Source organism: Haloplanus salinarum, from assembly GCF_009762275.1.
In the GTDB taxonomy this organism is placed as follows: domain Archaea; phylum Halobacteriota; class Halobacteria; order Halobacteriales; family Haloferacaceae; genus Haloplanus; species Haloplanus salinarum.
Window position 1 is genome coordinate 621,033 of the sequence record NZ_CP034345.1, and the last position, 55,063, is coordinate 676,095.

The 55,063-nt window shown below is 69.1% G+C and carries 57 protein-coding genes (2 of these 57 only partly in view); 32 read left to right on the forward strand and 25 right to left on the reverse strand.

Annotated elements, in window-relative coordinates; genetic code table 11:
• Positions 1–1,284, reverse strand: partial view of an adenylosuccinate lyase gene (purB, locus tag EI982_RS04410; RefSeq protein WP_157688327.1) — the 5' portion only. Its footprint begins 93 nt before the window's first position; 1,284 of the gene's 1,377 nt are visible here — the first part of the coding sequence; the start codon lies at positions 1,282–1,284; its stop codon lies off the left edge, out of view.
• Between the two features lie 92 nt (positions 1,285–1,376).
• Between purB and purH the strand changes: the two genes are divergently transcribed.
• The 14 genes from purH to EI982_RS04480 all read left to right on the forward strand — a co-directional run bounded on the left by purH (position 1,377) and on the right by EI982_RS04480 (position 15,469).
• Positions 1,377–2,954 (forward strand): bifunctional phosphoribosylaminoimidazolecarboxamide formyltransferase/IMP cyclohydrolase, encoded by a 1,578-nt coding sequence (purH, locus tag EI982_RS04415; RefSeq protein ID WP_157688328.1) that lies wholly within the window; start codon positions 1,377–1,379, stop codon positions 2,952–2,954.
• A gap of 144 nt (positions 2,955–3,098) precedes the next feature.
• Entirely contained in the window at positions 3,099–4,262 is a 1,164-nt protein-coding gene (locus EI982_RS04420) for a 5-(carboxyamino)imidazole ribonucleotide synthase (RefSeq protein WP_157688329.1), read from the forward strand.
• Positions 4,259–4,873 (forward strand): 5-(carboxyamino)imidazole ribonucleotide mutase, encoded by a 615-nt coding sequence (gene purE, locus EI982_RS04425; protein ID WP_157688330.1) that lies wholly within the window; start codon positions 4,259–4,261, stop codon positions 4,871–4,873. Before EI982_RS04420 ends, purE begins: the two co-directional genes overlap by 4 nt.
• Positions 4,874–5,004: 131 nt before the next feature.
• On the forward strand, positions 5,005–5,418 hold the full coding sequence (locus EI982_RS04430; protein ID WP_157688331.1) for an NADH-quinone oxidoreductase subunit A: 414 nt from the start codon (positions 5,005–5,007) through the stop codon (positions 5,416–5,418).
• Positions 5,415–6,122, forward strand: a complete 708-nt coding sequence (locus tag EI982_RS04435) for an NADH-quinone oxidoreductase subunit B (protein ID WP_157688332.1) — start codon at positions 5,415–5,417, stop codon at positions 6,120–6,122. The genes EI982_RS04430 and EI982_RS04435 overlap by 4 nt, the downstream gene beginning before the upstream one ends.
• Complete coding sequence (locus tag EI982_RS04440) at positions 6,119–7,780, forward strand: NADH-quinone oxidoreductase subunit D (RefSeq protein WP_157688333.1); 1,662 nt, start codon at positions 6,119–6,121, stop codon at positions 7,778–7,780. Before EI982_RS04435 ends, EI982_RS04440 begins: the two co-directional genes overlap by 4 nt.
• Positions 7,780–8,904 (forward strand): complex I subunit 1/NuoH family protein, encoded by a 1,125-nt coding sequence (locus EI982_RS04445; RefSeq protein ID WP_157688334.1) that lies wholly within the window; start codon positions 7,780–7,782, stop codon positions 8,902–8,904. Before EI982_RS04440 ends, EI982_RS04445 begins: the two co-directional genes overlap by 1 nt.
• Positions 8,904–9,365, forward strand: coding sequence for a NuoI/complex I 23 kDa subunit family protein (locus tag EI982_RS04450; protein WP_157688335.1), 462 nt, complete (start codon positions 8,904–8,906; stop codon positions 9,363–9,365). Before EI982_RS04445 ends, EI982_RS04450 begins: the two co-directional genes overlap by 1 nt.
• Positions 9,366–9,442: 77 nt before the next feature.
• Positions 9,443–9,715 (forward strand): NADH-quinone oxidoreductase subunit J, encoded by a 273-nt coding sequence (locus EI982_RS04455; protein ID WP_157688336.1) that lies wholly within the window; start codon positions 9,443–9,445, stop codon positions 9,713–9,715.
• Positions 9,712–10,113, forward strand: a complete 402-nt coding sequence (locus EI982_RS04460) for a proton-conducting membrane transporter (protein WP_157688337.1) — start codon at positions 9,712–9,714, stop codon at positions 10,111–10,113. Before EI982_RS04455 ends, EI982_RS04460 begins: the two co-directional genes overlap by 4 nt.
• Positions 10,113–10,415 carry an NADH-quinone oxidoreductase subunit NuoK gene (gene nuoK, locus EI982_RS04465; RefSeq protein WP_157688338.1) on the forward strand — a complete coding sequence of 101 codons (303 nt, stop codon included), beginning with the start codon at positions 10,113–10,115 and terminating at the stop codon, positions 10,413–10,415. Before EI982_RS04460 ends, nuoK begins: the two co-directional genes overlap by 1 nt.
• Position 10,416: 1 nt before the next feature.
• Positions 10,417–12,438, forward strand: a complete 2,022-nt coding sequence (gene nuoL, locus EI982_RS04470) for an NADH-quinone oxidoreductase subunit L (RefSeq protein WP_157688339.1) — start codon at positions 10,417–10,419, stop codon at positions 12,436–12,438.
• Complete coding sequence (locus EI982_RS04475) at positions 12,435–13,967, forward strand: complex I subunit 4 family protein (RefSeq protein ID WP_157688340.1); 1,533 nt, start codon at positions 12,435–12,437, stop codon at positions 13,965–13,967. Before nuoL ends, EI982_RS04475 begins: the two co-directional genes overlap by 4 nt.
• On the forward strand, positions 13,964–15,469 hold the full coding sequence (locus EI982_RS04480) for an NADH-quinone oxidoreductase subunit N (RefSeq protein ID WP_157688341.1): 1,506 nt from the start codon (positions 13,964–13,966) through the stop codon (positions 15,467–15,469). Before EI982_RS04475 ends, EI982_RS04480 begins: the two co-directional genes overlap by 4 nt.
• On the opposite strand, the gene EI982_RS04485 is transcribed toward EI982_RS04480, so the two are convergent.
• A complete protein-coding gene (locus EI982_RS04485; protein WP_157688342.1) occupies positions 15,470–15,844 on the reverse strand; it encodes a DUF7522 family protein in 375 nt (124 codons plus the stop codon).
• A gap of 87 nt (positions 15,845–15,931) precedes the next feature.
• Between EI982_RS04485 and EI982_RS04490 the strand changes: the two genes are divergently transcribed.
• Positions 15,932–17,392 (forward strand): DHHA1 domain-containing protein, encoded by a 1,461-nt coding sequence (locus EI982_RS04490; RefSeq protein ID WP_157688343.1) that lies wholly within the window; start codon positions 15,932–15,934, stop codon positions 17,390–17,392.
• 58 nt (positions 17,393–17,450) lie between these two features.
• Positions 17,451–18,257 carry a CBS pair associated ParBc domain-containing protein gene (locus tag EI982_RS04495; protein WP_157688344.1) on the forward strand — a complete coding sequence of 269 codons (807 nt, stop codon included), beginning with the start codon at positions 17,451–17,453 and terminating at the stop codon, positions 18,255–18,257.
• Here the strand turns inward: EI982_RS04495 and EI982_RS04500 are convergent.
• Positions 18,254–19,435, reverse strand: coding sequence for a DUF7544 domain-containing protein (locus tag EI982_RS04500; RefSeq protein WP_157688345.1), 1,182 nt, complete (start codon positions 19,433–19,435; stop codon positions 18,254–18,256). The genes EI982_RS04495 and EI982_RS04500 overlap by 4 nt on opposite strands.
• Positions 19,436–19,539: 104 nt before the next feature.
• On the opposite strand from EI982_RS04500, the gene EI982_RS04505 reads away from it, so the two are divergent.
• On the forward strand, positions 19,540–20,634 hold the full coding sequence (locus EI982_RS04505) for a M24 family metallopeptidase (protein WP_157688346.1): 1,095 nt from the start codon (positions 19,540–19,542) through the stop codon (positions 20,632–20,634).
• Here EI982_RS04505 and EI982_RS04510 read toward each other — a convergent pair.
• Positions 20,631–21,692, reverse strand: a complete 1,062-nt coding sequence (locus EI982_RS04510; RefSeq protein ID WP_157688347.1) for a phosphotransacetylase family protein — start codon at positions 21,690–21,692, stop codon at positions 20,631–20,633. The genes EI982_RS04505 and EI982_RS04510 overlap by 4 nt on opposite strands.
• Positions 21,689–23,779 carry an acetate--CoA ligase family protein gene (locus tag EI982_RS04515; protein WP_157688348.1) on the reverse strand — a complete coding sequence of 697 codons (2,091 nt, stop codon included), beginning with the start codon at positions 23,777–23,779 and terminating at the stop codon, positions 21,689–21,691. The genes EI982_RS04510 and EI982_RS04515 overlap by 4 nt, the downstream gene beginning before the upstream one ends.
• 120 nt (positions 23,780–23,899) lie before the next feature.
• On the opposite strand from EI982_RS04515, the gene EI982_RS04520 reads away from it, so the two are divergent.
• Positions 23,900–24,712 carry a ZIP family metal transporter gene (locus EI982_RS04520; protein ID WP_157688349.1) on the forward strand — a complete coding sequence of 271 codons (813 nt, stop codon included), beginning with the start codon at positions 23,900–23,902 and terminating at the stop codon, positions 24,710–24,712.
• On the opposite strand, the gene EI982_RS04525 is transcribed toward EI982_RS04520, so the two are convergent.
• Positions 24,709–24,993 (reverse strand): DUF7545 family protein, encoded by a 285-nt coding sequence (locus EI982_RS04525; protein ID WP_157688350.1) that lies wholly within the window; start codon positions 24,991–24,993, stop codon positions 24,709–24,711. The two genes, EI982_RS04520 and EI982_RS04525, sit on opposite strands and share 4 nt — an antisense overlap.
• 51 nt (positions 24,994–25,044) lie before the next feature.
• Entirely contained in the window at positions 25,045–26,121 is a 1,077-nt protein-coding gene (locus tag EI982_RS04530) for an NAD(P)/FAD-dependent oxidoreductase (protein WP_157688351.1), read from the reverse strand.
• Positions 26,122–26,224: 103 nt separating this feature from the next.
• On the opposite strand from EI982_RS04530, the gene EI982_RS04535 reads away from it, so the two are divergent.
• Positions 26,225–26,509 (forward strand): DUF357 domain-containing protein, encoded by a 285-nt coding sequence (locus tag EI982_RS04535; protein ID WP_157688352.1) that lies wholly within the window; start codon positions 26,225–26,227, stop codon positions 26,507–26,509.
• 28 nt (positions 26,510–26,537) lie between these two features.
• Here the strand turns inward: EI982_RS04535 and cysS are convergent, their stop codons facing one another.
• Complete coding sequence (cysS, locus tag EI982_RS04540) at positions 26,538–28,019, reverse strand: cysteine--tRNA ligase (protein WP_157688353.1); 1,482 nt, start codon at positions 28,017–28,019, stop codon at positions 26,538–26,540.
• 167 nt (positions 28,020–28,186) lie between these two features.
• Between cysS and EI982_RS04545 the strand changes: the two genes are divergently transcribed.
• The 5 genes from EI982_RS04545 (at position 28,187) to EI982_RS04565 (ending at position 33,424) form a co-directional block, all read left to right on the forward strand.
• Positions 28,187–29,440 (forward strand): MFS transporter, encoded by a 1,254-nt coding sequence (locus EI982_RS04545; protein ID WP_233255288.1) that lies wholly within the window; start codon positions 28,187–28,189, stop codon positions 29,438–29,440.
• Between the two features lie 103 nt (positions 29,441–29,543).
• Positions 29,544–30,407, forward strand: a complete 864-nt coding sequence (locus EI982_RS04550) for an SDR family oxidoreductase (protein ID WP_157688354.1) — start codon at positions 29,544–29,546, stop codon at positions 30,405–30,407.
• A 69-nt stretch (positions 30,408–30,476) separates the two neighbouring features.
• Entirely contained in the window at positions 30,477–31,256 is a 780-nt protein-coding gene (gene proC / locus EI982_RS04555; RefSeq protein WP_157688355.1) for a pyrroline-5-carboxylate reductase, read from the forward strand.
• On the forward strand, positions 31,249–32,088 hold the full coding sequence (gene proB, locus EI982_RS04560) for a glutamate 5-kinase (protein WP_157688356.1): 840 nt from the start codon (positions 31,249–31,251) through the stop codon (positions 32,086–32,088). Before proC ends, proB begins: the two co-directional genes overlap by 8 nt.
• A complete protein-coding gene (locus tag EI982_RS04565; RefSeq protein WP_157688357.1) occupies positions 32,081–33,424 on the forward strand; it encodes a glutamate-5-semialdehyde dehydrogenase in 1,344 nt (447 codons plus the stop codon). Before proB ends, EI982_RS04565 begins: the two co-directional genes overlap by 8 nt.
• Before the next feature lie 52 nt (positions 33,425–33,476).
• On the opposite strand, the gene EI982_RS04570 is transcribed toward EI982_RS04565, so the two are convergent.
• From EI982_RS04570 to EI982_RS04580, 3 genes are all read right to left on the reverse strand, one after another.
• Positions 33,477–34,166 (reverse strand): TVP38/TMEM64 family protein, encoded by a 690-nt coding sequence (locus EI982_RS04570; RefSeq protein WP_233255289.1) that lies wholly within the window; start codon positions 34,164–34,166, stop codon positions 33,477–33,479.
• A gap of 85 nt (positions 34,167–34,251) precedes the next feature.
• The gene (locus tag EI982_RS04575) at positions 34,252–35,217 is read right to left on the reverse strand and encodes a C-terminal binding protein (RefSeq protein WP_157688359.1); all 966 of its coding nucleotides are present in this window, start codon (positions 35,215–35,217) and stop codon (positions 34,252–34,254) included.
• A gap of 98 nt (positions 35,218–35,315) precedes the next feature.
• Positions 35,316–35,528 carry a YgaP family membrane protein gene (locus EI982_RS04580; RefSeq protein ID WP_157688360.1) on the reverse strand — a complete coding sequence of 71 codons (213 nt, stop codon included), beginning with the start codon at positions 35,526–35,528 and terminating at the stop codon, positions 35,316–35,318.
• A gap of 85 nt (positions 35,529–35,613) precedes the next feature.
• Here EI982_RS04580 and EI982_RS04585 point away from each other — a divergent pair, with 85 nt between their 5' ends.
• The gene (locus tag EI982_RS04585) at positions 35,614–36,132 is read left to right on the forward strand and encodes a phosphopantetheine adenylyltransferase (RefSeq protein WP_157688361.1); all 519 of its coding nucleotides are present in this window, start codon (positions 35,614–35,616) and stop codon (positions 36,130–36,132) included.
• A 4-nt stretch (positions 36,133–36,136) separates the two neighbouring features.
• Here EI982_RS04585 and EI982_RS04590 read toward each other — a convergent pair whose 3' ends face one another.
• The gene (locus EI982_RS04590) at positions 36,137–37,075 is read right to left on the reverse strand and encodes a thiamine-phosphate synthase family protein (protein WP_157688362.1); all 939 of its coding nucleotides are present in this window, start codon (positions 37,073–37,075) and stop codon (positions 36,137–36,139) included.
• Positions 37,076–37,189: 114 nt separating this feature from the next.
• On the opposite strand from EI982_RS04590, the gene EI982_RS04595 reads away from it, so the two are divergent.
• Positions 37,190–37,759 (forward strand): Mov34/MPN/PAD-1 family protein, encoded by a 570-nt coding sequence (locus EI982_RS04595; protein ID WP_157688363.1) that lies wholly within the window; start codon positions 37,190–37,192, stop codon positions 37,757–37,759.
• An 8-nt stretch (positions 37,760–37,767) separates the two neighbouring features.
• Here EI982_RS04595 and EI982_RS04600 read toward each other — a convergent pair whose 3' ends face one another.
• The gene (locus EI982_RS04600) at positions 37,768–38,652 is read right to left on the reverse strand and encodes a DUF502 domain-containing protein (protein ID WP_157688364.1); all 885 of its coding nucleotides are present in this window, start codon (positions 38,650–38,652) and stop codon (positions 37,768–37,770) included.
• A gap of 73 nt (positions 38,653–38,725) precedes the next feature.
• Here EI982_RS04600 and EI982_RS04605 point away from each other — a divergent pair, with 73 nt between their 5' ends.
• Positions 38,726–40,345, forward strand: a complete 1,620-nt coding sequence (locus tag EI982_RS04605; protein ID WP_157688365.1) for a long-chain fatty acid--CoA ligase — start codon at positions 38,726–38,728, stop codon at positions 40,343–40,345.
• Here EI982_RS04605 and EI982_RS04610 read toward each other — a convergent pair.
• The 3 genes from EI982_RS04610 to EI982_RS04620 form a co-directional block, all read right to left on the reverse strand.
• Complete coding sequence (locus tag EI982_RS04610) at positions 40,342–41,082, reverse strand: hypothetical protein (protein WP_157688366.1); 741 nt, start codon at positions 41,080–41,082, stop codon at positions 40,342–40,344. The two genes, EI982_RS04605 and EI982_RS04610, sit on opposite strands and share 4 nt — an antisense overlap.
• A gap of 18 nt (positions 41,083–41,100) precedes the next feature.
• Positions 41,101–42,333, reverse strand: a complete 1,233-nt coding sequence (locus EI982_RS04615; protein WP_157688367.1) for an iron-containing alcohol dehydrogenase — start codon at positions 42,331–42,333, stop codon at positions 41,101–41,103.
• Positions 42,334–42,399: 66 nt separating this feature from the next.
• Positions 42,400–43,071 carry a TIGR00266 family protein gene (locus tag EI982_RS04620; protein WP_157691061.1) on the reverse strand — a complete coding sequence of 224 codons (672 nt, stop codon included), beginning with the start codon at positions 43,069–43,071 and terminating at the stop codon, positions 42,400–42,402.
• 126 nt (positions 43,072–43,197) lie between these two features.
• Here EI982_RS04620 and EI982_RS04625 point away from each other — a divergent pair, with 126 nt between their 5' ends.
• Positions 43,198–43,821 (forward strand): FAD-dependent oxidoreductase, encoded by a 624-nt coding sequence (locus EI982_RS04625; RefSeq protein ID WP_157688368.1) that lies wholly within the window; start codon positions 43,198–43,200, stop codon positions 43,819–43,821.
• 53 nt (positions 43,822–43,874) lie between these two features.
• On the opposite strand, the gene EI982_RS04630 is transcribed toward EI982_RS04625, so the two are convergent.
• The 3 genes from EI982_RS04630 to EI982_RS04640 all read right to left on the reverse strand — a co-directional run bounded on the left by EI982_RS04630 (position 43,875) and on the right by EI982_RS04640 (position 47,575).
• On the reverse strand, positions 43,875–45,881 hold the full coding sequence (locus EI982_RS04630; RefSeq protein WP_157688369.1) for an AMP-binding protein: 2,007 nt from the start codon (positions 45,879–45,881) through the stop codon (positions 43,875–43,877).
• A gap of 66 nt (positions 45,882–45,947) precedes the next feature.
• A complete protein-coding gene (locus EI982_RS04635) occupies positions 45,948–46,739 on the reverse strand; it encodes an inositol monophosphatase family protein (RefSeq protein WP_157688370.1) in 792 nt (263 codons plus the stop codon).
• 59 nt (positions 46,740–46,798) lie between these two features.
• Entirely contained in the window at positions 46,799–47,575 is a 777-nt protein-coding gene (locus EI982_RS04640; RefSeq protein ID WP_157688371.1) for an SDR family NAD(P)-dependent oxidoreductase, read from the reverse strand.
• A 141-nt stretch (positions 47,576–47,716) separates the two neighbouring features.
• Here EI982_RS04640 and EI982_RS04645 point away from each other — a divergent pair, with 141 nt between their 5' ends.
• From EI982_RS04645 to argH, 3 genes are all read left to right on the forward strand, one after another.
• Complete coding sequence (locus EI982_RS04645) at positions 47,717–48,307, forward strand: DUF7978 family protein (protein WP_157688372.1); 591 nt, start codon at positions 47,717–47,719, stop codon at positions 48,305–48,307.
• Between the two features lie 70 nt (positions 48,308–48,377).
• A complete protein-coding gene (locus tag EI982_RS04650; RefSeq protein ID WP_157688373.1) occupies positions 48,378–49,313 on the forward strand; it encodes a 3,5-dioxohexanoate:acetyl-CoA acetone transferase in 936 nt (311 codons plus the stop codon).
• A gap of 51 nt (positions 49,314–49,364) precedes the next feature.
• Positions 49,365–50,621, forward strand: a complete 1,257-nt coding sequence (gene argH / locus EI982_RS04655) for an argininosuccinate lyase (RefSeq protein ID WP_157688374.1) — start codon at positions 49,365–49,367, stop codon at positions 50,619–50,621.
• Between the two features lie 71 nt (positions 50,622–50,692).
• On the opposite strand, the gene EI982_RS04660 is transcribed toward argH, so the two are convergent.
• Positions 50,693–50,935, reverse strand: coding sequence for a DUF7120 family protein (locus EI982_RS04660; RefSeq protein ID WP_157688375.1), 243 nt, complete (start codon positions 50,933–50,935; stop codon positions 50,693–50,695).
• A 113-nt stretch (positions 50,936–51,048) separates the two neighbouring features.
• Here EI982_RS04660 and EI982_RS04665 point away from each other — a divergent pair, with 113 nt between their 5' ends.
• Positions 51,049–52,368, forward strand: coding sequence for a heme-copper oxidase family protein (locus tag EI982_RS04665; protein ID WP_157688376.1), 1,320 nt, complete (start codon positions 51,049–51,051; stop codon positions 52,366–52,368).
• Between the two features lie 10 nt (positions 52,369–52,378).
• Here EI982_RS04665 and EI982_RS04670 read toward each other — a convergent pair whose 3' ends face one another.
• From EI982_RS04670 to EI982_RS04690, 5 genes are all read right to left on the reverse strand, one after another.
• Positions 52,379–52,993, reverse strand: coding sequence for a DUF7998 family protein (locus tag EI982_RS04670; RefSeq protein ID WP_157688377.1), 615 nt, complete (start codon positions 52,991–52,993; stop codon positions 52,379–52,381).
• Positions 52,994–53,022: 29 nt separating this feature from the next.
• Positions 53,023–53,361: a hypothetical protein gene (locus EI982_RS04675; protein ID WP_157688378.1), complete on the reverse strand. Its 339-nt coding sequence runs from the start codon at positions 53,359–53,361 to the stop codon at positions 53,023–53,025.
• A 2-nt stretch (positions 53,362–53,363) separates the two neighbouring features.
• A complete protein-coding gene (locus tag EI982_RS04680; RefSeq protein WP_157688379.1) occupies positions 53,364–54,470 on the reverse strand; it encodes a TIGR04053 family radical SAM/SPASM domain-containing protein in 1,107 nt (368 codons plus the stop codon).
• 1 nt (position 54,471) lies between these two features.
• On the reverse strand, positions 54,472–54,768 hold the full coding sequence (locus EI982_RS04685; RefSeq protein WP_157688380.1) for a CGCGG family putative rSAM-modified RiPP protein: 297 nt from the start codon (positions 54,766–54,768) through the stop codon (positions 54,472–54,474).
• 140 nt (positions 54,769–54,908) lie between these two features.
• Positions 54,909–55,063, reverse strand: the end of a protein-coding gene (locus EI982_RS04690) for a cytosine deaminase (RefSeq protein ID WP_157688381.1). The gene runs 1,132 nt beyond the window's last position; the window shows 155 of its 1,287 coding nt (coding positions 1,133–1,287); its start codon lies beyond the right edge, outside the window; it ends in the stop codon at positions 54,909–54,911.

The window sequence follows — 55,063 nt, forward strand, 5'->3', positions numbered from 1 at the left end:
GTCGAACAGCGCCCGGAAGTCCGCGAGCGTCACCCGCTCGCCCCGCGTGAGTTCCTTCACCCGCTCGTAGGCCTCGGTGTCGCCCTCGCGACGGAGGATCGTCTGGACCGCCTCGCCGATGATTTCGGGAGTCGCCTCCAGTTCCTCCGCCATCACCCGCTCGTTCGGGACGACTTTCCGGAGACCGGTTTCGGTCTTGCGATACCCGATGAGACAGTGAGCGAGCGCCGCACCCACGTTGCGCTTGACCGTCGAGTCCGAGAGGTCCCGCTGGAGGCGGGAAGTGGTGACGTAGTCCGCGAGGAAGGTCAGGTCCGCGTTGGCCTTCGAGAGGTTGCCCTCGCTGTTCTCGAAGTCGATCGGGTTCACCTTGTGGGGCATCGTCGACGACCCCGTCTCGCCCGCGACGGCCTCCTGCCCGAGGTAGCGGTCGGAGACGTAGAGCCAGGCGTCCCGATCCAGGTCGAGGAGGACGTTGTTGACGCCGCGGAGGGCGTCGAACAGCGCCGCGAGGTCGTCACAGGGGTTGACCTGCGTCGCCAGGGGCGTATGCTCCAGGCCGAGGTCCGTGACGAACTCCCGGGCGAACGCCCGCCAGTCCACGTCCGGATAGGCGGCGACGTGGGCGGCGTAGGCGCCCGAGGCACCGGCGAGCTTGCCCGAGAGGTCGGCGGCGGCCCCCCGTACCCGTCCCATCGCCCGGCCGAGGCGGGCGGCGTACACCGCCATCTCCTTGCCGAAGGTGGTCGGCGTCGCAGGCTGGCCGTGGGTCCGGGCGAGCATCGGCGTCTCGGCGTACTCCCGAGCCATCGCCGTCAACTCCTCGCGCACGTCCGACAGGGCCGTGAGGAGGACGGACTCGATGGCCGGTTTCACCAACAGACGGTGTGCGAGGTTGTTCACGTCCTCGCTGGTCAGGCCGAAGTGGATCCAGGGGTGGAGCGACTCGTCGGTGCGGGTCCGGAGGAAGTACTCCACGGCCTTGACGTCGTGATTGGTCGCGGCGTAGCCCTCGGCGCCTTCGGTCTCCAGGCGCTTGATCAGCCGCGCGTCCGCGGCGTCGAACGACTCGTAACAGTCCCGGAGGGCCGCCCGGTCGTCGACGGTCAGCGGCGTCGCGTCGAGGTCGGCGAGCGCGAGCAGGTATTCGACTTCCACGCGCACTCGTGCCCGCATGAGCGCTGACTCGCTCGCGTACGGGACGAGGGGTTCGGTGTACCCCGCGTAGCGCCCGTCGAGCGGCGAGACGGCCGCGAGCGGGTCGCTCCGTGGCAGATCGGTCATGCTCGGGACTGTCCGTGGGCGACGCAAAAGCGTACCGGTCCCCCGCCCGAGGAGTCGCAACTGTTTTTCCCACGCGCGGGCCTCCCTCGACTATGCTCCGAATCGCGGGTCTCGCGGGTAATCGCGGACGCAACCTGATGCACATCGCGGATCTGTCCCCGGGCGGCGCCGAGTTGGCGGTCGTCTGTACGGACGACGGGTCGGCACCGGTCCTGTCCTCGGCCGCCGACCGGGGGATTCCGACCGAGGTGGTCGAACGCGGCGACGACGAGTCGCGGGCGGACCACGAGTCGCGGCTCCGCGCCCGTCTCGACGACTACGAGGTCGACCTGGTCTGCATGGACGGCTACATGCGCGTCCTCTCGGCGGACCTGCTCGACGACCTGCCGACGACGCTCAACGTGCACCCGTCGCTCCTCCCCGCCTTCCGCGGCGAGGACGCCCACGAACAGGCGCTCGCGGCGGGGGTCCGCACGACCGGCTGTACCGTCCACGTCGCCACCGAGGAGCTCGACGCCGGCCCCATCGTCACTCAGGAGGCAGTGCCGGTCCACGAGGGCGACGACGCCGAGACGCTGAAACGGCGGGTCCTCCACGAGGCGGAGTTCAAGGCCTATCCCCGCGCAGTCGAGTGGTTCGCCGAGGACCGTATCACCGTCGACGACGACGGCGTCACCGTCGAGGGGGACGAGGCGGGGCAGTTCCCGGCCCGCCGTGTCGTTTCCGACGACCGGCGACGGACGTTGCGCTACGGCGAGAACCCTCATCAGGACGCCGCCCTCTACGCCGACGTCGCGAGCGACGAGGCGAGCGTCGTCCACGCCGCGCAGTTGAACGAGGGCGCCAAGGCGCTGTCGTACAACAACTACAACGACGCCGACGCCGCCCTCGATCTGATCCGGGAGTTCGACGAGCCCGCGGCCGCGGTCATCAAACACACCAACCCGGCGGGGTGTGCGACCGCCGACTCGCTCGCGACGGCCTACGAGGACGCCCTCGCGACCGACGCCATGAGCGCCTTCGGCGGCATCGTCGCTCTCAACCGCCCCTGTGACGCCGCCACCGCCGACGCCATCGTCGAGTCGTTCAAGGAAGTCGTCGTCGCGCCCGGCTACACCGACGGCGCCCTCGACGTCCTGAGCGAGAAGGAGGACCTCCGGGTGCTCGACGTCGGATCGCTCGGTGACCGGACGACCACGCTGTCGGAGAAGCCCCTGACCGGCGGGCGTCTGGTCCAGGAGCGCGACGACTGGGCACCGACCCGCGCGGACCTGGAGGTGGTCACCGAGCGCGACCCGACGGACGACGAAATCGAGACCATGCTCTTCGCGTGGCGGACCCTCAAACACGTCAAGTCGAACGCGATTCTCTTCGCCGCGGGAACCGAGACGGTGGGCATCGGCATGGGGCAGGTCAGCCGGGTCGACGCCGTGCGGCTGGCGGCGATGAAGGCCGACGAACACGCCGAGGGGAAGGACGCTGCGGGCGCGGTGATGGCCTCCGATGCCTTCTTCCCGTTCCCCGACGGCATCGAGGAGGCCGCCGAAGCGGGAGTCGAGGCCGTCATCCAGCCCGGCGGGTCCGTCAACGACGACGACGTCGTCGCAGCCGCCGACGAACACGACATGGCGATGGCGTTCACCGGAAAGCGGTGCTTCAGGCACGACTGAAAGGACTGGCTGAAGCTCGTGGCAGGAACGAAGTGAGTGACGCGGTGTTTCGGCCACGACCGACGGGTGCCCCACGCTCGGCGCGCGAACGGACCTGCAGTCCGTGTGACAACGTTTAAGCGCGGCTCGGAACCACGGCTAGCCATGTCGATAACCGTTCCCGGCCCGACGCTGGGCGTCGTCGGCGGCGGCCAGTTGGGCCGCATGCTCGCCGAGGCGGCCGCGCCGCTCGGCGTCGAGACGATCGTCCTCGATCCGACGCCGGACTGCCCGGCCGCGCCCGTCGCGCGCGACCAGATCGTCGGCGACTTCGACGACCCCGAGGCGATCGGTCGGCTGGCCGAGCGCACGGACGCGTTGACTTACGAGATCGAACTCGCCGATCCGGACCACCTCGCGACCGCGAGCGCCGAGGCCGGCGTGTCGGTCCACCCGACGCCCGAGACCCTCCGGACCATCCAGGACAAGTTCGCCGAAAAGGAGATGCTGAGCGGGGCGGGCATCCCCGTTCCCGCCTACCGTCGTGTCGACTCCGTGGCCGACTTGGAGGCGGCCGTCGAGGAGTTCGGCGGCGTGATGCTGAAGGCCCGCCACGGCGGCTACGACGGCCGCGGCAACCTGCCGGTTCGCTCCGTCGACGAGGCCGAGGCCGCGATCCGCGAGGTGGGGGCGAGCGACGAGCCAGACGCGCTCGCCGAGACGCTCGTCGACTTCGAGCGCGAACTCTCCGTGATCGGCGTCCAGGGCGACGGCGAGGTGCGGACGTTCCCGGTCGGCGAGAACGTCCACGAGACGGAGATCCTGCGCGAGACGGTCGTTCCCGCGCGCACGAGAGACGCGGTCGCGGAGCGAGCCCAGGCCGTCGCCCGCGACGTGCTGGACGCCCTCGACGGCCGCGGCGTCTTCGGGATCGAACTGTTCGAGACGGACGGGGAGATCCTGGTAAACGAGATCGCGCCCCGGCCGCACAACTCGGGGCACTGGAGCATCGAGGGCGCGGTCGCCTCGCAGTTCGAACAGCACGCCCGTGCGGTGCTCGGGTGGCCGCTGGGGTCGACCCGGCAGCGGGCCCCGACGGTGAGCGCGAACGTCCTTGGCACCGTCGACGCGGAGCGGGTGGCCGAACTCGACGGCGTCGAGGCTGTCCTCGAAAGCGAGGCGGCCCACCTGCACTGGTACGGCAAGGAACAGGTGCGTCCGCTCCGGAAGATGGGTCACGTGACCGTCACCGACGAGGACGGCGACGCGGCCCTCGGCGACCTGCTCGCATCGGCACGCGAACTGCGCGACGACCTCTCCTTCCGATGACCGGAATCGACGACATCATCGACGACCTGCACGCACAGGCGGACGACGACCGACCACCCGCGGCGACCCCCGAGGTCGGGATCGTCATGGGGTCGGACTCGGATCTCGACACCATGGCGGGCGCCTACGACGCCCTCCGCGAACTCGGGTTCGCGGAACAGACCGACTACGACGACCCGCCCGAGGCCCGATTCACCTTCGAGAGCTACGTCGTCTCCGCACACCGCACGCCGGATCTGATGTACGCCTACGGCGAGACGGCCGCCGACCGCGGCCTCGACGTGATAGTCGCGGGCGCGGGCGGGAAGTCCGCGGACCTGCCGAACATGACCGCCTCCATCGCGTATCCCCTGCCGGTGATCGGCGTGCCGGTCCAGGAGAAGTCGGTGGACTCGGTGATCGGGATGCCGACGGGCGCGCCCATCGTCGCCGTCGACGCCGGCAAGTCCTACAACGCGGCGCTGTCGGCGGTCCAGATCCTGGCGCGCGAACACGCGGAACTGGTCGAGCGACTCGAAGTCGAACACGACGACCTGCGATCCGGCGTGGCCGACGTCTCGCGGGACCTCCACGATCTGGGGATCGACGGGTTCCGGCGTCGCCACGAGTAGTCCGACGTGGCCGGCGCGACAGGGCGTGAAACGCCCGTATTCGGCCACCAAACCGGCTGCAGGCACCGAAAAGCGTAAATCAACGCTTATGGGGGAGCACTCCTAACTCCCGAGATGACAGGAATCAAGGTATGAATCAGTGGATAGCAATCGGTGCGCTCGGTCTCGTCGGCGTCGGCATACCCATCGGGATGATGGTCGTGTCGGCGCTCCTGCGGCCGAGCGTGTCCGAACAGGGAAAGACCGTCATCTACGAGAGCGGCGAGGTGCCGACGGGGACGGCACACGTCCAGTTCAACATCCAGTACTACATGGTCGCGCTGTTGTTCGTCGTCTTCGACGTCGAAACCGTCCTGATCTTCCCGTGGACGATGATCTATCGCTCCGCGCTGGAGCAGGGCGCGACGCTCGGCCAGATCCTCGCACCCATGCTGGTGTTCATCGGCATCCTCGTCGTCGGGCTCGTCTGGGCCTGGCGCAACGGTGCGGTCGAGTGGGTCAAGAGTCCGCGCGCGAACCGTGCGAAAACGGAGCGTCAATCATGAGTAGCGAACAAGAACGATTCGTCACCGACACGAGCCAGGTAGGGAGCGACACCCGCGACGCCCGCATCGGGGCGTCGGGAACCGACAACCGATTCAACTCGAAACTCCGGGAGGCGTTCGGCTCCTCGCCGTTCATCCTCACGAAGTTCGATCGGTTCATGGAGTGGGTCCGGGGCTCCTCCATGTTCATGCTACAGTTCGGCATCGCCTGCTGTAGCATCGAGATGATGCACACCTACGCGGTCAAACACGACCTCGATCGCTTCGGGGCCGGCGTCCCGCGTGCGTCGCCGCGACAGGCCGACGTGATCATCGTCCCGGGGACCATCGTCTCGAAGTTCGCCCCGCGGATGAAGCGCGTCTACGACCAGATGCCCGAACCCAAGTTCGTCGTCGGCATGGGGTCGTGTACCATCTCCGGCGGCCCGTTCCAGGAGGGGTACAACGTCGTCAAAGGCGCCGAGGAAGTCATTCCGGTCGACATCCACGTCCCCGGCTGTCCGCCCCGACCGGAGGCGCTGATCTACGGCGTCGCCAAACTGCAGGAGCGGATCGCGAACGGGGAGAGTTCGCCGGTCACGGTCAAGCCGTACGAACTCGAACAGTTCGGCGACCTCGACCAGGACGAAGTGGTCGACAAACTCGCCAAGGAAATCGACGAGGACGACCTCGTCATGCGGTACAACTGGGCTGACTCGCCATGAGCCTGGAAGAATCCACCCCGGACACGGTCGAAACGGCCGTGACGACGGCCGAGGAGATCGAGGACCTGCTCGGCGATCTGGTCCTCGACCGGGACGACCACCTCAACGCGCCGGGCTTCGTGGTCCGACCGGACGAGGTGCAGGACACTCTCTTCCGACTGCGCGACGAGGCCGGGTTCGATCACCTCTCCTGTGTCACCGCACAGGAGTACGAGGACCGCTACGAGTCCATCTACCACCTCAAGAAGTACGACGACCCCACCGACGAGGTGAGCGTCGTCGTCCCGACGCCGACCGACGACCCAGTGAGCGAGTCGGCGGAACCCGTCTACCGCACCGCCGACTGGCACGAACGCGAGGCCTACGACCTGGTCGGCATCGAGTACGACGACCATCCGGACCTCCGTCGCATCCTCCTGCCCGAGACGTGGCAGGGCCACCCGCTCTCCCGGGACTACGACCAGGATCGGCCCCAGGTCGTCCCCCTGCGGGAGCACGCCAACCCGCTCCAGGAGGACCACGAGGGCGAGGGCGACACGATGTTCCTCAACATCGGTCCCCACCACCCGGCGACCCACGGCGTCCTCCACCTCAAGACCGTCCTCGACGGCGAACAGGTGGTCGACGTGGAGTCCGACATCGGCTATCTCCACCGGTGTGAGGAGCAGATCTGTCAGCAGGGCACCTACCGCTACCAGATCATGCCCTACCCCGACCGGTGGGACTACATCTCGGCGGGGCTGCTCAACGAGTGGGCCTACGCCCGCGTCGCGGAGGACCTCGCGGACATCGAAGTGCCCGAGTACGCGCAAGTCATCCGGACGATGGGCGCCGAACTCTGCCGGATCGCGGCGCACATGCTCGCGGTCGGTACCTTCGCGCTCGACGTCTACGGCGACTTCACCGCCATCTTCATGTACGCCGTCCGGGACCGCGAGAAGGTCCAGAACATCCTCGAAGAGCTGACGGGCCAGCGGCTCATGTTCAACTACTTCCGGCTCGGCGGGGTCGTCTGGGACCTGCCCGAACCCCGCGAGGACTTCTTCGAGATGATCCGGGACTTCCTCGACGACCTGCCGGAGGCCCTCGAGGAGTACCACGACATGATCTCGGCCAACGAGATCCTGCAGGTCCGTACCGTCGACACGGGCGTCCTGCCCCCGGAGGTCGCCAAGAGCTACGGGGCCACGGGGCCGGTTGCCCGGGGGTCGGGCGTCGACTACGATCTGCGCCGCGACGACCCGTACGGCTACTACGACGAACTCGACTGGGACGTCGCCGTCGAGGACGGCTGTGACAACTACAGCCGCCTCCTCGTCCGACTCCGCGAGGTCGAGGAGTCCGCGAAGATCATCGAACAGTGCGTCGACCTGCTCGAGGACTGGCCCGAGGACGACCGAACGATCCAGTCGAACGTTCCGCGGACCATCCGCCCGGACGACGACGCCGAAATCTACCGCGCCGTCGAGGGTGCGAAAGGCGAACTCGGCATCTACGTCCGCGCGGACGGCACCGAGAAGCCGGCCCGGTTCAAGATTCGGAGCCCCTGCTTCTCGAACCTCCAGACGCTCCCGGAGATGTCGAACGGCGAGTACATCCCCGACCTGATCGCGTCGCTCGGTAGCCTCGACATCGTGCTCGGCGAGGTGGATCGCTGATGGACGGGTTGCTCCTCCAGTCGGGGACGACCACCCCGACCGGGACCGCGAACGCGACGGCCAACGCGTCGGCCGGCGGACCGGTGACGACGCTCCCCGAGACGATATCGGGTGCGCTCGGCCTCTCGGGGACGCTCGGCGACGTGGTCGGCGGACTGCTCGGCGCCTTCCTCATCGCCAACATCATGCTCGGCATGACGGCGCTGGCCGGCCCGTGGGCCAAGCGGAAGATCACGGCCGCCTTCACCGACCGGATCGCGGTCAACCGGATCGGCCCCTTCGGCCTGCTGATCATCGTCGCCGACGCGGTGCGCCTGCTCTCGAAGGAGCTGATCGTGCCGGACGGCGTCGACCGCCCGGCCTGGGACCTCGCACCGATCATCCTGCCGTTCTCGGCGCTGCTCGGCTTCGCGGTGATCCCGCTGGGGAGCGGCCTGCAGTTGGCCGACCCCGAGACCGGGATCGTCTTCGCGTTCGCCGCGGCGTCCATCGCGTCGCTCGGCCTCGTCATGGCCGGCTACGCCTCCAACAACAAGTACTCGCTGCTGGGTGCCCTGCGCTCTATCGCCCAGAACCTCGCCTACGAGATCCCGCTGGTCGTCACGGCGGCGTCGGTCATCATCTTCGCCGGCACCTTCCAGACCAGCGAGATCGTCGCGGCCCAGACGGAGACGCTCGTGACTATCGCCGGCGTCGCGATTCCGGGCTGGTACGCGTTCGTCAACCCCTTCGCGTTCGTGCTGTTCGTGGTGGCGAACCTCGCCGAGATCGGCCGGAATCCCTTCGACATCCCGGAGGCGCCGACCGAGATCGTCGCCGGGTACCAGACCGAGTACTCTAGCGTCTACTTCGTGTTGTTCTACCTCGGGGAGTTCATCCACATCTTCCTCGGCGGCGCGCTGATCGCCGTCCTGTTCCTCGGCGGCCCGGCAGGCCCGGTCCTGCCCGGGTTCGTCTGGATGGTCATCAAGATGTGGGCGTTCTTCCTGTTCACGCAGTGGGCCCGTTCGGCGGTCCCACGCGTGCGAATCGACCAGTTGATCGAGATTGGCTGGAAGGGGATGCTCGTGCTCTCCTTCGCCAACCTCGTGCTCACGGCAATCCTCGTGGGAGTGATCGCGTAATGATTGGAATCCTCAAAGGCATGGCGACGACGATGAAACACGCGCTGGACGGCGAGACGTTCACCGTCGAGTATCCCGACGTGGCGCCGGAGGTGAGCCCGCGGTTCCGCGGCGTCCACAAGTTCAGCCAGGAGCGGTGTATCTGGTGTCGGCAATGCGAGAACGTCTGTCCGAACGACACGATCCAGATCGTGCAGGACGACCAGCGCAACGGCGAACAGTACAACCTCCACATCGGCCAGTGTATCTACTGCCGGCTCTGTGAGGAGGTGTGTCCGACGGACGCCATCCTGCTCACGCAGAACTTCGAGTTCACGGCCGACACCAAGGACGACTTCGTCTACAACAAGGAACAGTTGAAGAACGTCCCCTGGTACAAGGGGATCGACCCGCTCGAATCCCGGAACCCCGACCGGGGAGCGTGGATCGGCGAGGGTGACGGGGAGATCGACTACCAGTAAGGCTCCGGACGGCCGCGCCGTGTGGGCGCTGGATCGTCTCGAAACGTTCAAAGGAATACCTCAAGCAAATTCAAGCAATGGTGTATGAAACGATTGCGTTCGCGCTGTTCTCCCTGGTAACGCTGGGGTGCAGCCTGGGCGTCGTCCTGGTCGAGGACGTGTGGCACTCCGCACTCCTCCTCGGTGGCGCCCTGTTGAGCGTCGCGGTCCACTACGTGATGTTACAGGCGGAGTTTCTGGCCGCCATGCAGATCCTCGTCTACGTGGGCGGGGTTCTGATCCTCATCACGTTCGCCGTGATGCTCACGAAATCGACAGCGGAACAGCCCTCGGAGGTGAGCGAGGCGTGACGACGAAGCCGAAACTGCGGGTCGGGTCGCATCTGCTGCCCGGTCTGGCGGCCGTCGCGCTCTTTGTCGTCATCGCCGTCGCCGTCCTCCGGGCCTCGTTCGGCGACCCGCAAGGGTTCCCGTCGGACGGAAGCATCACCGCCAGCATCGGCTACGCGATGTTCAACCTCGACATGGGGGCGGTCCCCGGCGAGGGCTTTCTCGTGAGCCTCATCGTCATCGCCGTCGCGCTGGACGCGGCCCTCGACGGGTCGCTCCTGCTGGCGAAACGCGAGCAGGACGGCAGCGCCGTCGCGCTCCTGGCCGACGGCGGCCGGCGGGTCCGCGACCGACTGACCGACGGCGACGGGGCGGACGTCGCCGATGCCGACGACGACGTCGAGGGAGGTGACCGCTGATGGTACCTGTCCAGTGGTACCTCCTGCTGGCGACGGCCGTGTTCTGCATCGGCCTGTTCGGCATCCTGACCCGGAAGAACGCCCTACTCTTCCTGATGTCGGTCGAGCTCATGCTGAACGCCGCCAACATCAACCTCGTCGCCTTCTCGGCGTACTGGGGCAACGTCACCGGGCAGACGTTCAGCCTGTTCACGATGGCCCTGGCCGCCGCCGAGGTGGCGGTCGGCATCGGGATCATCCTCGTGCTGTATCGCAACTTCGACGACGTGGACGTGACGCTCGCACGGGAGATGAGGTGGTAAGATGGTCGGAGCGTTCGACTACGCGCCAGCCATCGTCCTCCTCCCCTTCCTCTCCTTCCTCGTGGCGCTCGCGGGAGGCAAGTACCTCCCCAAGGGCGGCGCGTTCGGCGGCATCGCCGCCACCGCGGGGTCGCTCGTGCTGTCGGCGTGGGTCTTCCTGACCGTCAGCGCGGGCAACGCCTACAACGAGACGCTCTACACGTGGGTCGCGGGCGCCGGCGAGGGGACGACCCGACTCACCTTCGGCCTCCTGCTCGACCCGCTCGCGGCGATGATGCTGCTCATCGTCTCGCTGGTCGCGCTCCTGGTCCACGTGTTCAGCCTCGGGTACATGAACGACGAGGGCGAGACCGGACTCCCGCGGTACTACGCCGGCCTCGGTCTCTTCACCGCCTCCATGCTCGGGTTCGTCGTCGCCGACAACCTGCTGATGGCGTTCATGTTCTTCGAGCTGGTCGGCCTCTGTTCGTACCTCCTGATCGGCTTCTGGTTCCGGGAGGACGGCCCGCCGAGCGCCGCGAAGAAGGCGTTCCTGGTCACCCGCTTCGGTGACTACTTCTTCCTCGTGGGCGTGGTCGCCGTCTTCGCCACCTTCGGCACCGCGAAGTTCGCGGGCGAGGGGGCGTTCCCGGTCCTCGCCGAGGAGGCCCTCAACGGGGGCGCCGAGGTCGCCACCTTCGGGTTCGCGCCCGAGACGTGGTTCACGATCCTCGGCCTGTTGATCCTCGGCGGCGTCATCGGGAAATCCGCGCAGTTCCCGCTGCACACGTGGCTCCCGGACGCCATGGAGGGTCCGACCCCCGTCTCCGCGCTCATCCACGCCGCGACGATGGTCGCGGCCGGCGTCTACCTCGTCGCGCGGATGTACGGGTTCTACGCGCTCTCGCCGACGGCGCTCGGCATCGTCGCGCTGGTCGGCGGCTTCACCGCCCTCTTCGCCGCGACGATGGGCGTCGTCAAGCGGGAGATCAAGCAGGTGCTCGCTTACTCCACCATCTCGCAGTACGGCTACATGATGCTGGGGCTCGGCGCCGGCGGCTACGTGGCCGCGACCTTCCACCTGCTGACCCACGCCTTCTTCAAGGCGCTCCTCTTCCTGGGCGCCGGGGCGGTCATCATCGCCATGCACCACGACGAGGACATGTGGAACATGGGCGGCCTCAAGGATCGGATGCCCGTCACCTACTACACCTTCCTCTCCGGATCGCTGGCGCTCGCGGGCATCGTCCCCTTCGCCGGCTTCTGGTCGAAGGACGAGGTGCTGTACGAGGCGCTCGTCCACGGCCTCGGCGGCTCGCCGCTCCTCCTCGCGGGCTACGCGATGGGGCTGGTGGCCGTCTTCTTCACCGGGTTCTACACCTTCCGGATGGTGTTTCTCACTTTCCACGGCGACCCGCGAACCGACATCGCCCGCGACCCCCACGGCGTGCGCTGGAACGTGAAAGGGCCGCTGGTGGTCCTCGGGATCCTCGCGGCCACCGTCGGGTTCGTCAACATGGTGCCGGTACAGGACCTGACGGGGATCCACCTCGAATTCCTGCACGACTGGCTGGCCCACGGCGAACTCTCGGCGCTCACCAGCGAACACTACGGCGAACTCCTCCACGACTACGCGGGCTACACGTCCGCGGACGTGGCGTCGTACGTGGCCGGTGCGGTGTCGCTCGCGCTCGCGCTCGCCGGTGCCGGCCTCGCGCACGTCCTCTACAACGTGCCGGAGCCGACGGAGCACACGGCGAAGCTGGGCGCGGTGAAGGACCTCTGGTACAACAACTACTACCAGGACGAGTACCAGATCTGGCTCGCGGAGTCGTTCGTCCTGCCGCTCGCGCGGCTGGCCGACAAGTTCGATCAGGGCGTCGTCGACGGCGTCGTGAACGGCGTCTCTAGCGTGAGCCTCTTCGCCGGGAGCCGCATCCGGCGGATCCAGACCGGCGTCGTGAGCAACTACGCCGCACTCCTCACCCTCGGGTTGACGGCGTTGCTTGTGGTCTTCGGGGTTCTCGGAGGGTGGTTCGTATGATAATCGAAGCGCTGATCGCCATCACGTTCGTCGCCTCGATGGCCGTGTTGCTGGCCCCGGACGAGTGGGCCGGTCGCCTCGCGGCGGCGCTGAGCCTGCTCCCCATCGTGGGGAGTCTCTACATGTGGAGTCGATTCGACGCGACGGGCAACGCCCTCACCGGCGGTGACCCCGCGTTCGAGACGACCGTCCAGTGGCTGGAACTGGGCGGCTACACGCTCAACTGGCACGTCGGCGTCGACGGCATCGGCCTGCCACTGGTCGTGTTGACGACGGTCCTGACGACCCTCGCCATCGTGAGCGCCTGGGCCTCCATCGACGACCGCCAGTCGCAGTTCTACGGACTGATGCTGTTCATGGAGGCGAACCTGCTTGGCGTCTTTACGGCGCTCGATTTCTTCGTCTGGTTCGTCTTCTGGGAGGCCGTCCTCCTGCCGATGTACTTCCTCATCGGCGTCTGGGGCGGCCCGCGGCGGAAGTACGCCGCGATCAAGTTCTTCGTCTACACCAACATCGCGTCGCTCGCGATGTTCATCGGCTTCATCGCCCTGGTGTTCGGCCTCGGCGACTCGGTGTCGTCGCTCGACATGCCGGCCATCGCCGGGGCGTTGCGGGCGGGCGAACTCGGCTCGCTGTTCGGCATCCCCGCCGCGACCCTGCGGAGCGTCGCCTTCGTGGCGATGTTCCTCGGCTTCGCGGTGAAAGTGCCCATCGTCCCCTTCCACACGTGGCTGCCGGACGCCCACGTCGAGGCGCCGTCGCCGGTGTCGGTGATGCTGGCCGGCGTCCTCCTGAAGATGGGGACCTACGCCCTGCTTCGGTTCAACTTCACCATGCTGCCGGAGACGGCGACGCAGTTCGCGGTTCCCATCGCCCTGATCGCCGTGATCAGCGTCATCTACGGCGCGATGCTGGCGCTGGCCCAACAGGACCTCAAGCGCATCGTCGCCTACTCGTCCGTGTCGTCGATGGGCTACGTCATCCTCGGACTGATCGCCTACACGACCTACGGGGTCGGCGGGGCGACCTTCCAGATGATCGCCCACGGCCTCATCTCGGGGCTGATGTTCATGTCGGTCGGCGTCATGTACAACACGACCCACACCAGGATGGTCGGCGACATGTCCGGGATGGCCGACCGGATGCCGGTCACCGCCGGCATCTTCGTCGCCGGCGCCTTCGGCTACATGGGGCTGCCCCTGATGGCCGGCTTCGCCGGCGAGTTCTTCATCTTCAAGGGCGCGTTCGAGTCGACGGTCCACGCCGCCATGCCGCTGTTCACCGCGGCGGCCATGTTCGGCATCGTGATCGTCGCGGGCTACCTGCTGTTCGCGATGCAGCGGACGCTCTTCGGCTCGTTCCGCCTGGAGACCGACTACGAGGTCGGCCCGGCTCCGCTCAGCGAGACGGCACCCCTCGCGGTGTTGCTCGTGACTATCATCGTCCTCGGGGTCGCTCCCGACCTCTTCTTCGGGATGATCCAGGACGCGGTCGATCCCCTCCTCGAGTTCGGAGGTGACCTCTCGTGACACCACTACAGATCCAGTTGCCGACCTGGGCGGCCGTCGCCCCGACGCTGCTGCTCGGGCTGACGGCGCTCGTCCTGCTGCTCGTCGACAGTATCGACCCCGACTCGACGCGACCGACCGCGCTCGCGGGCGTCGCGACGCTCGGGAGCCTCGCCGCGCTCGCCGTCGCCGGCTGGTACCTGCTCGCGGGGACCGGCCAGCAGGGCGGCGCCATCGAACTCTACGGCGGCTCCGTCGTCGTCGACGGCCTGAGCCTGTTCTTCACGGTCGTCGTCTCCAGCGTCGTCGCCATGGTGTCGCTGGCGAGCTACGACTACCTGCGTGACCGCACCTACCAGGCGGAGTTCTACTCCCTGGTCATGCTGGCGGCCACGGGCATGAGCCTCATGGCCTCCTCGGGATCGCTGGCGACGGTCTTCGTCAGCCTCGAACTCGCCTCGCTACCGTCCTACGCCCTCGTCGCCTTCCTCAAGAAGAACCGGGGGAGCGTCGAGGCGGGGCTGAAGTACTTCCTCGTGGGCGCTGTCTCCTCGGCGGTGCTCGCGTTCGGCATCTCGCTCGTGTACGCGGTCACGGGGTCGCTCCTGCTTTCCGACGTCGCGAGCGCCATCGGCTCCGCCGGTGACCTGGTCGGCGTCGCCGGCGTGGGCGTCGTGATGATCGCCGGCGGCTTCGCGTTCAAGACCGCCTCGGTGCCCTTCCACTTCTGGGCGCCGGAGGCCTACGAAGGCGCGCCCGCACCGATCAGCGCCTTCCTGTCGTCGGCCTCGAAGGCGGCCGGCTTCGCCGTCGCCTTCCGCGTGTTCGCGGTGGCCTTCCCCATCGACGCGGTCGTGCCGATGGGCATCGACTGGCCCCTGCTCTTTGCCGTCCTCGCCGTCGTCACGATGACGCTCGGCAACTTCGCGGCGGCGACCCAGGAGAACGTCAAGCGGATGCTGGCGTACTCCTCGGTCGGTCACGCGGGCTACGCGCTCATCGGCCTCGCCGCCCTCTCGGGCAGCGGCCCCAACGGCAACGTGATGGGCGCCAGCATGGCCCACCTGCTCGTCTACGGCTTCATGAACACGGGCGCGTTCCTGTTCATCGCCATGGTCGAACACTGGGAGATCGGTCGCACCTTCGAGGACTACAACGGGCTGGCGACCCGGGCTCCCGTCGCCTGCCTGGCGATGACGGTGTTCATGTTCTCGCTCGCGGGGCTCCCGCCCTTCGGCGGCTTCCTCTCGAAGTACGCCCTCTTCTACGAGGCGATCCAGGGTGGCTTCTGGTGGCTCGCCGCCGTCGGCGCGATCAACAGCGCGCTGTCGCTGTTCTACTACTCCCGCGTGGTGAAGGCGATGTGGATCGAGGACCCGACCGGCGGGTTCGACCTCGGCGCGACGCCGCTCGGACTCTACGCCGCGGTGATGGTCGCCGCGGTCGGGACGCTCCTGCTGTTGCCGGCGTTCGGCCCCGTCGTCGAGACGGCACAGAGTGCCGCCACGGCGCTGTTCGCGTAGTCAGAGCGTCGACCCGATCGCCTCCGTCACCTCCTTCGACCGTCGCACGGTGATGCCGTCGGTCGTCACGAACACGCCGTGATCCTCGTCGATGACGCGTGTCACGTACCCGTTTTCGAACACCCGCAAGGTGTACTGATACTCGCCGAGTTCGGTGCCGTCGTAGGCCGTCTGGGCTCGAAACCCCGTGGCCTCGTGTTCGACCCACCCCGTGAGGTCGGCCTCCGCCTCCAGATCCGAGCGCAGGTAGATCTGCTCGTATTCGTCCGGCGTGAAGTAGACGATGCTCCGGAGGCTGTCGCCGACCGTCGTCCGACAGGCGCTCACCAGTTGCTCTCCGAGCGACGGATCGACGAGGTCACGGTGCTCGCTCATGGTGCATGGTATCACGCCACACATAGAGTTAACTCCATCGCCGACGCGTGACGGTAGGGTTTTGAGTTCCCGGGGATACCGACGACCATGGTCAGGCGGCTGGTACTCGGCTGTGGTCACGCCGGCGAGACGGTTGCCGGCGTCGTCTCGACGTGGGGCGGATCCCTCCGCGTGGTCGTGCCTGCGGGCCACGAGGTGAGGGAGTTCGAGGCTGGCGCGGAGGTGATCCGCGGCGATCCGGCCGACCCCGGTACCTACCCCGAGGCGGCGGACGTGGTGCTCGTCCTCGGCGACGACCCGGCCCACAACGTGGCCACGGCGGAGCAGGCGCGAGCGTCGTTTCCCGACGCCCTGCTCGTGGCGTCGACGGCCGGAGGTGACGTCGGCGACCGGCTGAGGACCGTCGCGGACCGCGTCGTCGACACCCAGGCGGTCGTCGCCGATTACCTCCTGGAGACGGCGACTGGCGACGGCGGCGAGCGAGTGTGGCGGCTCCTGAACGTCCTCCGGGGAATCGACGGCCGACTGGCGGTCGTGATGCACGAAAACCCGGATCCGGACGCCATCGCGTCGGCTCTCGCCCTCGCGGACATCGCCCGGTCGGTCGGCGTCGAGGGCGACGCCTGTTACTACGGCGACATCTCACACCAGGAGAACCGGGCGCTAGTGAACCTGCTGGAACTCGACTTGTGCAACCTCGGTCCCGACGATGATATCGGCGAGTACGCGGCCGTGGCGCTGGTCGATCACTCCCGGCCCGGGGTCAACGACGGCCTCGACCCCGACACCCCCGTCGACATCGTCGTGGATCACCATCCCCCACGGGGCCCCGTCACGGCCCGGTTCGTGGACCTGCGAAGCGACGTCGGGGCGACGAGTACGCTCCTCGCGGAGTATCTGGACCGTCTGGGCATGGATCCGAGCCGCGAGGTGGCGACCGCCCTCCTGTACGGCATCCGGATCGACACCCGGGAGTTCACCCGCGAGGCCGTCGAGGCGGACTTCGAGGCGGCGGCTTTCCTCCACGCTCACGTGGACGCGTCGGTCCTCGAACGGGTCGAGTCGCCGAGTATGAATCCGGAGGTGCTGGCGACGCTGGCCGCGGCGATCCGAAACCGGGACGTCAGGGACGACGTGCTCACGACGGGCGTCGGTCGCATCCGGGACCGTGACGCCCTGGCGCAGGCCGCGGACAAACTCCTCGACATGGAGGGGATCCGTGTCACCGTCGTCTACGGGTTCATGGACGAGACGGTGTACGTCTCCGGTCGCACCCGCGGGACGGACGTCGACCTCGGGGAGGTCCTGCGGGACGCCCTGGGCGCCATCGGGAGCGCGGGCGGGCACGCCGACATGGCCGGGGCACAGATCCCGCTGGGGATCCTCGGTGCGGTCGACGACGATTCGACCGCCTCGCTGGCCGACGTCGTCGACGACGTGGTCGCCGAGCGGATCTTCGAGGTTCTGGAGGATCCCCCGAACGCGCCGGGAGGCGACCCGTCGACCGCCGAGGCCGTCTTCGAGTTTCCGCTGTCCGACGACGGGTAGGAGCCCGAACGGCCCGCGACGACCACCCTTTTGAGAGTCGGCCGCGTACGTCGGAGCGATGGCCGACAACGCGACCGTCGAGGAGTACATGACACAGGACGTGGCCACCGTCGACCCAGACGACTCCGTCTCCGAGGTGTCGCGGCGCATCGTCGAGAGCGACGGTCACACCGGCTTCCCGGTGACAGACGGCCGGCAGGTCGAGGGGTTCGTCAGTGCCCGCGACCTGCTGTTGGCCGACGACGAGGCGCTGGTGTTCACCGTGATGTCCGAGGACCTCGTGGTCGCCCACCCCGACATGAAGGTCAACGACGCCGCACGGGTGATCCTCCGCTCCGGCATCCAGAAACTCCCGGTCGTCGACGACGCGGGCAAACTCGTCGGCATCATCTCGAACACGGACGTGATCCGCAGTCAGATCGAGCGGGTGACGCCCAAGAAGGTCGACAAGCTCCTCCATACCTTGGAGGAGATTCACGACATCGAGGCCGCGGAGGAGCGCCGCAGCGTCGAGTTGGCCGAGCTGACGCCGACGCAGGGACGGGTGTACGCCGACGAGTTGCAGGGCCGGAGCTACGAACTCGAACACGGACTGGCCGAACCGCTGGTCGTTATCGACAACGATGGCACGCTCCTGCTCGCGGACGGCCACCACCGGGTCATGGCCGCCAACAGGCTCGACATCGAGGAGATGGACGCCTACGTGATCGTCGTCGACGAGGACGGCGGTGCCGATCTCGAACTCGGGATGCAGCGGACCGCGGAGAAGGAGGGCCTCGCCTCCATCGAGGACATCGACGTCGTCGACTACGCGCGACACCCGCTGATCGAGACGACCGAGCGACTCCAGGAGGAGCGACGCTAGGCCACCGACGTGACTCCGTGTCGTGACGCGGCCTCCCGACCGTCGGCGCCCGCCGGGCGCCCGGGCGGATCCGGATCGTCGTCATCGCCGTCCCCACCGACTTCTTGGCTGTCGTCGTCGTCATCGCCGTCCCCACCGACTTCTTGGCCGTCGTCGTCATCGCCGTCCCCACCGACTTCTTGGCCGTCGTCGTCCCCGTCCGGCCGGTCGACGCCGACTAGGTCGAGTTCGGGGACCAACATCCCGAGCACCGACAACGAGTAGTAGCGGACGAACACGAGCGCGGGCACCTGGAGGAGCAGGCTGACGACGATCAACGAAAGGACGAACAGCAGTACCAGCGGGACCACGACGACGGCACCGACGTGGGCCGCGCCGGCCGCGGCGATGGCGAGATAGAGGGCTCCGCCGACGACCACGAACGGGATGGCCAACGCGATGGCGACGAGGAGGGTCGCGATGGAGACGACGAGGCCGACGGCGATTCCGAGGACGAACTTGGCGACCAGATAGAGGCCGACCTGCTTCCACTCGGCGCGTAGGGTCGGCCAGAGTCGACGCCAGCCGTCGAGGACGCCCCGATCCTCGGTCAGCATCGTCGGCACCACGAAGTCGGTCGTCAGGCCGAGGATAACGCTCGTGACGAGGCCGACGACGAGGAGGACCAGAAGGAGGGGGACCACGAGGACGAACAGCGCCGCCGAGAGGCCGATCCCTCCGACGAACACGGCCAGAATCGGGACGGCGATCAACAGGAGGGTGCCGAGGCCGACGGCGATCCGGAACCCGAACAGGCGCAGGCCGGGGCGGAACTCCTCGGCGAACGGGTCGCGGATCGACACCGAACGGTCGCGAAGGGCGCGCACGAGGACGAACTCCATCACGGCGCCGACCAGGTTCCACAGGAGGACGAGCGCGAGGACGAGCGCGACGATGCCGGCGATCAGTACCGCCGTCGACCCCAGATCCGGCAGCGACGGCGACGGCATCTCCGACATGCCACCGCCCGAGGAGAGGTTCGTGTTCGCGTTCCCGCCGGTCGGGACGCCGCCACCGACGCCGACGAAGAGCGTGATCACCGCCAGCCGGAGCCACACCCCTCGATCCAACGGACGGAGGAGGTCTTCGGTCGCTTCACGGGCGGCCGACAGGGCGGCGAAGGCGTACCAGGAGGGCATACGTACGACCCCGCAGTCACGTGCCAAAAATACAGGGGGTCACCCGCAGCACCGGAAACACGGCCGGCGACGCGTCTTTGTCGACGGGGTGAAAACGGGCGGCCATGACGCCGTTCGAACGCCGGACCCGGCGGGTCCAGTCCCGACTCGACGACGACGACCGCCTCGCCCTCTCGCCCGGGCGGAGTCTGTACTACCTGAGCGGCGTCGACGCCGACCCGAGCGACCGCCTCACGCTCCTCCTGGTTCCCGGCGAGGGTGATCCGACGTTCGTGGTGCCGGCCTTGGAGGCCGACGGAATCCGGGCGGCCACGTGGGTCGCGGACGTGCGGCCATGGCGCGACGGGACGGGGCCGGATCGCGTCCTCGATCCGCTCTTCGGGAGCCTGTCGCCGTCCCGCGTGTTCCTCGCGGACCGGATGTGGGCGACCGTCTCGCTCGACCTCCGCGAACGACTGCCCGAGGCCCGCTTCGACCTCGCGAGCGAAGTGTTGACCCCGCTCCGCCGGCGGAAGGACGACCGGGAACTCGACGCCCTCCGTGCGGCCGCCGAGGCGGCGGACGCGACGATGCGGGACGTGCGCGCCCTCGGCGCCGACGCGGTGGGACGGACGGAGGCCGACCTCGCGTCGTTCGTCGCGGAGCGACTGGAGAGCCACGGCGGCACGGGCGTCGCCTTCGAGACCATCGTCGCCGCGGGGGCGAACGGCGCCGACCCGCACCACGCGAGCGGCGACCGGGTGATCGGCGCCGGCGACCCCGTCGTCCTCGATTTCGGGACGCGCGTCGACGGCTACGTGAGCGACCAGACGCGGACCGTCGTCTTCGACGGCGACCCGCCCGCGGCGTTCGCGGACGTTCACTCGGTCGTCCGGGAGGCAGGGGTCGCGGCGGTCGAGGCCGTCGAACCCGGTGCCGTCACGGGGGCGGTCGACCGCGCCGCCCGGTCGGTGATCGAGTCGGCGGGCTACGGTGAACGGTTCGTTCACCGGACGGGCCACGGCGTCGGCCTCGACGTCCACGAGGCGCCGGACGTCGTCGCCGGCGGCGAGGTGACACTCGAACCCGGGATGGTCTTCAGCGTCGAACCCGGGATCTACCTCCCGGATCGCTTCGGCGTCCGGATCGAGGATCTGGTCGTCGTCACCGAGGATGGCTGCGAGCGACTCAACCGGACGGATCGCGGCTGGCGGTGCTAGTCCGCCCCGAGCAACGCGTCGACGTCGGCGTGGTCGGTCAGCAGGTCGTCCATCACCTCGACGGTGTGTTCGTCGCGGGTCCGCCCGCCGTGGACCACCTCCTCGGCGCGTTCGAGCGTGGTGAGGGTGTCCCCCGAACAGAGCAGGATGGGGACCCCCTTCTCCGCCGCGGTGCCGAGGACGGTCGTGGGGGGCCGACGCCCGCCGGTCAGCACCAGACACCTGATCCCCGGCGCTTCGAGCGCCGCGGTGTGGATGTCGGTGCGGTCGCCGCCGGTGACGACCGCGGCGTCTTTCGTCCGGCGGAAGAACCGCAGCGCCGACTCGCCGCTCATCGCGCCGACCAGAAATCGCTCGACGAGGCCGTCGGTCGGGACGTCGGTGAGTAGTTCGGCGCCGAGTTCGTCCGCCAGGTCGCCGACGGTGACGCCGGCCAGTTCCGCCTCGCGGGGCAACACACCGAGCACCGGGATCCCCCGCTCTTCCAGGAACGGCGCGACGAGGGTTTCGACCTCGTCGTAGGCGGCGTCGGCGACCCGGTTGAAGAGGACGCCCGTGAGGCGGTCACCGATCTGCCGGGCGGCCGCCAGGACCTCGTCGACGTCCGCGGGCGTCCCGTACTCCGCGATCAACACGACGTCGGCGTCGAGGAGGTCGGCCACGTCGGGGTCGGTGAGGTCGACGACGCCGCCGGTCGTCAGGTGGCCGCCGCCCTCGACGACCGTCAGGTCGCGGCCCGCCGAGACGGCCTCGAAGCCCTCGCGGACGCGCTCGCGGAGTTCGTCCGGTCGCTCCCGGCCCTCCATCGCGCTCCGGACGAACGTCGGCGAGTAGACGATGGGCTCCATCTCGTGCATCTCGTCGTCGGTGTCGAGGAGTTCGCGCGCCAGCATCGGATCGCGGTCCAGCGTCTTGCCGACCTGGCTCTGGAGGCGCGTACCCTTCGGTTTCATGTAGCCGACGCTTCGCCCCCGGGCCTGTGCCTGGCGGCCGAGCGCGACGGCGACGGCCGTCTTGCCTGTGCTCTCTCCGGTCGCGGTGACGAGTAGGGTGGTCATAGGGTGTCTGGATCGAGGGTCAGTCTGAGGTCGACCGCCTGCACGCCGTCGGGGCGAGCCACCAGCGGGTTCACGTCGAGTTCGAGGATGGCCGGGAAGTCGGTGACGAGCTGCGAGAGGCGGGCCAGCGCCTCCGTGACGGCCGGCTCGTCCACGGGGTCGCGCCCCCGGGCGCCGGACAGGAGCGGGGCGGCCTGGATCTCGTCGAGCATCGCCCGCGCCTCCGACTCGGCGAGCGGCGCGAGACGGAGGGCGGTGTCCTCCATCACCTCGACGAAGACGCCGCCGAGGCCGAAGAGAACGAGCGGCCCGAACTGCGGATCGCGGTTCGTCCCGGCGATGGTTTCGACACCCGACTCCGTCTCCACCATCTCCTGGACCTGGACGCCGAGGATCGTCGCGTCGGGTTGGTAGTTCCGCGCCCGGGTGACCAGGTCCTCGAAGGCGTCGTACACGTCCTCGTGGGCGACGCCGACCTTCACGCCGCCGATGTCGGACTTGTGGAGGATATCGGGGCTCACGATCTTCATGACGACCGGGTCGCCGATCCGCTCGGCGACCGCGAGGGCGTCGACCGGCGAGTCGACCACCTCGCCCGCGGGCGTCGGGATGCCGTAGGCGTCGAGCAGCGGCATGGCCTCGACGCCGAGTCGCGTCGCCCCCCGCTCGCCGGCCCGTTCGAGGACGTCCCTGGCCGCCTCCCGGTCCACGTCGTAGGTCGTCGGCTCGGCTCGCTCCCGCTCGCGGATCTCGCGGTACCGCGAGAGGATGCCGAGGCTCCCGACCGCCCGGGCAGGGTCGAAGTAGTTCGGGATCCCCGCCGCGTCGAGGGCGTCCTCGGCCGACCGGGCGCGCTCGCCGCCCATCAGACACGTCGTCACGGGGACGCCGTGCCGGGCTTGGAGGTCGGCTACGTCCGCTGCCAGGTCGCCGTAGTCGAGCGTCGCGGTGGGGGCGGCGATGACGACGGCCGACCCCACGGCGTCGTCGTCGAGGACGGCGTCGACGGCCGCACACAGTCGCTCGTTGTCGGCGTCGCCGATGACGTCCACCGGGTTGTAGACGTTCGCCCCCTCGGGCAGGCGGTCGCGGAGCCGCTCCAGCGTGTGGTTCCCGAACTCCGCGAGGGACAGGGGCGCGTCGCCGACGGCGTCCGTCGCCATCACGCCCGGCCCGCCGGCGTTGGTGACGACGGCCACCCCGTCGGTCTCCGGGACGGGTTGTCCGGCGAGGACGCGCGCGGCGTCGAAGAGTTCCTGGACGGTGTCGACGCGGACGACCCCCGCCTCCCGGAAGCCGGCCGCGGCCGCCCGGTCCTGCCCCGCCATCGCCCCCGTATGCGAGGAGGCGGCCTGAGCCCCCGCCTCGGTCCGCCCCGACTTGACGACCACGACGGGCGTCTCGGGGGTCACCTCGCGGGCCACCTCGACGAACCGGCGGCCGTCCTCGACGCTCTCCAGGTAGCCGACGATGACGTCCGTTCCCTCGTCGTCCCCCCACGAGGCCACGAAGTCCGCCTCGTCGAGGACGGCCTTGTTGCCGAGCGACACCACGTCCTTGAAGCCGACGCCGTGGTCGGCCGCCCAGTCGAGGACCGCGGTGACGAAGGCCCCCGACTGGCTCAGGAACGATATCGAGCCGGCAGGCGCCGCCCGCGGGGCGAACGTGGCGTTGAGACCGACCGGCGTGCCGATGACCCCGAGGGAGTTCGGCCCGACGACGTTCAGGTCGTATTCGTCGGCGAGCGCGATCAGGTCGCGTTCGCGGGCGGCGCCCTCGCCACCCGCCTCGCCGAACCCCGCCGAGATGACGACGACGTGTCGGATGCCCGCCTCGCCGGCCTCGCGAACGACGTCGAGCACCGCGGACGCCGGCACCGCCACCACGGCCAAGTCGGCGTCGGTGTCGCCGACCCGGTCCCTCGCCGGTAAGCCACACACCGTCTCGTAGTTCGGGTTGACGGGAACCACCTCGCCGTCGAAATCGGCGAGGTTCTCGACGAGCGCGCGCCCGACCGATCCCGGACGCTCCGTCGCGCCGACGACGGCGACACGATCCGGCGCAAACAACGGGGACAGTCCTCCCATCGGGTGACGGTATCACCGGCCGTCGCATAAGTTCGGGGGGCGGTTCCCGCCGGTTTAGGCCGGCCAAATATATCAGGATAGTGATAATATTTATGGCCGTCGGCGACCTGTCGTCGGACGATGGCACTGCTAGCGAACGTCGTATTCGTCTTCCTCGCCGGCCTAGTGACTGCCCTGGCCACCGGTCTCGGAGCGATTCCCTTCTTCCTGGTCGAGGAGGTGAGCGACCGGTGGAACGTGGCGCTGTGGGGACTCGCCTCGGGGATCATGGTTTCGGCCTCGATGTTCGGCCTGATCTTCGAGGGCCTGTCGGCCGCGGACTCGCCGCTCGAGATCGTCCCCGGGTTGATCGCGGGGGTCGTGCTCGTCGTCGTCGCCCACGAAGTGATCGAGAGTTACGAGGTGAGCCCCCGGCAGTACGCGGAGGCCGACTTCCGGAAGCTACTGCTCATTCTGGGGGTGCTGACCGTCCACAGTTTCCCCGAGGGTGTCGCCGTCGGCGTCTCCTTCGCCGACCTGGGGCTACGGCAGGCCGCCGGGACGACGCTCGGCCTGTTCGGCGTTGCCGTCCCGCTGCTTGCCGTGTTCATGACCGTCGCCATCTCGATCCACAACGTCCCCGAGGGTGTCGCCATCTCCATTCCCCTCCGGACGCTCGGCGTCTCGGAGTGGAAGATGGTGTGGTGGGCCGTCTTCTCCAGTCTCCCCCAGCCGATCGGCGCGGTGATCGCGTTCCTGTTCGTCCGGATCGCCCGGGAGTTCCTGCCCATGGGCTTTGGCTTCGCCGCCGGCGCGATGATCTACCTCGTCGTCACGGAGTTCGTCCCCGAAGCGCTGGAGATCGGCGCGGACCTGCCCGGTGGCGGGCGACGCGAACTCGTCGCCGGCGTCGTCGTCGGCGTCCTCGCGATGCTGCCGCTCCTGATCGTCTAGTGGCTGTGGCCCGTCGCCTCCTCGAAGGTCATGCCGAACCGCTCCTCGAAGAGCGCCTCGGCCTTCTCGTTGATCGCTTCGAGGTCGGCGGGCACCTCGCCCTCCGCGTGGTGGACGATGGCGTGGGAGCGCTGGACGAAAGAGAGCAGCGCGATCTCGGCGACGACGGTCGTCGGCGCCTCGCCCTGCTCGGCGAGGGTGTCGACCAGCCCTTCCGGCAGTTCGAGTTCGTCCGTGTCCCCGTCCGGCCCTTCGATTGTGTAGGTCTCGGTGTCGACCATGGCGCTACTGGGAGCCGGTGGTATAAGGGCGTGTGGGACTCGGGACGCGGTTCAGTCGTCGCCCTCGGCGGCCGCCGGCGCCTCGCTTTCGGCGGCCGCCCGCTCGCGATCCAGGTCCTCGAGGTAGCCGTCGGCGTCGATGGCGGCCTTACAGCCCATGCCGCCCGCGGTGATCGCCTGCTGGTAGTGGTAATCGACGACGTCGCCCGCGCCGAACAGGCCGGGGACGCCCGTCGCCGTCTGGCCGGCGCCGTCGCCGCCGGCCGTTTCGAGGTACCCCTCGTCGTCCATCTCGACGTCCAGTCCCTCCAAGTAGTCGGTGTTCGGCGTGTGGCCGATGGCGTAGAAGACGGCGCCGGCGTCGAAGGCGAACTCCTCGGTCTCGGGGTCGTCGAGTTTCCCCGTCGGGTGGCCCTCGGGGTGATGGACCATCGTCACGTGGTCGACCCCCTCCGCCTGGGAGCCGTGGAGTTCGGTCACCTCCGTGTTCAGCTTGAGTTCGATGTCGCCGTCCTCGACGTGTTCCATCACGCGGTCGATCCAGTAGTCCTCGGCGCGGAACTCCTCGCGCCGGTGGACCAGATGGACCGTCGACGCGAACTTCGTCAGGAAGACGGCCTCCTCGCAGGCGGCGTCGCCGCCGCCGACGACGACGATCTCCTCGTCGCGGAAGAAGGCGCCGTCGCAGGTGGCACACGTCGACAGCCCGTAACCCATGAGTTCGTCCTCGCCCGGGATGCCGAGGGTCCGTGCGCTCGCCCCCGAGGCGGCGATGACGGCGTCGGCCGTGTACTCGTCGCCGCTCGACAACGTGACGTGGAAGGTGTGCCCCGGGCCGGGGTCGTCGACCACGTCGACCGACTCGATCACGCCGTTTTCGACCTCGGCGCCGAACTTGCGCGCCTGCTCTTTCATGTCGCTGACCAGTTCGGGTCCGCTGATCCCCTCCGGGAACCCCGGATAGTTGTCGACGTCGGTCGTCAGCGTCAACTGGCCGCCGGGCTCGTCACCCTCGAACACCAGCGGCTCGTTGTTCGACCGGCCGGCGTAGATGGCGGCGGTGAGTCCCGCGATTCCGCTTCCGGCGATGATGAGACGCCGGTGGTCGGCGCCGTCGGGGTCGCTCATACACGTTGTTGGTCGGTGGGACCCATTTAGCTTGTGTTGTCGTGCGGTGCGGCGCTCGACCGCTGCCGGCGGTTTCTTGTCGCCGCCGCTCCCATCCGCGTCCATGCCCGCCGACCTCCAGGAGAAGACCGACCGCTACGAGCGGATGCTCGCCGACGCGCTCGACGAGGCCGAGACGCGTCCGCCCGCCGACACGCCCCTCGGCACCGCCGCCGCCGAGTGTCGGGAGATGGCCGCCTCCTACCTCGACGACGGCCGGCACTTCCGCGAGGACGACGACCCCGTGAACGCGCTCGCCGCGTTCTCCTACGGCTATGGGTGGCTCGACGCCGGGGTCCGGATGGGGCTCTTTGCCGTTCCCGCGGGGACGGAGCTGTTCACCGTCTGAACCGTTCTTGCCCACGTCGTCGGTCGGCTCAGTACCGGTACGTCGTCCCCCCGGTCCCGTCCTCCACCGTGACGCCGAGTGCCTCCAGGTCGTCCCGGAGTTCGTCCGCCCGGTCGTAGTTGCCGGCGTCGCGTTCGGCCTCGCGCACGTCGAGGACGAGTTCGATCAGGTCGTCCGCGAGGCGGGCCTCGCCCTCGCTCCCGCCGCCGAAGTCGAGGCCCAACACGTCGCCGCCCAGTTCCTCGAACGCTTCGATCGCTCGCCGCAGGCCGACGTAGTCGTACGTCTCCCGGCTGTCGACGTGGCGGTTGACCGCCGTCGCGAGTTCCAGGAGGGCGGCCGTCGCCTCGCGCACCCCGAAGTCGTCGTTCATCGCCGCGGTGAACTCCTCGCGCGTTTCTTCGACGGCGGACCGTAGGTCCATATCCTCGACTTTCGTCCGGGCGTCGACGCCGTCGCAGGCGTCGACCGCCGCCTCGTGGGCCCGGTCGAGGCGCTCCCAGTTTTCCGCGGCCTCGGCCATCGCCGCCTCGCTGAACGTCTGTTTCGACCCGTAGTTGGTCGAGCAGTAGAACGTCCGGATGACGTTCGGGCCGAACTCCGCCAGGGCGTCGGCGACGTAGAAGTAGTTGCCGAGGCTGGAGCTCATCTTCTCGCCCGCCGTCTCCAGCAGGCCGGTGTGGAGCCAGTACCGGGCGAACTGCTCGCCAGTCGCCGCCTCGCTCTGGGCGATTTCGTTCTCGTGGTGGGGGAAGACCAGGTCGTGGCCGCCGACGTGGATGTCGATGGTGTCGTCGAGGTGGGTCGTGCTCATCGCCGAGCACTCGACGTGCCAGCCGGGCCGACCCTCGCCCCAAGGGGAGTCCCACGTCTCGCCCGTCGGCGGATGGTCGCCGAGCGGCCGGTCGTCGTTCCGGTGTTCGGCCACGTCGCTCGGCGAGACGCCGCCGGCCTTCCAGAGCGCGAAGTCAGCGGGGTGGCGCTTCTCGCTTCGCTCGTCCGGGTCGCCCTGGGACTCCATCTCCTCCAACCGCTGGTTCGAGAGTTTGCCGTAGTCCTCGAAGGCGGTCACGTCGAAGTAGACCGATCCGTCGGCCTCGTAGGCGTAGCCGCGGTCGATCAGGGTCTCCACCAGGTCGATGATCTCGGGGACGTGCTCCGAGACACGGGGATACACCGTCGCCCGCTTCAGGTTCAGACCGCGCATGTCCTCGATGATGGAGGCGATGAACCCTTCGGCGACGTCGAGTTCCGACGCGCCGAGATCGTCCTCGCCGACCCGCGCGACGATCTTCTCGTTCACGTCGGTGAAGTTCTCCACGTGGCGCACCTCGTACCCCAGGTGCGAGAGCCATCGGTGCATCACGTCGGCGTGGGTCCACACCCGTGCGTGGCCGAGGTGCGCGTCGTCCGAGACCGTCAGCCCACAGACGTACAACAGGACTTCCTCGCCCGCTGGCTCGAACTCCTCGCGGTCGCCGGTCAGCGTGTTGGTCACGGACAGCGTCATTGGCGGGGATTCCGGGCCGAGGCATTAATATTTGAAGAAAGCCCGCCGTCGGCGGCCGTCGGCGACGCGAACGGCCCCCCGTCCCGACGGGCCCACGGTGTCCGAACGGGAGCGAGGACGACCCCGTCGGGTGACGTTTTAATTGGGTCATCCGCGTATCGGCGCCCGTGGACGACAACGATCGCTCCATCGTCGGGTTCGTCATGGTCGGCCACGCGATGGTGCACACCTACGAGATGTCCATCCCGATCCTGATGACGGTGTGGTTGTCGCAGTTCTCGACCACGACGGCGGTACTCGGCGTCGCCGCCGCCGTCGGGTACGGGCTGTTCGGGATCGGCGCGTTACCGGGCGGGCTGCTGGTCGACCGCTTCGGATCGCGGGTGTTGATCAGCGCCTGTCTGGCCGGTATGGGCGTCTCGTTCCTCCTGTTGGGTCTCGCACCCGGTGTCATCGGCGTGACGGCCGCACTGGCGGTCTGGGGGGCCGCCGCGAGCGTCTATCACCCCGCGGGACTGACGCTCATCAGCAACGGCGTCGAGGAACGCGGGAGGGGGTTCGCCTATCACGGCATGGCCGGGAACGTCGGCATCGCCGGTGGGCCGCTGGTGACCGCCCTCCTGTTGCTCGCGTTCGACTGGCGGCTCGTGGTGTTGCTCCTCGCCGTGCCGGCCTTGCTCGCCACGCTCGCCGGCCTCTCCATCGAGTTCGACCCCGCCGCGGCCATCGAGGCGACGGACGGCGGCTCCCGACGGCGGTCGCCCGACTCGCTCGGCGAGTTCGCCGGGGAGACACGCCGACTGTTCACGCTCGGCTTCCTGTTGATCTTCGTGATCGTCGGCTTCAACGGCCTCTACTACCGGGGCGTGCTCACGTTCCTCCCGGAGTTCCTCGGCGACTTCCTGACGGCGGCCGTCGGCGACGTCCGACCCGGCATCTTCGATCCCGGGAGCCCGATGGCGGCGGAGTTCGACCTCGCCCAGTACCTCTATGCCGGCCTGTTGACCGTCGGGATCGGCGGCCAGTATCTCGGGGGCCGGCTCACGGAGTCGACCGAACCGGATCGGGCCCTGATATTCGTCCTCGTCACCCTCACCGTCGTCGCACTGGGATTCGTCCCCGCGGCGGAGACGGGACTCCCGGGGCTCCTGCTCGCCAGCTTCGCCCTCGGGTTCGCGCTGTTCGCCACGCAACCGCTCACGCAGGCGACCGTCGCCAAGTACTCCGTCCCGGAGGCGAGGGGGCTCTCCTTCGGCTACACCTACCTCGCCATCTTCGGCGTCGGGGCCCTCGGTGCGGCCATCGTCGGGACCGTCCTCACGTACGCGTCCGTCTCCGTCGTCTTCGTCGTCCTCGCGGCGTTCTCGACGACGGGGACGTGCCTCGCGCTGGCGCTCGTACGGGCCGGTCGAGTGCCGTAGGGGTCAGGGCCGACCGACACCGCGGAGGAGCCGACGCGTCGGTGTCCCGCCCCGCGACGCGCCACCCAGCGTTTTACCGCCCGGTCACGAACTACGGACACAGATGTCCACGGACGAGTTCGACCTCAGCGAACCGGAACTGACCGCCGACGACCTCCTCGTTCTCGACGACGAGCGGTTCACCGACGGGGACGTCGCCGTGGTGACGGGGGCGGCGTCGGGCATCGGCCGCGCCACGGCCGTCGCCCTCGCGGCGAACGGGTTGACGGTCGTCGGGGCCGACGTCGACGAGGGCGGACTCGACGGCACCGTCGACCTCGCCGCCGACGTGGGCGCCGCGGGCGAGGTCCTGCCGGTGCCTACCGACCTCACCGACGACGGGGACGTGGCCGCGATGGTCGACGCCGCGGCCGAGCGGGGCGACCTGCGCTACGTCGCCAACGTCGCGGGGATGCAACACATCGCCTCGCTCCCCGAGTTCCCGATGGAGAAATACGACCAACTGCTCGACGTGATGCTCCGGGCCCCGTTCCTGACCGCGAAACTCGCGATGCCGCACATCCGCGCGACCGACGATGGCGTCGGTGCCATCGGCAACATGTCCTCGGTTCACGGGCGATACGCCACGCAGGACAAGGCCGCGTACATCACGGCCAAACACGGACTGAACGGACTGACTCGCGCCATCGCCGCGGAGGGAGAGGGCACCCTGCGGGGCTTCTCGGTGAGCGTCGGCTACGTCCTGACGCCCCTGATGGTGAACCAGATCGAGGACACGGCCGCGGAGCGGGGCATCTCCGAACGGGAGGTCGTCGAGGACGTAATGCTGGGTCAGGCCCGCTCGACGGAGATGATAACGCCCGCCGAAGTCGCGAACCTCTTCGTCTTCGGGTTCTCGAGCCACGCCAGCCACCTCAACGGCGGCGACATGCTCCACGACGGCGGCTACTCGACGACCTACGAGTGAGCGAGCGTCGCAACGCTGGAGCGAATCAAAGTCCGTATATTGGGGTCGGCGTCTAGAGGAGGGTACGATATGACTACCGTGAGCGTCATCGGGTGTGGCCACATGGGCGGAGCCCTGGTGAAGGGGCTCTCCCGTGTCGACACCCACAGGGTGACCGCGTGTGATCTGGACACGGACGCCCTCGAAGCGATGGAGCCGTACTGTGCGGAGACGACGACGGACGTCGCGAGCGCGACGGCCGACGCGGACGTGGTGTTCGTCGCGGTGAAACCGGAGGTGGTGGGCCCCGTCCTCGCCGATCTCGATCTCTCCCCCGACCAGACGCTCGTCACCATCGCCGCCGGCGTCCCGCGGGCGTTCGTCGCCGGCCACACCGACGCGACGGTAGTCCGACTCATGCCCAACCTCGCCGCGGAGACGGGCACCATGGCCGCGGCGGTGAGTTGGGACGCTCCCGACGCGGACGTCCGTGCGGTCCTCGACGACCTCGGCGAGTTCGTCGTGATCGACGAGGACCTGATGGACGTGGCGACGGCACTCAACGGGAGCGGCCCGGCGTTCGTCTACTACCTCATCAAGTCGATGCAGGAAGGTGCCGTCGCCGAGGGGATGGACGCCGATGACGCCCGGACGCTCGCGGCACAGACGTTCAAGGGCGCCGCCGAGACGGTCCTCCGCTCGGAGGAGTCCCTCGACGACCTGATCGACGCCGTCGCGACCGAGGGCGGCACCACCATCGAGGGCATGGAGGTGCTGTGGGACAGCGACGTCGACGTCGCCGTCGGCGACGCCCTGCACGCGGCGGCCGACCGCTCCCGGGAACTGTCCGGTGGATTCGACGATGAATGAGGTCGTCGAGGCGGCGACCGTCGAGCGGGCGCGGCGGCTCGCGGCAGAGGCCGGGCGCGTGGTCGTCAAGGCCGGGACGAACTCGCTGACCGACGACGAGTCCAACCTCGACGACACGAAACTCGACAAACTCGTCGACGACATCGAGGACCTGCTCGCCCGCGGCAAGGAGGTCATCCTCGTCTCGTCGGGCGCCATCGGCGCCGGCATGGGCCGGATCGACTACCCCTCCGAGACGGTCGAGGAGTCACAGGCGCTTTCGACGGTCGGCCAGAGCCACCTGATGCGGCGCTACACGGAGAGCTTCGAGCGCTACGACCGGACGGTCGCTCAGATCCTCCTGACCGATCACGACTTGGAGGACCCCGAGCGGTTCACCAACTTCCGGAACACCATCGAGACGCTACTCGACTGGGGCGTCGTCCCGATCATCAACGAGAACGACGCCGTCGCGACGGAGGAGATTCGGATCGGCGACAACGACATGCTCTCCTCCTCGGTCGCCATCGGCGTCGACGTGGACCTGTTGGTGACGCTCACCGACGTCGACGGCGTCTACACCGGCAACCCGAAGGACGACCCCGACGCGGAGCGCATCGAAGCCGTCGGCCGTAACTACGGCCGCGTTCAGGAGCTCGTCGCCGGCGGTTCGAGCGACGGAATCGGCTTCGGCGGCATCCGGACGAAGGTGGAGGGCGCACGGGATGCGAGCGAACACGGCATCCCGGCGATCATCGCCGGGTCGGCCGAGCCGGACGTGCTCGAACGAATCGCTACTGGCAAATCCGTGGGCACCGTATTCGTCCCCGTGAACGGAGTCATCGATGACTGAGCAAGCCAAATCCACCGAAGAGAAGGTCGCAGAGGCAGGGACCGCCGCGCTGGAGCTGGCGAACGTCGACGACGGGACGCGGAGCGCCGCCCTGCGGAACGTCGCCGACGCCATCGACGCGAACCACGAGCGCATCCTCGAGGCCAACGCGAAGGACGTCGCGGCGGCGGAGGAACTGCTCGAAGCCGGGGAGTACAGCCAGGCGCTCGTCGACCGGCTCGACCTCTCGGCGTCGAAGCTCGACGACATCGCCGAGATGGTTCGCAGTGTCGCCGACCAGGAGGATCCCCTGGGCAGGACGCTGGAGGCCCGACGGCTGGACGAGGACCTCGAACTCTACAAGGTCGGCGTTCCCATCGGCGTCATCGGCACCGTCTTCGAGTCCCGGCCCGACGCCCTGGTGCAGATCGCTGCGCTCAGCCTCAAGTCCGGCAACGCCGTCATCCTGAAGGGCGGGAGCGAGGCCAGCCACTCCAACCGCGTCCTGTACGAACTCATCGTCGAGGCGACGGCCGACGTGCCCGACGGCTGGGCACAGCTCATCGAAGCGCGGGAGGACGTCACGACGCTCCTCGGGATGGACGATTCCGTCGACCTGCTCATGCCCCGGGGGAGCTCCGAGTTCGTCAGCTACATCCAGGACAACACGAGCATCCCCGTCCTCGGCCACACCGAGGGCGTGTGTCACGTCTTCGTCGACCGCGCGGCCGACCTGGGGATGGCCGCGGACGTCGCCTTCGACGCGAAGGTGCAGTACCCCGCCGTGTGCAACGCCGTCGAGACGCTGCTGGTCCACGAGGCCGTCGCCGACGAGTTCCTGCCCGCGATGGTCGAGCGCTACCGCGAGGCGGGCGTCACCCTCCGTGGCGACGCCGCGACCCGCGAGGTCGTCGACGTCGACCCCGCGACCGACGCGGACTGGTCGACCGAGTACGGCGACCTCGAACTCTCGATCAAGGTCGTCGACTCCCTCGCGGCCGCCGTCGATCACGTCAACGCCTTCGGCTCGAAGCACACGGAATCCATCGTGAGCGAGGACGCCGACCGCGCGGGGACCTTCATGCGCGGCGTCGACGCCGCGAGCGTCTTCCACAACGCCTCGACCCGGTTCGCGGACGGCTACCGATTCGGCCTCGGCGCCGAGGTGGGCATCAGTACGGGCAAGATCCACGCCCGCGGCCCCGTCGGCCTCGAAGGACTCACCACCTACAAGTACCACCTCGAAGGCGACGGGCAACTGGTCGCCACCTACAGCGGCGAGAACGCGAAACCCTACCGCCACGAGGAGTTCGACGGGGCGTGGACCCCCGGCCACCTGTCGGACGCCGACGAGTGAGGGCCACGATACCCCTAGCGTCCGATCGCGGTCACCAAACCGTCGGGCCCGACTAGGGGAGCAGATCGTCGAGCACGTCCGCGATCCGGTCACGCTGCAGGTAGGCGGCGACGGCGACGACGGTGACGACGACGAACAGGAGTCCGGCCCGACGGAGTTCGCCGGTCGCCACGAGGTCGCCGAGGACGTTGGCGAGGAAGAAGGCGGGTGCCCGGCCCACGACGGCGACGACGACGAGTTTCCGGAGGGGGATCGTCGTCAGGCCGCCGACGAAACAGAGCGCGTCGTCGGGCAGCCCGGGGATCAGAAAGAGGACGAACAGGGCGGGGAGGCCACGCCGTTCGACCAGGTCGTCGAACCGCTCCAGCACCGCCGCGCTCACGACCCGTTCGACGTAGCCGCGTCCGAACCGGCGTGACAGCCAGAAGGCGATCGTACTGCCCAGGCCGATGCCGATCACGTTGAACAGCGTCCCCCACCACGGTCCGAAGAGGTAGCCGGCGACGACCGCGAGCACCTGGCCGGGGATCGGTGCCAACACGACCTGGAGGGTCTGGAGGAGGATCAGGACGACGGGTGCCAACACCCCGAACCCGGCGACGAACGCCCGTAGCGCCGCGACGTCGGTCACGATCCACAGTCGGTCGCGAACGAGGACCGTCGCGGCCACGAAAACGAGGCCGGCGACGAGGAAATGAACGAGGGCACGCCGGCGTGCCCGTTTCGAGGCGAATACCTTCACGGCCGGGCACCCCACGAGCGGTGGCGGCGACGCTCCCTCCGCGCCCGCGCGGTCGGGTCGGCGCGTGTCCGCCCTCGATGATCGCTCACTCCGTCCCGTCGACGTCGTTTACGGGGTTTCGGGGTGTGTCGCCCTGCAGGATGCCGAGCACGTCCTCGGCGACCGTCCGTCGCATGGTCGCCATCGACTCCTCGGAGTACCACGCGACGTGGGGCGTGTAGACGACCGACTCGTGGTCGATCGGCGGGATCGAGTCCGGCGGCTCCTCGGGCAGTACGTCCAGGCCCGCTCCCGCGATCTCCCCCGCCTCGACTGCCTCGCCGAGCGCGTCGATGTCGACCAGCGGGCCCCGGGCAGTGTTGATCAGGATCGCGTCCTCGCGCATCCGCTCGAACGCCGCCGCGTCGATGAGGTGGTGTGTCTCCTCGGTGAGCGGGGCGTGGACCGACACGTACTTCGAGCGCTCCAGCAGGGCGTCGAGGTCGACCTTCTCGGCGTTTGCGGCCTCGACATCCGCGGCGTCGACGTACGGGTCGTAGACGAGGACGTCGAGGTCGAACCCGGCGACGAGTTCCCGCAGGCGACGCGGGAGCTTGCCGAAGCCGACGAGGCCGAGCGTCGACCCGGTGAGGCGGTGGATCGGCTTGCCGGCGGTCCAGTCCCACTCCCCGCCCTTGATCGTCCGGTCGTAACTCGGGACCTTGCGGATGCAGGAGAGCAGGAGCGCGAGCGCGTGGGTCGGCACCTCCTCGATACAGTAGTCCGGGACGTTCACCACCGGGACGTCGTGCTCGGTCGCGGCGTCGAGGTCGATGGAGTCGACGCCGATCCCGTACCGGCCGACGGCCTGGAGATCGAGCGCCTCGAACACCGCCTCGGTGACCTCCGCGTACTGTACCAACAGGGCGTCGGCGCCCGCCGCGGCCTCGATTACCTCTTCGGGGGTCCGGGCGTACTCGCCCCGGAGGTCGGCGTCGGCGGCCTCGATGACCGAGCGTTCGATCGACAGGTCGGGGAAGTCGTAGTCGGTGACGACGATCCGATGAGTCATCGTTCGGCGTGGGTCGCGGTACCCACATAAACGTCCCGCCGTCGGCGTCGTACGTGGTGTGACGAACTCCCAAACCGGTTAGTGCCCCGGCGCCACCGTCACTCGTCGGTCGTATCGACCCCGAGGGCGGCGTTCAGCCCACAGAAACAGGTCACTGCGTTGACCGCGAAACCGAGCGCGCCCGCCGCGGCGAGTAGGCCAGTCGTTCGCTTGCCCCGTTCGAGCGCCGCGATGGCGACGACGGTGAGGACGGCCGCGAGGGCCGTCCGCACGAGTCGGTCGCGTCCACCCACGTTCTTCTCGATGCGCATACCCGACGGTGGGGCCGACGGCGCATGAACGTTCGGCCCCACGGCCACCGTCACCTACTCGGGGGCCGGTCCGCTACGTCGGAGCATGTCACACCGCGACCGCGTCGTGATCCTCGGTGGGACGTTCACCCCGATCCACAACGGACACCGGGCGCTCCTGCATCACGCGTTCCGGACGGCCAGCCACGACGGCGCGGGCGACGGCCACGTCGTCGTTGGACTCACGTCGCCCGAACTCGCGACCGAGACACGGAGCGATCCGGCCCACGCGGATCGACTCGGGGCCTGGACCGACCGCCGTGACGCCCTCGAGGAAGAACTCGACCGGATCGGAGGGGCGTATCCGGCGTCCTGCGAGATCATCCGTCTCGAGGACCCGGCCGGCCCGGCGGCGAGTCGGGAGGACGCCGACGCCCTCGTCACGTCGCCGGAGGCCACGGCTCAGCGGCGGGCTCACGGGATCAACGAGCGTCGCCTCGACGCCGGGCTGTCGCCCCTCGAGATCCACACCCCGCCGTTCATCGTCGACGAGGAGGGCAACCGGATCAGCAGCACCCGCATCCGGAACGGCGAGATCGACGTCCACGGCCGTCTGCTGGAGTGACCGGTCACGTCGCCCCGTCGCCCTCGGAGTTTGCCGCGGCGCCGGCGATCAGGTCGGCCGCCCGTTCGACCGCATCGACCGCGCTCTCCCCGAGGACGTAGGTGATGGGTTCGATGCCGAACGCGCCCTCGTGGTAGAGGACGCGGGGGACGCCCGAGGCGAACAGGTCGCCAAGCCGGGCGCGACGGTCCGCGTACTCGGCGTCGAACTCGACGGCGTCGATCGGTTCTGGCACGGCCGCGAGGAGGTCGTCGCTCGTCGCCAGGTTGATCGCCCCCCGGATCGAGGGGTCGGCGGCCGTGGCGGCGAGCACCGTCGTCGCGACGTGCTGTGAGGCGCCGAACTCCGGGTTCGCGGGGACGTTGATGCCGCCGCGCATCGCGTGGAGCCGCCCGGGGACGGCCGCCACGTCGGTCTCGTCGGCCGCGTCCGGGAGCGCCATCGCCACGTTCGTCCCGACGTTCGGCACGTGGGCCGCCGCGTCCGGCGTGTTGGCGAAGCGTCTGACCGCCCGGCGGACGTTCGAGAGGATCTCGCGTTCGGCCTGGAGGGCCCGGTCGCGGCCCCGAACACAGAGATCACACCCCATTCCCGCCAGCGCGGGCATCTCCTCCTCGTGGATGGCACAGATGGGCCCCCGGTCCTCGAACTCGCGGACGAGTTCCATGAGTTCCGCCAGCGCCTCGTAGTCGTCCATCCGACCCGTGTCGAAGCCCTCGGCGATCCGCTCGATCGTCGCCCGCATCCGCGGATCGTCGACGAACCGCTCCTCGCCGCCCCCCTCGCCGGCGAGATACTGGCTCACCGCCGCCTGGGAGACGCCGAGTCGGTCGGCGATCTCCCGCTGTGCGAACCCGCGGTCCGCGAGTTCGGCCGCCAGCATCGACCGAACCGTCGGCAGGAAGCGATCGACGACGATCTCGCTCGGTAACTGCACCGTCACGGTTCCACCGCCCGTGTCCCGCGTTCCATACCACATCCTCGTGGGCGGCTGGTTTATATGCTGGTGGACGGTCGTGCCCGGAATCCTTAGGGGCGAACGGCACCGAGTCGGGGTATGCGCCTGTTCCGGTCGAGCGAACTCCTCGGCATCGCGCGGGAGACGCTGGATTTCGTCCGCGAGGCCAGCGAGGAGAGCCACCCCGACGAGTACATGGGCTTTCTCCGCGCCGAGGACGCCCGGAAACTCGGTCTCGAACGCTCGGGACAGGTGATCACCGACGTACTGGTCATCCCCGGCACCACCTCCAACCCAGTCAGCGCGACGGTGAAAACGAGCATGAAGCCGAACGACGTCCAGTCGGTCGGCTCGGTCCACTCCCACCCGAACGGCGTCCTGCGGCCGAGTTCGGCTGATCTGAGCACCTTCGGCCAGGGCGACGTCCACATCATCGTCGGCGCGCCGTACGGTCCCGACGACTGGCGCGCCTTCGACAACCGTGGCGACCCGACGACACTGGACGTCCTCGACGTCGACCTCCCAGAGGAGCGCTTTTTCGATTTCACGCAGGCGGACATCGACGCCGAACTGCTCGACGAGGGGCGACGGCGGGGTGTCGTCCCGCCGGAGGAACAGGGACTCGAACGTGACGACGACGACGGCGGGTTCCTCTCCTGGCTCCGGTGACCGCTCGGCTAACGGCGGGAGTCCGGCGGTCCGTCGGCGTCCTCGTCGTCACCCTCCGTTCGTTCCCGTGCGGCCTCCACGGTTTCCCGGGCCGTCTCCTCTATCTGTTCGGAGGCGTCGACGGCGTAGGCCTCCAGATCCCCGATGTCGACGAGGTCCGCGGCCTCCAATCGCCGGTTGACGCGGTCGAACATCCCTTCGCTGAACTCGTACTCGCTCCCGGACCGCTGGCCGGTGGCGACGCCGCTGGTGACGATGGACTGGATACCCTCCTCGACGGTCAGGTCCACGTCGTGGACGCGGTCCGCGGAGACGTGGAGGACGTACCCACCCATCACGGGGTTGGGTGCGAGCGGGAGAAAGACGGTGACCATCCCCTCCGCCTCCGGCGTCGCCTCCCGAACGACCTCGGGGGTCTCGGCGGTCAGGAAGGCGACGGCGTAGGACCCCTCGGTGGGGAACTCGACCAGTTTCACTTCCCGGAAGCTGTCGGTGTCGCTGTCGAGGAGGAGACCGCTCATCTCGTCGATGCTGCGGTACAACGAGCCGACGCCGGGGATGCGGGAGACGAGCGTATCGAAGAGGGCGCCGAACCCGGTGCGATCGGGGCGGCGCTCGGCGACGACGCCGATACAGAAGATCAGGGCAGCCAGCGTCACCACGGCGAGGAGTTTGAGCGTCACCTCGGAGGCCGGTTGGATGCCGGTAACCCGGGAGACGAGTTCGACGATCGGATCGAGTTGCTGTGAGACGAAATCGACGACCACGCCGAGGACGAGGAGGGTGACGATCAGCGGGAGCGTCACCGCGGTACCGGTGACGAAGGCCTGCCTGGCGAACCCTCGCAGCCCGTCGTACTCCTCGACCCCGTCGATATCGAGGGAGCGATCCATGTGCCCACATCGAGGGGCCGGGTCAAAACGTTCCGGACGACAGACTTTAGCCGACGCTGTCGGAGGCTACCGTATGACCGGACAGACGCTCCGTCCGTTCCTGACGCGGGCGGCGACGCTGTACCCCGACCGGGCGGTCGTCGCGCGGACGGGAGCCGGGGAGACCCGAGACACGTACGCGGGCTACGCCGACCGCGTGCGCCGACTGGCGAGCGCCCTGCGCGCGGCGGGGATCGGCCGCGGCGACCGCGTCGCGACCCTCTGTTGGAACCACGGCAGACACTTCGAGGCCTACTTCGCGGTGCCCGCTCTCGGCGCGCAACTGCACACGATCAACCCGCTGCTCCCGGCCGACGACGTGCGACGGATCGTCGCGGAGGCGGCGGACCGTCTCCTGTTGGTCGACCCCTCGCTGACCGACGCGCTCCGTGCGGCCTACGACCCCGACGCCTTCGAGAGCGTCGAACGGGTCGTCGTCGTCGGGTCGACGGAGCCGGACCTCCCCCTTCCGACGACGGGGTTCTCCGAGTTCGTCGCCGCCCACGACGCGGACGGCGACCTGCCGGCCCTCGACGGCGACGACCCCGCCGGCCTGTGTTACTCCTCGGGGACGACCGGCGATCCGAAGGGGGTCGAGTACACCCAGCGGATGCTCTGGAGTCACACCATGGCGATCATGACGCCGATGGGGTTGGATATCGCCGACTCGGACGTCGTCATGCCCGTCGTCCCGATGTTCCACATCAACGCCTGGGGACTCCCCTACGCCGCGACGGCGGCGGGGGCGAAGCAGGTCTACCCCGGCCCCTCGCCCGACCCCGCGGACCTCGTCGGCCTGATCGAACGCGAGGGCGTCACGCTCACCGCCGGGGTGCCGACCGTGTGGCTCGGCGTCCTCGACTACCTGGAGGACCACGACGCCGACCTCTCGACGCTCTCCCGGGTCGTCGTCGGGGGCGCGGCGCCGCCCGAGCGGCTGATCCGTGCGTTCGACGACCGGGGCGTCGAGGTGGTCCACGGCTGGGGGATGACCGAGACGGCTCCCGTCGGCGCCGTCTCCCACCTCAAGCCCGAACTCCGCGACGCGGACTACGAGACGCGCCTGGAAAAGCGCAAGAAACAGGGCCTGATCCTCCCGGGACTGGAGTTCGAGGTGGTCGACGACGACGGCGACTCCGTCCCCCACGACGGCGAGTCGATGGGCGAACTCCGGGTGCGGGGGCCCTGGGTCGCAGAGGGGTACGTCGACGGTAACGGCGACGCCTTCGACGGCTCGTGGCTCCGCACCGGCGACGTGGTCACCGTCGACCCCGATGGGTACGTGGAACTCGTCGACCGGGCCGCGGACGTGATCAAGTCCGGCGGGGAGTGGATCTCCTCACAGGCCGTCGAGAACGCCATCATGAGCCACGGGGCGGTGAGCGAGGCGGCGGTCGTCGGCGTCCCCCACGAGCGCTGGGGGGAGCGCCCGGTCGCCTACGTCGTGGCCGACGCGGCCCGCGACGACCTGATCGCGGCCGTCTCGGCCGAGGTCCGCCGGGAGTTCCCGGACTGGTGGGTGCCCGACCGCTTCGAGTTCGTCGAGTCCATCCCCAAGACCGCGACGGGGAAGTTCGCGAAGACGGCGCTCCGGGCGCGACACGAGGACCCGCTGGCGGGGCCGGTCGCAGCCGAACCGCCGGACAGCGCCTAACCGACGATCAGGAGGCCGGCGCCGAGCGCGGCGGCGAACACGCCGACGAGCAGTCCGGCGACCGCCGTCTTCGACAGCCGGAGGAGGGCCCGGATCGGCGAGCCGTCGACGACGAGCAGCGGGTCGAGGCGGCCGTCGACGACTCGGCCGACGACGGTCACCGACTCGCCGGGCGAGAGGCGACGTTCGGCGTACCGGCGCCTTCCGAGCGAGAGCGCGCGGGCGAGGGGGGCGAGCAACGCGGGCGGCGACCGGAACCCGGATTCCGGGCCCACCCCCGCGGTCCCGCGTTCGTAGTCGGCGATCCGGGCCGGCGGCGTCTCGCCGGCTCCGACCGTGGCGACGACGGTCGGATCGAGGGCGACGGTCCGGGACGGGGCGTCGACCGGGACCGTCGCGTGGGGGGTCCGCAGGGCGAAGGGTCGGCTCCGGGCCGGATCGTGAATCGTCACGTCGGTCGGGAGGAGGAAGCTCCCGACGCGTCGCTCCTCGACCACCGGGCGCAGGACGACACAGTCGACGCCGCTGAACGGCGCCTCGATCGACTCGCCCTCGGCTTCGACGGTGCCGGTGAGACGGACGAGCGCTCCCTCCGCGCCGTCGATCCGCGACACCGTCTCGGCGCGCAGGAGGGAACTCGACCGCCACACGTACCGCAGGCTGACGAGCGTGATCAGCAGGCCGACGGCGAGGAGGGCGAGACCGAAGAGGGAGGGGGTGGGGAGATCGGCGGGCATGTGGAGGGCTCGGTGTCGTCAGGAGCGGCGCGGGCTGTCCGGCGCGAGCGCGTCGTCGTAGATGGTGACGTAGAGGTCGGCGATCTCCTCGCGGGTCGGCTTCCGGGGGTTGTTGTCGGGCGACCCGGAGTCGATGGCGTCCTGTGTCATCTCGTCGACCACGTCGAGATACGCCTCGCGGGCGGGTACCTCGCCGAAGTCGTCGAGGTAGCCGGTGAGGTTCAGGTCGGCACAGAGGTCGAGCACGCCGTCGGCGGCCGCGTCGGCGGCCTGACGCGTCGAGTCGTCCGTATCGGCGGCGTCGAGGATGCGCGCGACCTCGGCGTACTTCTCGGGTGCGGCCATCGCGGAGAAGTCGACGACGTAGGGGAGGATGAGCCCGTTCGCGAGTCCGTGGGGGATGTGGAGTTGCGCGCCGAGGGGGCGAGCGAGGCCGTGGACCAGCGCCACGGAGGCGTTGGTGAAGGCCTGTCCGGCCTGGAGTTGGCCGACCATCACGTCGGCGCGGGCGTCGAGGTTGTCGCCGTTGGCCCACGCGACCGGCAGCGAGCGGGCGATACGTTCCATGGCCTCCTCGGCGTAGCCGTCGGGGACGCTGTAGGACTTCACCGAGACGTAGGCCTCGATGGCGTGGGTGAGAGCGTCGATGCCCGTGAAGGCCGTGTGGCTCTTGGGGAGCGACTGCGTGAGGACGGGATCCTCGATGGCGACGTCGGGCACGACGTTCGCGGAGACGATGAGGAACTTCGTCGACGTGGACTCGTCGCTGACGACCACCGAGCGGGTCGCCTCGCTACCCGTGCCGGCGGTGGTGTTGACCGCGATCAGCGGCGGCGTCGAGTTGGGCACGCCCTCGTAGCCGGCGCGGTCGACGCCGAAGTCGCGGATCGACCCCTCGTTGGTCGCGAGGATGCCGACCCCCTTGCCCGTGTCGATGGAGGATCCGCCGCCGAGGGTGACGATCATGTCACAGTCCTCGCGGTCGTAGAGCGCGTACGCGTACTCGATGTTCTCGACGGTCGGATCGGGGCGGACGTCCGTGTAGACGACGGGGTCGACGCCCGCGGCCTCCAACCCGTCGGTCACGGCGTCGCCGTGAAACTCGAAGATCTGTTCGGTGGCGACGACGAGTGCGGTGTCGCCGTACCGGGCGGCGTGACCGCCGAGGGCCTCGACCGCCCCGGCGCCGAGTTCGATCCGGCCGGGCGAGACGACCGTCCGCGTCTCGCTCGCGAGTACCGTGTCGTGCATGACACCCTCACGGTCGTTCGTCTCGGTCTTATACCTCGGGGTCGGTTGCCGCGGTGGCCACACCCCTCAGTTGCTCGGCAGGCGTGGTTGGAGGACGGAGACGAAGGCGTCCAGGTCGCGGGTCTGGTACCAGGCGGTCCCGGGGCCGGTGAACTCGAAGACCAGCCCCTCGCCGCCGAGGAGCGTCGACTTCAGGCCGCCGACGCTCCGCGTCTCGAAGTCGACCGTGTCGTCCCACGCGACCAGGTGTTCGTTGTCGAGGACGTACGACTCGCCGGCGTCGAGGTCGAGGCGTTCGAGGCCGCCGTAGGCGTCGACGAAGGCCGTGCCCGTCCCCTTCAGCGCGAGGGGCGTCAGGCTGGCCTCGCCGAGCATCGACTTCAGCCCGCCGAGTTCGCTGTCGATGTCCACCCCGGGCGTCGCGGCGAGGAAGGCCCCGTCGGTGGTGTACAGCGTCTCGTCGTCGAGTTCGTGTTCCATCACGTCGCCGGGCGTCGACGGCGCGAGCGTCACCGTCCCCGGGCCGCCCTCGGCGACGAACTCGTTCGCGAACATGGACTCGCCGCCGAGCATGGATTTCGCGGAACTGAGCAGGCCGTCCCGACTGGTCGACGTCTCGACGGCGACGTTCGGCGAGTGGCCGACCATCGCTCCGGGTTCCGCGACGAGGGTTTCGCCCGCGTCGAGTTCGACGGTCAGGTGTGTATACGACGGTCGGTGCGTGAATTCGGCGTTCATGGAGGGCACCTACCGTCACAGGCGTCGAAGAGGGACATAACTCTTGTCCAGCGTTTCGGCGCGAGAACCGCACCGCCCCCGATCGATCGGCCAAGGTTTATCCTCGCCCGCCGCGGTTGCACGGATATGCCTCAGGTCACGGTCGAATCCGTCGAGTCCGTCGGCGAGCGGACGGTCGCGCTGGAACTACGGACGCCCGACGGCTTCGACGCCGCCCCCGGCCAGTTCCTGCTGGTTCGGGCGACCGTCGACGGGGTCGAAGAAACCGGCTACTACACCCTCTCGTCGCCGGACGCCGAGGGGCGGATGGAGGTAACCGTCGAGTACGTCCCCGAGGGGACGCTCGCGCCGTGGCTGGCCGAGCGGAGCCCGGGAGACACGGTGGAGATCGAGGGCCCCTTCGGCGACGTTCGCTACACCGGCGAGGGGTCGGCGGTCGTTCTCGCCGAGGGACCGGGCATCGGCCCGGCGGTGGGCATCGCCGAGCGCGCCCGGGCGGGCGACCACGACGCGACGGTCGTCTTCTGGGGGCAGGATCCGCCCCACCGGAACCGGCTGGACGCCCTCGAGGCCGACGGCGCGACGGTCATGGTGGTCGAGTCGCTGGACGAAGCGACGGACGCCATCGCCGCCGACGACGACGCGACGGTGTACGTCTTCGGCTTCGAGTCGTTCGTCAGGGACGCCAAGACGGTAGCCGAGGCCGTCGGCGTCGACGACCTCCGGGCCGAGAGCTTCGGGCCGCGGTAGTCGCGCCCGGTCCGGTTCGCCCGGTCGGGGTGTGACGGCGTACGGACCGACCGCTACCGCGCGCTCTCGATTTCGTCCAGCGCCTCCGGGTTCTCGATGCTGCTCATGTCGCCGAGTTTCTCGCCGCGGTGGACGGCCTCGATAGCCCGGCGGATGATCTTCCCGCTCTGGGTCTTGGGGAAGGCGTCGACGAAGCGGACCTCGCGGGGCCGGAACGGCTTGCCGAGTTCCTCGCCGACCGTCTCCCGGATCGCCTCGCGCAGGTCGTCGGACACCGCCTCGCCGGCTTCGAGGACGGTATAGAGGACGACTGCCGTCCCGGTCGTGTCGTCGTCCGCGCCGATGGCGGCGGCCTGGTTCACCGCATCGTGTTCCATCGCGGCGCCCTCCACTTCCGCCGGACCGACCTTCCGCCCCGCGACGTTGAGGGCGTCGTCCGCGCGGCCGTGGAGGAACCAGAATCCGTCCGCGTCCTGCTGGGCCCAGTCGCCGTGGTCCCACAGGTCCGGCCAGGTGCTCCAGTACTCCTCGAGGTAGCGTTCGTCGCCGCTCCACAGCGACTTCGTCATGCTCGGACAGGAGTCGCGCGCGACGAGGAAGCCACGCTCGTGGGCGTCGGCCACGGACTCGCCGTCGCGGTCGACGATGTCGATGTCCATCCCCAGACCCGGGCCGCCGAGGGTGCAGGGCTTGAGCGGGCTGATCGGCATCGGCATGAGAAAGCAGCCCATGATCTCGGTCCCGCCCGAGATGTTGATAATCGGGGTGTCACCGCCGCCGACTTCCTCGTAGAACCAGAGCCACGACTCGGGGTCCCAGGGCTCGCCGGTCGACCCCAACACGCGGAGGGTAGAGAGGTCGTGGCCCTCGACCCACTCGTCGCCCCGCTTGCGGAGCGCCCGGATGGCGGTGGGGGAGATGCCGAACTGCGTGATGCCGTGGTCGTCGATCATCCGCCAGAACCGGTCCGGCTCCGGGTGGTCCGGTGCGCCCTCGTACATGAAGACCGTGCCGCCGTGGGCGTGGGTCCCGAGCAGGGTCCACGGTCCCATCATCCAGCCGATGTCGCTGACCCAGAAGAAGCGATCCGAGGGCTTGAGGTCCATCCCGAAGTACACCTCCTTGGCCGCCTGCAGGAGCGCGCCCGCGTGGGTGTGGACGATGCCCTTCGGCTTGCCGGTCGTCCCCGAGGAGTACAGGAGCATCGACTCCTGGCTCGCGTCGAGCGATTTCGTCTCGTAATCGTCGTCGGCCGCGCCGACCGCCTCGGTCCACCGCTCGTCCCGGTCGTCGTTCCACGGGATCGCCCCGTCGCTCGCGAGGCCGAGTCGGTCGTAGACGACGACGTGTTCGACGTGGCCCGCCTGCTCGATGGCCTCGTCGGCCGTACCCTTCAGTCGGACGTGGTCGCCCCGGCGGTAGAAGCCGTCGCCCGTGAACAGGACCGAGGCCTCGGCGTCGTCGATACGGGTGGCCGTCGCGTCGACGCCGAACCCCGAGAACACCGGGACGGCGACGGCACCCACCTTGAGACAGCCATAGAGGATGGCGATCACCTCCGGCACCATGGGCATGTAGAGCGCGACGGTGTCGCCCGTGCCCACGTCACGTGACTCCAGGTAGTTCGCCACGCGGTTGGCCTCGCGGTGGAGTTCGTGGTACGTGAGCTCCCGCACCTCGCCGGGTTCCCCCTCCCAGATGCAGGCGACCTTGTTGCGGGTCTCGGCGTCGGGCGCGGCGTGTCGGTCGAGGACGTTGTGGGCGGCGTTGAGGCGCGCGCCGGGGAACCACTCGGTGAACTGCGGGCCCTCGGCGTCGTTACGGATCGCGTCGTACCCCTCGTCGAACTCGATACCGAGGTAGTCGACGAGTTCGTCCCAGAACCAGTCGACGCCGGAGCGTGGCTCGCCCGGGACCGTCGAGGTGGTGCGCTCGATCAACTCGTCGTAGTCGTCGATGTCGTACGTCTCCATGAAATCGTGGACGTTGGTCGACTCGACGAACTCCCGTGAGGGCCGGTGAACCACCCCGTCCGTCCGCTTTCCGCGTTCCGGATCCATGGTGCGAACTCTACCATCGAACCCAATAGATGTTCGTGTCGGATGTCGGCGACCGCGACACGCCGATCAGAGGAGCGCGAGCAGGTCGTCGTGAATCCGGCCGTTCGAGGCGACGAGGCCCTCGCTTCCCGGCGTCCACGGCTCGCCCGCGAGATCCGTCACCGTCCCGCCGGCGCGTTCGATCAGGTGGACGCCCGCGACGGTGTCCCACGGGTATGCCTCCGAGACGCCGACGGCGGCGTCGAGGTGACCGCCGGCGACGAGCGAGAGCGTCGTCTGGGCCGATCCGAAGCGGCGCACGTCGCCAACGTTCGGGGAGAGGGTGCCGAGAAGCGAGCCGTAGGCACCGTCGCCGGTGTAGCGCAGCGTCGGCGCGACGAGGCTCGCCTCGAGGCCGGCCGTGTCGCTGACCGTCGCGGTGTCGCCGCCGTCGACCGGCCCGTCCGGGCGGTACGCGTCCCGAACGGCGTCCTCCGTGTCCGCGTGGTACTCGTCACCGAGCAGCGGGAGACAGTTCGCGGCGGCCACGGGGTCGCCGTCCTCGACGACGGCGACGCTCGTCGCCCACAGCGGCATGCCACGGACGTAGTTCGTCGTCCCGTCGATGGGATCGACGATCCACGCCGTCTCGCCGGACTGCAGGCGCTTGCGGCCGTCGCCCTCCTCGCCGATGACCGTCTCGTCGGGGTAGTCCTCGGCGAGCCGGTCGACGATCCGCTCCTGTGTCCGCCTGTCGGCCTCGGTGACGTAGTCGGTCGCCGACTCCTTCGTCTCGGCGTCGAGTCCGGTGCGAAACAGTTCCGTCGCGAGGGCCGCGCCGGCGCGGGCCGCGCGGACGGCCGTGGTCCGACGATCCATCGCGTTGCTGTACCCGGCACGGTGATAAGAACGGTTCGGTTCCGGCGGGCGGCCGAGAGCTACTCGTTTCCGAACGCGTCGGCGGTGAAGCCGTCGTCGACGGTCAGAACGCTTCCCGTGGTGTAGGTGGCCGCGTCGCTGGCGAGGTAGATGGCGGCGCCGACGATCTCCTCGGGCTCGCCCATCCGGCCGTGGACCGTCCGCCGGACGATCTCCCGGTTCCGATCCGTCCCCTCGTCGTACGTCCCCGTCGTCTGCTCCGAGCGGACGAAGCCGGGCTTGATCGCGTTGACACGGATCTCGGGGCCGAGCTCCTTCGCGGCCACCCGGGTGAACGAGTCGATCCCGCCTTTCGCCGTCGTGTACGGCACGAGGTTCGGGATCGCCGTCTGGTTCGAAATCGAGGAGATGGGGATGATCGACCCCTCGTCCATCCGCTCGGCGAACAGTTGGATCGCGCGGAAGGTTCCGTCGAGTTGGACGTCGAACACGCGCTGCCACTCCTCCTCGGTGCCGTCCGAGAGGGTCGACCGCGCGATGTAGCTCTGGGAGGTCACGAGCACGTCGACGCCGCCGAGTTCGTCGATCACGGCGTCACGCATCTCGACGATGCTCTCCCGGTCGGTCACGTCACAGGTCACCTCGACCGTCTCGGCGCCGAGGTCACGTAGGTCGGCCGCCGTCTCCGCGACCCGCTCCTCGGTCCGGCTCGTCGCTACCACGTCCGCGCCGTCGGCCGCGAAGCCACGCGCCAGCGCCCGTCCGATGCCGCTCGTGCCGCCGATGACGACCGCTCGCTTCCCTTCGACCGTCACGGGTGTGTGTTCGTAGGTCACGGCAGGGCGGTCGGGGGTCGGGGACTTAGCCGTTGTCCCCGCGTCCCGGCTACCGGGACGCCAGCCCCCGGTGGGTCCGCGTTCCGATCAACTCCGTGTCAGTATCGGAAGCCTCTTTTTATATCCGCGAGTCATAGGGCTATGTCCCCGAAGACCGACTCCGACGACCTGCCGCTCGTCGAGGGCGCCATCGCCGGCGCCGCCGCCTGGATCGTCGGCTACGTGCTCACGGGCCTGCTCGTCCTCGTCCGCCTCGAAGACACCGAACTGGGCGAGCTATCCAGCAACCTCGACGGCGGCGGCAACGGAATCGAGTTCGTCGGGTGGGTGTTCTTCAACAGCCACTTCGTCCAGACGGTCGTCGAGGCCGACTTCCTCGGGTTCGGCGGATCGAGCACGACGTCGTTCGTCGGCGGTGACGGGTTCACCGCCCTGCTGTACCTGGTTCCGGTGGCACTGCTGGTCGGGGCCGGACTGGCCGTCGGCCGCGCACGGGGCGTCGACGGGACGACCGACGGCGCGGTCGCCGGTGCCCTCGTCGTCCCCCCGTATCTGGTGCTGTCGGCCGTCGGCGCCGTGCTGTTCCGCGTCTCGTCCGAGGGACTCGGCGCCAGCTTCAGCGGCCGACCCGAACTCCTGCCGGCGATCCTCCTAGCCGGGGTCGTGTTCCCGGCCGTCTTCGGCGCCATCGGTGGCATCGTCGCCGCGAACACCGGCCCCGGACGCGAGTGAGTGCCGCCCCGGGCTGGTCGACGGGGGTGGACCCCCTACACATATCACGGTTCCGACCATCCGCGTTCGTATGCGCGAGTTCGACAAGGCAATCGTCTCCTGTGCGGTGACGGGGGCGATCCACACGCCGACCATGTCGCCACACCTCCCGATCACTGCCGAGGAGATCGCCGACGAGGCCGTCGCGGCCGCCGAGGCCGGGGCGAGCATCGTCCACGTCCACGTCCGCGACGAGGAGACGGGCGAGCCGATCACGGATCTCGACCTGTTCCGCGAGGTCGCCGAGAGCGTCGCCGAGCGCTGTGACGCCGTCGTCCAGCCGACCACCGGCGGCGCGCCGACCATGGCGCCCACCGAACGGATCCGGGTCGTCCCCGAACTCGAACCCGAGATGGCCTCCTGTAACATGGGGTCGATCAACTTCGGCCTCTACCAGTTGGTCGAGAAGTACGACGAGTTCGAGTACGACTGGGAAGCCGAGTACCTCGACGGCACCCGTGATCTGGTCTTCCAGAACACCTTCGAGGACCTGGAGACCATCCTCCCGGTCTTCGACGAACACGGCACCAAACCCGAACTCGAGGTGTACGACGTCGGTCACCTCTACAACGCGAAACACCTGCTCGACCGGGGGCTGTTGCGGACGCCGCTCCACGTCCAGTTCGTCCTCGGCATCCACGGGGGGATCGGTGCGAGCGCGAAGAACCTGAACCACCTGGTCGACGTGGCCGAGGACCTCTTCGGCGACGCGTTCACCTTCTCGGTCATCGGCGCCGGCCGCCACGAATTCCCCCTCGGCACCCAGGCCGTCTCGATGGGCGGCCACGCCAGGGTCGGTCTGGAGGACAACCTCTATCTCGAACGCGGCCGCCTCGCGGAGAGCAACGCCGAGTTGGTCGAGAAGATGGTCCGGCTCACCCGCGAGGTGGCGGGTCGGGAGGTCGCCACCCCCGCCGAGACGCGCGAGATGCTCGGGCTGAAGGGCAAGTCGGCGACGGCGTTCTGATCCCCGACGCCGGACGGAAACCCTTAGTACGGTCCTCGGACAAGCGGGGCCATGCTCTGGGAGAACACCGATCACTCGGCGAGCGAGGCGACACTCCAGTACACGATGGAGCCGAAGGAGTTCGAGAACCGGTTTCTCCCGTACGACGTGTTGACGAACCTCGCCCACGTGACGATGCTGAACCGGCAGGGCTTCCTGACGGACGACGAACTCGCCGAGCTACGGGCGGCACTCACCGACCTCTACCACGAGGCACCGGCCGTCGAGGGCGAGGACGTCCACACCTTCGTCGAGGAGCGCGTGACCGAGCGCACCGAGGCGGGCAAGAAGATGCACCTCGCCCGGTCGCGCAACGATCAGGTCTTCGTCGACACCCGGCTGTTCATGAAGGACGCGACCATCGACCTCGCCGACCGGATCCTGGGGTTCGTCGAGGCCCTCGATACCTTCGCCGCCGAGAAGAACATGCTCATCCCGGGATACACCCACCAGCAACAGGCCATGCCCTCCTCGACGGGGCTGTGGGCGTCGAGCTACGCCGACGCGCTCGTCGACGACCTGCGGTCGCTGCGGGCGACCTACCGCATCGTCGACTCGAACCCGCTCGGCGCCGCCGCCTCCTACGGCACCAGCCTCGACATCGACCGCGACCTGACCACCGAGTTACTCGGGTTCTCGGGGAAACAGCACAACCCCATCTACTGCTCGAACCGCGGGAAACAGGAGCTACAGCTGCTCCAGACGCTCGATCTGGTGATGCTCGACATCCAGAAGCTCGCCGAGGACCTCATCAACTTCTCCGAGGACCAGCAGTTCTTCGAGTTGCCCGACGAGTACTGCACGGGCAGCAGCATCATGCCCCAGAAGCGCAACCCGGACATTCTGGAGCTGGCGCGGGCGAAAGCCGAGGAGGTGTCGGCGAGCAAGGAGGCGGTCCGCCGCATCATCGGCAAGCTCCCGAGCGGGTACAACCGCGACAGTCAGCAGACGAAGGGCCACCTCATCGAGAGCGTCGATACCGTACGTGCCACCGTCGACATCCTCACGCCGCTGATCGAGGACCTGGAACTCTCCGAGGAGTTCACCGTCGACGAAGGCATCTTCGCCGCTTACACCGCGAACCGGAAAGTAGAGGAGGGGATGGCCTTCCGCGACGCCTACCACGAGGTCAAATCGACCGAGGAGTACGAGGTCCACGACGACGTGGCCGAGCCGGTACGACAGCCGCTCGGTGACCTCCGGACGTTCTGGACCGACGAGCGCGAGGCGTTCGACCGGATGTCCGAACGGCTGCTTGACGGCGACTGATACGGGTTATCGTAACCGTTTACCGGTGGTTCGCCGGATCATCGGTACTGACTCACGACAACCCGGACGAGCTACAGCGTGTGTTCGTCGTCGGACTCGTTGCGGATCGCGGGATCCTGCTGGTCGTCGACCACCTGCGTGAACAGGTCCTCGTCGGTCGTCTGGTTCGGGGAGTCGTCCGTGGTGTAAGCCGAGACGCCGAGCGAGAGCAGTTCCTCGACGGCCTGGTCCCGGTTGATGAACTCGCCCTCTTCGACGAGCTGTCTGATCTCGATGTCGACGTCGTCCGGCAACGAAATTTCCGCGGAAGGCATATCCCTCACTCGGTCGCCCTCCGTGTTAAAAACCCGGTTTCGACGGGGTCCCGCCGGCCGACACGAACACGTTCGGGGTGGAACCGAGGGACTCGGGCCCCGTATCCGCGACCATGGCAGCCGTCCCCGACGACGTCGACACGGACACCCAGCCGCCGCTCTCGATCCCGCTCCGGCATTTCGTTGTCGCGCTGGCGTTCCTGCTGGCCGGTGGGATCGTCGGGCTCGCGGACGGGCTGGGACTGGTGACCGGCCTCGCCCGCGCCGCCCACCTCCACCTAGTGCTCGTGGGCTTCGTCTGTCTCACCATCGCGGGCGCCATGACGCAGTTCGTCCCCGTGTGGTCCGGGACGAACCTGCACTCGAATCGGCTGGCGCGGGCGCAGTTGTGGCTCCTCGCCGTCGGCCTCGGCGGCCTGGTCGTCGGTTTTCTGGGCAACCGGCCGTCGCTCCTCCCGGCGTTCGGAACGTTCGTCCTCGCGGGGTTCTGGACCCTAGCGTACAACGTCGGGCGGACGCTCGCGACGGCCCGGCCGTTCGAAGTGACCGAGGGCCACTTCGCCGCGGCGCTCGGCTTCTTCGTCGTGCTGACCCCGCTTGGTCTCCTGCTCGCCGTCGGCTTCGTCGCGCGGCCGCTCGCCGCCCTCCCGGTCACCCGCGGCGGGGTCGTCGCGGCCCACGCCACCCTCGCCGTCTTCGGCGCCGTCCTGACCACGGTCTACGGGGCACTGTACCAGCTCGTGCCCATGTTCGGTCAGACGGAGCTTCGGGGCGTCGACCACACGCTCCGGCGGGTCGAGACGGTCGCACATCCGACGGGCGTCGTCGTCCTCGCGGCCGGTCGACTCGTCGGCGCCGCGGCGCTCGCCCGCGTCGGGGCCGCCCTCCTCCTCGCCGGCACTGCGGCCTTCCTCGTCGTCCTCGTCCGCCTACTCCGCTCCGCCCGTGCCCGACGGACGCCGATGCTGACCCGGTACGCACTCCTCGCGCCGACCGGTCTCGGCTGGGTGGCCCTCGCCGCCCCGGCGTGGCTCCGCGGCCCGCTCGGGGTCGGCGTCCGGTTCGGCGCGCCGAACACCGCCCACCTGCTCGGACTCGTCTTCCTCCTCGTCCTCCTGGGGACGCTCTATCACATCGTCCCCTTCCTCGTCTGGGTCCACCGCTACAGCGACCGTCTCGGGTTCGAGGCGGTGCCGATGATCGACGACCTGTACGACGACCGCCTCGCGACGGCCGACCTCGTCCTCGTCGCGGCCGGCGGCGGCCTCCTGGTCGTCGGCGACCTGGTCGGCCGGCAGTTCCTCGCCCTCGTCGGCGGCGGTGCACTCACGACCGGTCTCGCCGTCTTCGTGGCGAACCTGTCGCTCGTCCTGTGGCGACACGCGCCGTCGTCGCTGGGACGTGACCCGTCGGAACCGACGCGAAGCGACTGAACGGCGCCGTTCAGAACGGCGTCGACGGGCCGTCCTCGCCCTCGTCGGCCGGCATGTCGTCGACGCCACCGAGGCCGCGGTCCCCCGCTCCCGCGAGCGTCCCACGCTCCCCGTCGCCCTCGTCGTCCGGCACCGACCCCGAATCCAGGTAAGCCGCCTCCATGTCGGCGAGTCGGTCGTTGATCCGGACGCTCGACTCGTGCATCGGCGCAACCCTGACGCACACGAGGTCGAACTCGTGGGGCGAGCCGACGTCGTCGGCGTTCCAGGCCCGGAACGACGCCGTCACGAGCGTGTCGCTCTGCGGGCAGAACTCGGTCGTCGGCGTGAACTCCGTGCGGAGGACCGAGGGGTCGTCGGCGTCGACGGCGTACCGATAGCCCGCGTTCGGGTGTCGCGTATCCAGGTTCAGACGCGCGAGGTTGTAGCCGAAGGTCACGTCGTAGACGGTACGCTCCTCGAACCGCTCGCGGGTCAGCCGGTGGAAGGCGGCGTGCCGTCGACCGGTCAGGACCTCGTGCCCGTCGAGGAACGGCCCCGGAGCGGGCAGGTTCTCGGGCCGGAAGGAGTCGTCGTCGTCGAAGTCGTCGCTGTCACTCGACCAGGGGCGCGGGACGAGGGGCATGGCTACCGTTCACTACGGCGTCCCGCCACCTACGCCCCGTCCCGAACATCTTCGTCCGGGAGGAACAGCCGCCCGGCCGTCTCGGGAGCCGCCGAGTGGCCGACCCCGCCCCCGTCTTCGCACTCGCCGGCGACGGCCACCCGTGCGGGTGCGAGGACGCCGGCGGCGATCCGGCCGGCCATCGTCGCCACGGTCCGGCGCTGGGCCGGCGAGAGGTCGTCGAGCCGGCCGAGTGCGGTCGCCAGTTCCCGATCGGCGACGGCGACGCCCCGGTCGCGCAGGCGGCGGTCGAGCGTCGCGGCGTCCGGATCGGCGCCGTCGTTCGCGTCCGGTCGCGCCGTCGCACGGAGGATCGGTGGCGTCGACATGGTCAGGGGTGGGGGCGGGACTCGTGGCTATCCGGGAGCGGTCCCTCGTAGCCGTCGGGGACGTACGCACAGAGCGGGTCGCTCGCCAGTGGATCGCCGGTCTCGGCGTAGGCCCGCGAGCGACTCCCGCCACAGACCCCGCGGAACTCGCAGGCGCCACACTTCCCTTCGAGGGCGTCCGGGTCCCGGAGGTCGGTGAACAGATCGGCGTTCCGGTAGCAGTCCACCAGGTCCGTCTCGCGGACGTTCCCGGCGGACACGGGGAGGAAGCCGGACGGGAACACGTCGCCGACGTGGCTGACGAAGGCGAAGCCGTCGCCGGCCGTGATGCCGACCCGACGACCGATGGCGTCGGTGGCTGCGGCCGCCGGCTCGCTCCCGTCGGTCCGGCGCTGGAGCGCGACCCGCCGGTAGTGGGGAGCTTCGGTGGTCTTGATGCCGAAGTCGGCCGACTCCTCGACGTCGACCAGCCACTCCATCACCCGCTCGGCGCGGGCCGGATCGATGCTGTCGAGGACCGTCCCGCGGCCGATGGGGACGAGGAAGAAGACCGACCACAGGACCGCATCGAGGTCGGCGACGAGTTCGCGGATCTCCGGGAGTTCGCCGACCGTCTCCGCACAGACGGTCGTGTTGATCTGGAGCGGGAGGCCGGCGTCGTGGGCCGCCTCCGCGGCCCGGATCGTCGACTCGAAGCTGCCGAGTTCGCCCCGGAACTCGTCGTGGGTGGCTCGGGACCCGCCGTCGACGCTCACCGCGAGGCGGCGGGCGCCGGCGTCGGCGATTTCCCCGACCCGCTCCGGCGTCAGCGACGCCGTCCCGCTCGGGGTGAGCGTCATCAGGAGCCCCCGGTCGGCGCCGTACTCGATCAGTTCGGTCGTGTCGTCGCGGGCCAGCGGATCGCCGCCCGAGAGCACGACCAACTGGTTCTCGCCGAAGCGCCGCGCCGCGTCGAGGAGTTCCTTCCCCTCCGCGGTGGTGAGTTCGTCCGGGTGGCGTTCCGGCTGGGCGTCCGCGCGGCAGTGCTTGCAGGTGAGTTCACACGCCCGCGTGAGCTCCCACACGAGGACGAACGGCCGCTCGTCGGTGTCGATGGCGTTCGGGTGCATCTCAGCGGTGAACGCGGGTGACGTGCCCGCCACAGCCACACTGGTCGACGTACTCGATGCGCACGTCGTCGAAGGCGTCCCGCAGTTCCGCGAAGAGGTACGTCTCGGGGTGCCCGTGATCGCCGTGGGTCACCAGGTTGACGTGGTAGCCCGACGCGGTGTGGTCCACCGCGTCGACCGCCCCTTCGACCACGAGTTCGCGGTCGTCGGCGTGTTCCGGCCCTTCGAGGTTCGCCGACCACGACGTCTCGTGAACCGTGTCCGTAATCGGTTCGGCGTCGTCGTGTGTTGTCTCCATACCTACGGGTTGTCGGCCCACCTCCCAAAGCGGTTGCCCGAACACGTTCGGGGGCGTGTCATACGGATCGTTGTAACTGTGTACCGGTGGTTCGCCGCACCCCCTGGCGAACCACCGGTAACGACGTAGGAGAAACAGTATCACCCCCGGTGGAAGTCGACGGCGCGGCTCCCGTCGTCGCGGTGGACCGTCGTGCGCGCTGGCTCGGTCCGCGCCGTCGGCTCGCCGTCGCGGAGCACGAGCGTCCGCGGCGCGCGGGTGCGGAGCGCGTTGAACCCGTCGGGGCTGTCGAAGA

What these genes read in the sequence shown, in the direction of transcription:
- purH (WP_157688328.1), top strand. Translation starts at nt 1,377, where the DNA reads ATGCTCCGAATCGCGGGTCTCGCGGGTAATCGCGGACGCAACCTGATG.
- EI982_RS04420 (WP_157688329.1), top strand. Translation starts at nt 3,099, where the DNA reads ATGTCGATAACCGTTCCCGGCCCGACGCTGGGCGTCGTCGGCGGCGGC.
- purE (WP_157688330.1), top strand. Translation starts at nt 4,259, where the DNA reads ATGACCGGAATCGACGACATCATCGACGACCTGCACGCACAGGCGGAC.
- EI982_RS04430 (WP_157688331.1), top strand. Translation starts at nt 5,005, where the DNA reads ATGAATCAGTGGATAGCAATCGGTGCGCTCGGTCTCGTCGGCGTCGGC.
- EI982_RS04435 (WP_157688332.1), top strand. Translation starts at nt 5,415, where the DNA reads ATGAGTAGCGAACAAGAACGATTCGTCACCGACACGAGCCAGGTAGGG.
- EI982_RS04440 (WP_157688333.1), top strand. Translation starts at nt 6,119, where the DNA reads ATGAGCCTGGAAGAATCCACCCCGGACACGGTCGAAACGGCCGTGACG.
- EI982_RS04445 (WP_157688334.1), top strand. Translation starts at nt 7,780, where the DNA reads ATGGACGGGTTGCTCCTCCAGTCGGGGACGACCACCCCGACCGGGACC.
- EI982_RS04450 (WP_157688335.1), top strand. Translation starts at nt 8,904, where the DNA reads ATGATTGGAATCCTCAAAGGCATGGCGACGACGATGAAACACGCGCTG.
- EI982_RS04455 (WP_157688336.1), top strand. Translation starts at nt 9,443, where the DNA reads ATGGTGTATGAAACGATTGCGTTCGCGCTGTTCTCCCTGGTAACGCTG.
- nuoK (WP_157688338.1), top strand. Translation starts at nt 10,113, where the DNA reads ATGGTACCTGTCCAGTGGTACCTCCTGCTGGCGACGGCCGTGTTCTGC.
- nuoL (WP_157688339.1), top strand. Translation starts at nt 10,417, where the DNA reads ATGGTCGGAGCGTTCGACTACGCGCCAGCCATCGTCCTCCTCCCCTTC.
- EI982_RS04475 (WP_157688340.1), top strand. Translation starts at nt 12,435, where the DNA reads ATGATAATCGAAGCGCTGATCGCCATCACGTTCGTCGCCTCGATGGCC.
- EI982_RS04485 (WP_157688342.1), bottom strand. Translation starts at nt 15,844, where the DNA reads ATGAGCGAGCACCGTGACCTCGTCGATCCGTCGCTCGGAGAGCAACTG.
- EI982_RS04490 (WP_157688343.1), top strand. Translation starts at nt 15,932, where the DNA reads ATGGTCAGGCGGCTGGTACTCGGCTGTGGTCACGCCGGCGAGACGGTT.
- EI982_RS04495 (WP_157688344.1), top strand. Translation starts at nt 17,451, where the DNA reads ATGGCCGACAACGCGACCGTCGAGGAGTACATGACACAGGACGTGGCC.
- EI982_RS04500 (WP_157688345.1), bottom strand. Translation starts at nt 19,435, where the DNA reads ATGCCCTCCTGGTACGCCTTCGCCGCCCTGTCGGCCGCCCGTGAAGCG.
- EI982_RS04505 (WP_157688346.1), top strand. Translation starts at nt 19,540, where the DNA reads ATGACGCCGTTCGAACGCCGGACCCGGCGGGTCCAGTCCCGACTCGAC.
- EI982_RS04510 (WP_157688347.1), bottom strand. Translation starts at nt 21,692, where the DNA reads ATGACCACCCTACTCGTCACCGCGACCGGAGAGAGCACAGGCAAGACG.
- EI982_RS04515 (WP_157688348.1), bottom strand. Translation starts at nt 23,779, where the DNA reads ATGGGAGGACTGTCCCCGTTGTTTGCGCCGGATCGTGTCGCCGTCGTC.
- EI982_RS04520 (WP_157688349.1), top strand. Translation starts at nt 23,900, where the DNA reads ATGGCACTGCTAGCGAACGTCGTATTCGTCTTCCTCGCCGGCCTAGTG.
- EI982_RS04525 (WP_157688350.1), bottom strand. Translation starts at nt 24,993, where the DNA reads ATGGTCGACACCGAGACCTACACAATCGAAGGGCCGGACGGGGACACG.
- EI982_RS04530 (WP_157688351.1), bottom strand. Translation starts at nt 26,121, where the DNA reads ATGAGCGACCCCGACGGCGCCGACCACCGGCGTCTCATCATCGCCGGA.
- EI982_RS04535 (WP_157688352.1), top strand. Translation starts at nt 26,225, where the DNA reads ATGCCCGCCGACCTCCAGGAGAAGACCGACCGCTACGAGCGGATGCTC.
- cysS (WP_157688353.1), bottom strand. Translation starts at nt 28,019, where the DNA reads ATGACGCTGTCCGTGACCAACACGCTGACCGGCGACCGCGAGGAGTTC.
- EI982_RS04550 (WP_157688354.1), top strand. Translation starts at nt 29,544, where the DNA reads ATGTCCACGGACGAGTTCGACCTCAGCGAACCGGAACTGACCGCCGAC.
- proC (WP_157688355.1), top strand. Translation starts at nt 30,477, where the DNA reads ATGACTACCGTGAGCGTCATCGGGTGTGGCCACATGGGCGGAGCCCTG.
- proB (WP_157688356.1), top strand. Translation starts at nt 31,249, where the DNA reads ATGAATGAGGTCGTCGAGGCGGCGACCGTCGAGCGGGCGCGGCGGCTC.
- EI982_RS04565 (WP_157688357.1), top strand. Translation starts at nt 32,081, where the DNA reads ATGACTGAGCAAGCCAAATCCACCGAAGAGAAGGTCGCAGAGGCAGGG.
- EI982_RS04575 (WP_157688359.1), bottom strand. Translation starts at nt 35,217, where the DNA reads ATGACTCATCGGATCGTCGTCACCGACTACGACTTCCCCGACCTGTCG.
- EI982_RS04580 (WP_157688360.1), bottom strand. Translation starts at nt 35,528, where the DNA reads ATGCGCATCGAGAAGAACGTGGGTGGACGCGACCGACTCGTGCGGACG.
- EI982_RS04585 (WP_157688361.1), top strand. Translation starts at nt 35,614, where the DNA reads ATGTCACACCGCGACCGCGTCGTGATCCTCGGTGGGACGTTCACCCCG.
- EI982_RS04595 (WP_157688363.1), top strand. Translation starts at nt 37,190, where the DNA reads ATGCGCCTGTTCCGGTCGAGCGAACTCCTCGGCATCGCGCGGGAGACG.
- EI982_RS04600 (WP_157688364.1), bottom strand. Translation starts at nt 38,652, where the DNA reads ATGGATCGCTCCCTCGATATCGACGGGGTCGAGGAGTACGACGGGCTG.
- EI982_RS04605 (WP_157688365.1), top strand. Translation starts at nt 38,726, where the DNA reads ATGACCGGACAGACGCTCCGTCCGTTCCTGACGCGGGCGGCGACGCTG.
- EI982_RS04610 (WP_157688366.1), bottom strand. Translation starts at nt 41,082, where the DNA reads ATGCCCGCCGATCTCCCCACCCCCTCCCTCTTCGGTCTCGCCCTCCTC.
- EI982_RS04615 (WP_157688367.1), bottom strand. Translation starts at nt 42,333, where the DNA reads ATGCACGACACGGTACTCGCGAGCGAGACGCGGACGGTCGTCTCGCCC.
- EI982_RS04620 (WP_157691061.1), bottom strand. Translation starts at nt 43,071, where the DNA reads ATGAACGCCGAATTCACGCACCGACCGTCGTATACACACCTGACCGTC.
- EI982_RS04625 (WP_157688368.1), top strand. Translation starts at nt 43,198, where the DNA reads ATGCCTCAGGTCACGGTCGAATCCGTCGAGTCCGTCGGCGAGCGGACG.
- EI982_RS04630 (WP_157688369.1), bottom strand. Translation starts at nt 45,881, where the DNA reads ATGGATCCGGAACGCGGAAAGCGGACGGACGGGGTGGTTCACCGGCCC.
- EI982_RS04635 (WP_157688370.1), bottom strand. Translation starts at nt 46,739, where the DNA reads ATGGATCGTCGGACCACGGCCGTCCGCGCGGCCCGCGCCGGCGCGGCC.
- EI982_RS04645 (WP_157688372.1), top strand. Translation starts at nt 47,717, where the DNA reads ATGTCCCCGAAGACCGACTCCGACGACCTGCCGCTCGTCGAGGGCGCC.
- EI982_RS04650 (WP_157688373.1), top strand. Translation starts at nt 48,378, where the DNA reads ATGCGCGAGTTCGACAAGGCAATCGTCTCCTGTGCGGTGACGGGGGCG.
- argH (WP_157688374.1), top strand. Translation starts at nt 49,365, where the DNA reads ATGCTCTGGGAGAACACCGATCACTCGGCGAGCGAGGCGACACTCCAG.
- EI982_RS04660 (WP_157688375.1), bottom strand. Translation starts at nt 50,935, where the DNA reads ATGCCTTCCGCGGAAATTTCGTTGCCGGACGACGTCGACATCGAGATC.
- EI982_RS04665 (WP_157688376.1), top strand. Translation starts at nt 51,049, where the DNA reads ATGGCAGCCGTCCCCGACGACGTCGACACGGACACCCAGCCGCCGCTC.
- EI982_RS04670 (WP_157688377.1), bottom strand. Translation starts at nt 52,993, where the DNA reads ATGCCCCTCGTCCCGCGCCCCTGGTCGAGTGACAGCGACGACTTCGAC.
- EI982_RS04675 (WP_157688378.1), bottom strand. Translation starts at nt 53,361, where the DNA reads ATGTCGACGCCACCGATCCTCCGTGCGACGGCGCGACCGGACGCGAAC.
- EI982_RS04680 (WP_157688379.1), bottom strand. Translation starts at nt 54,470, where the DNA reads ATGCACCCGAACGCCATCGACACCGACGAGCGGCCGTTCGTCCTCGTG.
- EI982_RS04685 (WP_157688380.1), bottom strand. Translation starts at nt 54,768, where the DNA reads ATGGAGACAACACACGACGACGCCGAACCGATTACGGACACGGTTCAC.